We start from the raw sequence: 56,346 nt of genomic DNA, 5'->3' as shown, positions 1-56,346 counted from the left end.
GCCGAGGTGGCCGCCTTCCAGGTAGTTGCCGCCGATAATCGCGACAAACGCCATGGTGATGCCAATCAGGCTCAAGACATCCATCAGAGGCAGGCCTCCACCAGATGTTTGCCAATGTCGTCCAGACTATAAACCGCGTCAGCCAGGTCCGCCTTGACGATGGCCATGGGCATGCCATAAATCACGCAGCTGGCTTCGTCCTGCGCCCAGATCGCGCTGCCACCCTGCTTGAGCAGGCGTGCGCCTTCACGGCCGTCGGCGCCCATGCCGGTGAGTACCACCGCCAGAACTTTGTCGCCGTAGGACTTGGCCGCCGAGCCGAAGGTGATATCCACGCACGGCTTGTAGTTCAAGCGCTCGTCGCCCGGCAGGATTTTGATCGCGCCACGGCCGTCGACCATCATCTGCTTGCCGCCCGGTGCCAGCAGCGCCAGGCCAGGTCGCAGGATGTCACCATCCTCGGCCTCCTTGACGCTGATGCGGCACAGCTTGTCGAGGCGCTCGGCGAAGGCCTTGGTGAAGGCGGCGGGCATGTGCTGGATCAACACGATCGGCGCCGGGAAGTTAGCCGGCAGTTGAGTCAACACGCGTTGCAAGGCCACCGGGCCGCCAGTGGATGTACCAATGGCGACCAGCTTGTAGGCTTTGCGCTTGGGCGCAGGCGAATGCGCGCTCGGTGCCGGGGCCCGCACCGGCGCCACTGCGGGCCGGGCTATCGGGGCCGGGGCCGGGCGAGCAAACGTCGAGGTGCTCGGCGTCGGCGCGGCAACTGGCGCAGGCGCAGGCGCACTGAACAGGCTGCGACGGTTACTGCGCGAAATGCTGTGCACCTTCTCGCACAGCATCTGCTTGACCTTGTCGGGGTTGCGCGAGATGTCTTCGAAATTCTTCGGCAGGAAGTCCACCGCACCCGCGTCCAGCGCGTCGAGGGTCACCCGGGCGCCTTCGTGGGTCAGCGAGGAGAACATCAACACCGGGGTCGGGCAGCGCTGCATGATGTGCCGGACTGCGGTGATGCCATCCATCATCGGCATCTCGTAGTCCATGGTGATCACGTCCGGTTTCAACGCAATGGCTTGATCAATCGCCTCTTTGCCGTTGGTGGCCGTGCCGACCACCTGGATGGTTGGATCGGCGGAAAGAATTTCCGAGACGCGGCGGCGGAAGAAACCCGAATCGTCCACCACCAGGACCTTGACTGCCATAAACACTCCGTTAGGCGGGGCGGGCAAACCGCCCTGCCCCGCCAGAATCAAATACGCCGTGCGGCGTAACGCTTGAGCATGCTCGGAACATCGAGAATCAGCGCGATCCGACCGTCACCGGTGATGGTCGCACCCGACATGCCCGGGGTTCCCTGCAGCATTTTGCCCAAAGGCTTGATGACCACTTCTTCCTGGCCCACCAGTTGATCGACCACAAAGCCAATGCGCTGGGTGCCCACGGACAGAATCACCACATGGCCTTCGCGCTGCTCTTCATGCTTGGCCGAAGCCACCAGCCAGCGCTTGAGGTAGAACAGTGGCAACGCCTTGTCGCGCACGATCACCACTTCCTGGCCGTCCACCACGTTGGTGCGTGACAGGTCGAGGTGGAAGATCTCGTTGACGTTGACCAGCGGGAAGGCGAACGCCTGGTTGCCCAGCATCACCATCAGGGTCGGCATGATCGCCAAGGTCAACGGCACCTTGATCACGATCTTGGAGCCCTGGCCCTTGGTCGAGTAGATGTTGATCGAGCCGTTGAGCTGGCTGATCTTGGTCTTCACCACGTCCATGCCCACGCCACGGCCGGACACATCGGAAATCTCGGTTTTGGTCGAGAAGCCCGGCGCGAAGATCAGGTTGTAGCATTCGGTGTCGGTCAGGCGGTCGGCGGCGTCCTTGTCCATCACGCCGCGCTTGACCGCGATATTACGCAGAATCGCCGGATCCATGCCTTTGCCGTCATCGGTAATCGACAGCAGGATATGGTCGCCTTCCTGCTCGGCCGCCAGAATCACCTTGCCGTTACGCGACTTGCCCGAGGCTTCGCGTTCTTCCGGGGTTTCGACGCCATGGTCGACGGCGTTGCGCACCAAGTGGACCAGCGGGTCGGCCAGGGCCTCGACAAGGTTTTTGTCGAGGTCGGTTTCTTCACCCACCAGTTCCAGGTTGATTTCTTTCTTGAGCTGGCGCGCGAGGTCGCGAACCAGGCGCGGGAAACGGCCGAAGACTTTCTTGATCGGCTGCATGCGCGTTTTCATTACGGCGGTCTGCAAGTCTGCGGTGACCACGTCGAGGTTCGACACGGCCTTTTGCATGGCTTCATCGCCGCTGTTCAGGCCCAGGCGCACCAGGCGGTTACGCACCAGCACCAGTTCGCCGACCATGTTCATGATGTCGTCCAGGCGCGCGGTATCAACCCGCACGGTGGTTTCGGCTTCACTGGCAGGCTTTTCGGCTACCGGCGCCGCTGCGGCACGCGCAGGTGCGGCAGCCGGTGCCGGTGCGGGCTTGGCAGCCACAGGCGCGGCGGCTTTGGCAGGCGCAGGTTTGGCAGCCACAGGCGTTGCAGTCGCTGCTGCAGCCGGGGCCACTTCAGAGAACTTGCCTTTGCCATGCAACTCGTCGAGCAGCGCTTCGAATTCGTGATCGGAGATCAGGCCGTCAGTGGCAGGCTCAACGCTGGCAGGCGCAGCGCTGGCGGCAGGTGCGGCCGCGATGGCGGCGACTTCCGGCAAGGCTTCGGCAGCAAACGTGCCCTTGCCATGCAATTGGTCGAGCAGTGCTTCGAATTCGTCGTCGGTAATGTCGGTGGCGCTTGTAGATGTGGCAGACGCAGCAGGCGCTGCCGACTCAGCAGCAGGTGCCACGGCGTCCGGCGCAAACTGGCCTTTACCGTGCAACTGGTCGAGCAGGGATTCGAACTCTGCGTCGGTAATGTCTTCGCTGGTCGGCACGGCAGGCGCAGCCACCGCTTGCGGTGCTTCAGCTTCGGCTTTCACCGCGCTCAGGGAGTTGAGCAGCTGTTCGAACTCGCTGTCGGTCACATCCGGCTCGGCTTCAACCTCAGGCTCAGGCGCGGCGACCGGCGCAACCGAGGTATCGGCAGGTTCGGCCAGGCGTGCCAGCGCAGCCAGCAACTCCGGCGTGGCAGCCGTGATCGGCGCACGTTCACGCACCTCGCTGAACATGCCGTTGACCGCATCCAATGCTTCGAGAATCACGTCCATCAGTTCCGAGTCGACGTGACGCTCACCCTTGCGCAGGATGTCGAACACGTTCTCGGCGATGTGACAGCACTCCACCAGCTCATGGAGCTGGAGGAAGCCGGCGCCCCCTTTTACAGTGTGAAAACCGCGAAAAATTGCATTGAGCAGGTTCGCATCATCCGGTCGGCTTTCCAGCTCGACCAGTTGTTCGGACAGTTGCTCTAAAATTTCGCCGGCCTCTACAAGGAAATCCTGAAGGATTTCTTCATCGGCGCCGAAGCTCATGTGGGTGCTCCTTAGAAGCCTAAACTGGATAACAGGTCATCTACGTCATCCTGACCTGACACAACGTCTTCACGTTTATCGGCATGAATCTGCGGACCTTCACCCTTGGCGAGATGTTTTTGTGGATCTTTTTCCGAGAGGATCGCTGCGCGGTCATGTTCGATGCCGGCAAAACGGTCGACCTGGCCGGCCATCAGCACCAATTTGAGCAAGTTGCTTTCCACTTCGGTGACCAGTTGGGTCACGCGCTTGATCACTTGACCGGTGAGGTCCTGGTAATCCTGGGCCAGCAGAATGTCATTGAGGTTGCTGGCCACCGTGCGGTTTTCCTTTTCGGTGCGCGACAGAAAGCCCTCGACCCGACGCGCCAACTCACGAAACTCCTCAGCCCCCACTTCCCGGCGCATGAAGCGGCCCCAGTCAACGCTGAGCGCCTGAGCTTCGGTGGCCATGCCATTGACCAAGGGCGTGGCGTTTTCCACCAGGTCCATGGTGCGGTTGGCCGCCGCCTCAGTCAGCCGGACCACATAGGACAGGCGTTCGGTGGCATCGGTGATCTGCGAGATTTCTTCGGCCTGGGGCATGTGCGGGTCAATCTGAAAATTGACGATTGCACTGTGCAGCTCGCGTGTGAGCTTGCCCACTTCCTGATACAGGCCGCGGTCACGGGTCTGGTTAAGCTCATGGATCAACTGCACCGCGTCGCCGAACTGGCCTTTTTCAAGGCTGTCGACCAACTGGTGAGCATGCTTTTTCAGGGTCGATTCAAAATCGCCCTGTGACGTTTCTTTATGCTCCATAGCTCCCCCGTGGTGACATCAGCCGTGGATGCGTTCGAAGATTTTTTCGATCTTCTCTTTCAAGGCCAATGCAGTGAATGGCTTGACCACGTAACCGTTAACCCCGGCCTGGGCGGCTTCGATGATCTGTTCACGCTTGGCTTCGGCGGTCACCATCAACACAGGCAAGCTGCGCAGTTTTTCATCGGCGCGCACGTGACGCAGCAAGTCGATACCGGTCATGCCCGGCATGTTCCAGTCGGTTACCAGAAAGTCGATGCTCCCGCTGTTGAGGATCGGAATCGCCGTCAGGCCGTCATCCGCCTCGACCGTGTTGGTGAACCCAAGGTCACGCAACAGGTTTTTTATGATCCGCCGCATCGTTGAGAAGTCATCAACGATGAGGATTTTCATGTTCTTGTCCAATTCGACCTCCAAGCAGTCTTAAACGCGCCCAGCACCTGGACGCGCCATTTCAATCAACAGGCGTTACACAAAAAGGACTGCCCAGGGCACCACGGCACGAACCCGCAAAAGCGTAGAGCCTTTGCGGTAGCGTCTGCAGTGTCCCCACACTGCCTGTCAGCGCGCGCGCCACTCTCCCAATCGCCCCCGCAAGCGGGCGGCGCACTGGCTATGCAGCTGGCTGACACGCGATTCGCTGACCCCCAGGACCTCACCGATTTCCTTGAGGTTCAGCTCTTCGTCGTAGTACAGCGCCAACACCAGTCGCTCACGCTCCGGCAAATTGGCAATCGCCTCCGCCAACGCGCTCTGGAAACGTTCGTCTTCCAGGTCGCGCGACGGTTCCAGATGTGCACTCGCGCCGTCCTCGTGCAGCCCTTCGTGTTCGCCGTCCTGCAAAAGGTCGTCGAAACTGAACAGGCGGCTGCCCAAGGTATCGTTCAAAATCCCGTAGTAATCGTCGAGACTCAATTGGAGTTCGGCCGCAACTTCATGATCTTTAGCGTCACGACCGGTTTTTGCTTCAATTGCACGAATTGCGTCACTGACCATACGCGTATTGCGGTGTACCGAACGCGGCGCCCAATCCCCTTTACGCACTTCATCGAGCATCGCACCGCGTATGCGAATACCCGCATACGTCTCGAAACTCGCGCCCTTGCTCGCGTCGTATTTGGTCGACACTTCGAGCAGGCCGATCATGCCGGCCTGGATCAAGTCCTCAACCTGCACACTGGCAGGCAGGCGTGCCAGCAAGTGATAGGCAATGCGCTTGACCAAGGGCGCATAGCGCTCGATCAGTTCGCCCTGACTGTCACGTGCCGACTTTTTGTAAAGGTTGTAGCCGCTGGATGTCATAGCACAGGTCCCGCGCTCGTCTGATGCACCAATCGCTCGACGAAAAACTCCAGATGCCCCCGAGGGTTGGCAGGCAACGGCCAAGTATCGACCTTCTGAGCAATAGCCTTGAACGCCAATGCGCACTTCGAACGAGGGAACGCTTCATAGACTGCACGCTGCTTTTGCACAGCCTTGCGCACACACTCGTCATAAGGAACTGCGCCCACGTATTGTAAGGCGACATCGAGGAAGCGATCCGTGACCTTGGTCAACTTGGCAAACAGATTTCGCCCTTCCTGCGGGCTTTGGGCCATGTTGGCCAGCACGCGGAAGCGGTTCATGCCGTAGTCACGGTTAAGCAGTTTGATCAGGGCATAGGCGTCGGTGATCGACGTGGGTTCGTCGCACACCACCAGCAGCACTTCTTGCGCGGCGCGCACGAAGCTGACCACGGACTCGCCGATCCCGGCGGCGGTGTCGATCACCAGCACATCGAGGTTGTCGCCGATGTCGCTGAACGCCTGAATCAGGCCGGCATGCTGCGCCGGGCTCAGGTGCACCATGCTCTGGGTGCCTGAGGCAGCCGGCACGATGCGAATGCCACCGGGGCCTTGCAGCAGCACATCGCGCAGCTCACAACGGCCTTCGATCACATCGGCAAGGGTGTGTTTGGGTGTCAGCCCCAGCAGAACGTCCACGTTCGCCAGGCCCAGGTCAGCATCCAGCAGCATGACGCGACGGCCAAGCTCTGCCAGGGCCAGGGACAAATTCACTGACACGTTAGTTTTCCCGACGCCACCTTTGCCGCCGGTCACCGCGATCACCTGTACGGGATGCATGCTGCCCATTTTATTTCTTTACCTTGTCTTGCTTAGACGCAGGCTACATGGCTTGGCCGCGTGAATCGCTTGCAGACCATCGATGTAGATACATTTCACGGTGTTCATCCTGCCTCACCCCACCCGCTTAGCCGGGTTGTGGTAAAGGTCGGCGAACATATCGGCCATCGCTTCCTCGCTAGGCTCTTCTTGCATTTGCACGCTGACAGCACGGCTGACCAACTGATGACGGCGCGGCAGATGCAAATCATCCGGGATCCGCGGCCCGTCGGTCAGGTAGGCAACCGGTAACTCATGACTGATAGCCAGGCTCAACACCTCGCCCAGGCTCGCAGTTTCGTCGAGCTTGGTGAGAATGCAACCGGCCAGGCCACAGCGTTTGTAGCTGTGGTAGGCAGCGGTAAGAACCTGTTTCTGGCTGGTGGTTGCAAGCACCAGGTAATTTTTCGACTTGATGCCACGCCCGGCCAGGCTTTCAAGCTGCATGCGCAGTGCCGGGTCGCTGGCTTGCAGGCCGGCCGTGTCGATCAACACCACGCGCTTGCGCAGCAGTGGGTCGAGTGCATTGGCCAGCGACTGGCCCGGGTCGACGTGGGTCACCGTCACATTGAGGATGCGGCCCAAGGTCTTGAGCTGCTCCTGGGCGCCGATGCGATAGCTGTCCATGCTCACCAGCGCGATGTTCTGCGCGCCGTACTTGAGCACATAACGCGCGGCCAGCTTGGCCAGGGTGGTGGTCTTGCCCATGCCGGCGGGGCCGACCATGGCAATCACACCGCCCTCTTCCAGCGGTTCGATTTCCGGCGTGGCGATCATGCGCGCCAGGTGCGCCAGCAACATGCGCCAGGCTTGGCGCGGTTCTTCGACTTCAGCCGTCAGTGCAAGCAAATCGCGCGACAACGGGCCGGACAGGCCGATGCGTTGCAGGCGACGCCACAGGTTGGCCTGGTGCGGTTTACTGCCTTGCAGCTGCGTCCACGCCAACGAGCCCAGCTGCACTTCGAGCAGCTCACGCAGGCCATTGAGTTCAAAACGCATCGAGTCGAGCGCGCGCTGGTCGACAGCGGCGGCCGGGGCTGGCGCTGCAGGACGAGGCGGTTCTTTGAAGGTCGGTTCTACCAACGGCTCGGCGGCGGTCAGCGGCAGGCCGGCGAACAATTGGCGATTGGTGCTGGCATCGCTGTCGCCACGCATGCTCAATTCAGCCTGGGCCGAGACAATGCGCGAAGCGGTCTTGCGCAGTTCGTCTTCGAGTTCCATGTTCGGCACGCGCGGCGCCAGCGCCGACGGGGTGTAATCCAGGGCAGCCGTCAGCTCGACACCGCCGGCAATGCGACGGTTTCCAATAATCGCGGCATCGGCGCCCAGCTCATCACGTACCAGTTTCATGGCCTGACGCATATCGGCGGCGAAAAAACGCTTAACTTGCATAACCCACTACCTCAGCCGTTGGGCCCTACTGTCGCGACGATAGTCACTTGCTTATTGTCAGGAATTTCCTGATAAGCCAAAACGTGCAAATTCGGAACTGCCAGGCGACCAAACCGCGACAACATCGCTCGAACCGGGCCTGCCACCAGCAGAATCACCGGGTGGCCCGCCATTTCCTGACGCTGGGCGGCTTCGATCAACGAACGCTGCAGTTTCTCAGCCATGCTTGGCTCCAGCAGAACGCCCTCTTCCTGGCCAAGTCCGGCCTTCTGAATACTATTGAGCAATATTTGTTCCAACCTTGGTTCCAAGGTGATCACAGGCAGCTCAGACTCAATACCTACAATGCTTTGCACGATGGCGCGGGACAACCCGACACGCACCGCGGCCACCAAAGCGGCAGTATCTTGACTCTTGGCGGCATTGTTGGCGATGGCCTCGGCAATGCTGCGAATGTCGCGCACCGGCACCTGTTCGGCGAGCAAGGCTTGCAGCACCTTGAGCAACTGCGACAGCGACAGCACGCCGGGTACCAGTTCTTCGGCCAGTTTCGGCGAGGCTTTGGCCAGCAAACCCATCAATTGCTGGACTTCCTCGTGGCCGATCAGCTCATGGGAGTGCTTGTAGAGGATCTGGTTGAGGTGGGTAGCGACCACGGTGCTGGCGTCGACCACGGTGTAACCGAGCGATTGTGCCTGGCTGCGCTGGCTGACTTCGATCCATACCGCTTCCAGGCCAAAAGCCGGATCTTTGGCGGTAATGCCATTAAGCGTGCCGAACACCTGGCCAGGGTTGATCGCCAACTCACGATCCGGGTAGATCTCGGCTTCGGCCAGGATCACGCCCATCAGGGTCAGGCGGTAGGCGCTGGGGGCCAAATCAAGGTTGTCGCGGATGTGCACGGTGGGCATCAAGAAGCCCAGGTCCTGGGACAGCTTCTTGCGCACACCCTTGATCCGCGCGAGCAGTTGGCCACCCTGGTTGCGGTCCACCAGCGGAATCAGGCGGTAGCCGACTTCCAGGCCGATCATGTCGATCGGGGTCACGTCATCCCAGCCCAGCTCCTTGGTTTCCTGGGCGCGGGCCGGGGATGGCAGCAAGTCTTGCTGGCGGGCGATTTCCTGCTGGGCCTGGACCTTGACCGCATTTTGCTTGCGCCAGAACAGGTAGGCACCACCGGCGGCCATGGCCGCCATGCTCAGGAACGACACGTGCGGCATGCCCGGCACGATGCCCATGATCGCCATGATGCCGGCGGCCACGGCCAGCGCCTTGGGCGAGGCGAACATCTGGCGGCTGATCTGCTTGCCCATGTCTTCGGAGCCCGAAGCACGGGTAACCATGATGGCCGCTGCTGTGGATAACAACAGTGATGGCAATTGCGCCACTAAACCGTCACCGATGGTCAGCAAAGCGTAGACCTTGCCTGCATCGCCGAAGGTCATGCCGTGCTGGAAGATCCCGACCGCGATGCCGCCGATCAGGTTGATAAACAGGATCAGCAGACCGGCGATGGCGTCGCCGCGCACGAATTTACTCGCGCCGTCCATGGAGCCATAGAATTCGGCTTCCTGGGCGACTTCCAGGCGGCGGGATTTGGCTTGGTTCTGGTCGATCAGGCCGGCGTTGAGGTCGGCGTCGATCGCCATTTGCTTACCGGGCATGGCGTCGAGGGTAAAACGCGCGCTCACCTCGGAAATCCGCCCGGCGCCCTTGGTCACCACCACGAAGTTGATGATCATCAAAATCGCGAACACCACGATACCGACCACATAGTTACCGCCGATCACCACCTCACCAAAGGCCTGGATCACCTTACCGGCGGCGGCGTGGCCGTCCTGGCCGTGGAGCATCACCACTCGTGTGGATGCCACGTTAAGCGCCAGGCGCAGCAGGGTCGCGATCAGCAAAATGGTCGGGAATACGGCGAAATCCAGCGGCCGCAGGGCATACACGCAGACCAGCAGCACCACCACCGACAGCGCAATGTTGAAGGTGAAAAACACGTCGAGCAGGAACGGCGGCATTGGCAACATCATCATTGCCAGCATCACCAGCAACAACAACGGCACACCCAGGTTGCCCCGCGACAAATCAGTCAGGGTGCCACGGGCCGTGTTGAGCATTTGAGAGCGATCTACCACCGGTATTCCTCGTGTTCCTTGAAGCAAAGTTTTGACGCTGGAGGGCGTCCTGGAGGCGGTATTGCAAGAAGCCTTCCAACTTTGGTTTCAGGGCGACGATCGTCGAGTGGTCACCGGTTCAAATGTGGGAGCTGGATGGGGGTGCGATGATCATTCCCACGCGCAGCAAAGGAATGCAGCCAGGGACGCTCCGCGTCCCGACTTGAGCCCGGCGCAACGGTGACGCAGAGCGTCACGGGAGGCATTCCCACGCGGGAGCGTGGGAACGATCTTCAGCGGGCTTGCTCGCGAAGGCGGTGGTTCAGTTAGAACAGTTTTGGCTGACACACCGCTTTCGCGAGCAAGCCCGCTCCCACAGCTGAATGGGGGTGTACCTGTTGTAAAGATCGTTCCCACGCTCTGCGTGGGAATGCAGCCAGGGACGCTCCGCGTCCCGACTTGAGCCTTGCGCAACGGTGACGCAGAGCGTCACAGGAGGCATTCCCACGCGGGAGCGTGGGAACGATCTTCAACCGGTTCCAGTGTGGGAGCTGGCTTGCCTGCGATTGCGGTGGGTCAGGCACTGAAGGGCCAGCCATGAGTCAGCCATCGCAGGCAAGCCAGCTCCCACAGTTGGATGGGTGTGTACCTGTTGTTACTGAGGAAATTTCCGACAAGGTTTTCGGGTTGCCCCTAGGAACCGGGCTCCCTAGTCTCCGTACACCGCTGCAAATGCAGTGGTCGGGCGTCGCGGCCCGGTTTACTACGGAGTAAAAGCACCATCTCCCTTTCAGTCGACGCTTTTTTATCGTCTACTGTGCGGCGCTATGGCGGCTGTGCGCGGGATACCTTCGGGTATGCCGGGTTGCTCCTAGACCGGTCCGCGAACCTGCGTACAGCTGCCACCTTCAATCGCGTCGCGGCGATCAGTGGCGGCTCCACTTTCGCAAGGAGCTTCACAATGATCAAACCCACCCCAAATCCCCCACCCAGCGTAATCCTCACCCTTATCGACGGCATCAGCACCGAAGACCTGCTGGTCAACCTCACCGAAAACCTGGCATCCGCCCACGCCCTGACCTGCGACTTCGCCTTTGACCTGGAAGGAACACAGCGAGAAGGTGCGCTGGGTATTGCGCAGTTGATTGAGGTGGGACGGTTGTTGGCTGAGCGACTGCTGGATGACAGAGCGCCGTCACCAGAGGCAGAACCTGCCTGAATGATCGTGATGATCGTTCCCACGCTCTGCGTGGGAATGCAGCCAGGGACGCTCCGCGTCCCGACTTGAGCCTTGCGCAACGGTGACGCAGAGCGTCACAGGAGGCATTCCCACGCGGGAGCGTGGGAACGATCTTCATAAGGGTTGGATGTTGGACGCTTGCTTGCCTTTGGGCCCTGTCGTTACGTCATAGCTGACTTTTTGGTTCTCTTGCAGAGATTTGAACCCAGCACTCTGAATCGCTGAAAAATGCGCAAAAAGATCCTCGCTACCATCATCTGGAGTAATAAAACCGAACCCTTTTGTTTCGTTAAACCACTTCACAGTACCCGTCGCCATAACCCTTCTCCTGACATTGCGCGCAAAAAATCCCGCTAGATAAGCCTGATACAAAACGCAAACACACCCTTTGGCCGGTGAATCCTGGCGAACTGTACCCGCTGGCCTTCTCTCCACCGGGTACACGCTGAACTCAAGCGGTCCAAACACACCGGTTCATCATCGCCATCCAACGCAATCAGCCCTTCACCGGTCTTGCGGTTATAAACCTTGATCGTCCCCGTCACCGCTTCCATCACCCTTCCCCTGCATCTCGTTACTACTTGCGTACAGTGCCTGGCACCATCAAACCGCGAGAACGCAGAGCTGACTACTGTCAGAGTTGACAGGTAGACGGGGATTAACGACCAGCGGTAGTGATTGTTTGCTGAGCAGGCGGGGGGTTATTTTTTTCGTTTGCGGGATTTGCGCGCCTTGGGCGGCACATCGATTTCGCTGCAGGGATTGCCCGTTGCCTGAACGGGTACTGCATTGCCTTCGCGGTCGCGGGCGACAAAACCAATGCCCTTGACGGCGTCAAACCACCTGACCGTAGCCCTGTCCATGACCGCTCTCCCGAGCCGCGCATGACGGCGCACCTCGCCGCTCTATGTAACAGTGAAGGCGGTGCAATGGATACTGTCAAAGTTGACAGGTAACGCTGAACTTTAGACAGATGGCAGCGCTGGTTGTTATGCCGCCAAGGGCTCCGCCCGCCGTGCCTGCACCGCAGCCAGTCCGGCAAGTTCGGACAAGGGAGCAACCGAAGGGGTTGCCCAAGCAGGGTGCGGAGCTTCAAGGCTGGTGTTCAAACGTTCCGATTCTCACCTACGAGGTGTCAGCGCTTGGTAGGTCGTATCAGTTTGAAGTAGTCATGGTCTTGTTCCAGAACAGCTTTGTAACCGGCGCCTGCTTTGAGGGGAATCCTTACACTTTTGAAAATGTCATCCCATTGGGCAAATGCGGCTAGCGTTTGCTCAATGTAGTCGTTCGGCTTGAGGTACTTGTAGTCTGCGCACAGCTCCTGAATCAGCCTCCGGGTTGCCTTCCCTCGACCGTTATATGCCGTTGTGTGTTCACCCCGAGCCTCCGAGAAAGTCAGGTCGTATGCCGGCGCGAGCGTCCACCTTGCTTCGTCGCCAGGCTTCTCTGGCTCACGCCCGATGAACGCGAAGTTCTTGGTGTGATCGTCGTAGTTGTGAAACAGTGCATTGAAAACCATCACCCTGGCCATTTTTTCGACCTCTGCGGCACTACGCGTCAGCATGTTTGTGAGCTTCAGTAGCCCGCTGTAGTCCATGGATGGCAGTTTGTACGCAGCGTACATAAGCGCAGAAACCGTGATCATGTGAAGCTTTTTATCGCCCTGCCGGTCAAAGCGCTTTGTTGCGAAGAAGCCCTCGCGACTACCGTCATGCATGGTCATGTTCAGGACAATCGACTCAGCCATTTCGACACCTGCGTCCCTGGCCATCAGGTAGTAAGCATACTCAATTGCGCCGGTTTCAACCGGCTCATCTGGTGCCCTGAATTTGACTATCCAGTGATCATAGCCCGGCAGAATTGGCCCAAAAGCGGACGTTGCATGCTGCCCATCAGGAGACATTGCGACAATCGCTTTAGGGCGGGCACCACCAGGCGATCCCCCTGCAAGCCTGAGCTTGGTAAGCACTGCCGAAGTGTCTCCTGACAGGACTTCCACGGAATTCTCGAAGAGCTCTGCAAGATTAATTGTCCCCCTCAGCTCTCCTCTATCCGCTTTTGGATGGTACTCAAACGCTCCCATGGCTCTGTCGCCCATGTAAGCGAGCCGATCCAGGGCAGTAACTGTGTAAGCAGTTCCCTCACCGAATGTGGCATTAAGGAATCTGTCCATCAGCAGCATGCCCCAGCCGTCTGGAAGAGAGTCCGCAAAGGGGCCGTGCAATCCTTCGAACAGTTCAGGAGCACGAGCAAGCTGGGGCTTGTCGTCAAACTTCATCGTGAACGGCGACAGGTTGAAGCCTGTAGCGAGCCATACCGGGTCGTAAGTGAAAAAAATCCCAACCCCCTCCTCCCTGTACAGATCACCGACTTTCACACCGCTTTTGGTGACCTCAAGGGATTCGAAACGCTTCAGCTTCGGATAATCCTGGCGCGGTTTCATTTAGAACCCCGTTTGCGCTTTGAGTTTTTCAGCTCTGTGAGGGAGTTCGGCTGCGAAGGTTTAAACAGAGTCGTTAGCGGAGTCAGCTCATCGAGCGCGGTGGCGAGCAGAATCATCGATTCGAGAGTAATAGAACCTGCAGTCTCGAACCGCTGGATCGACGACTCCGATACCCCTGAAAGGTCTGCCAAGGTCTTCCTCGTGAGGTTTTTCGATAGCCGTAGCTTTTTTGCATTTTTCCCCACATCGCGAGCGATCTCTGCGGGGGAGCTGAGCAAATGCATGAAGGACATGGCAGGCCTCGTTTAATTTTTCCTAATGGCTAAATCTGACTTATTAATGGCATAAAATCAGCATTATTAGTCAGTTTTGACCATTATAGTGCTATTGGCGTGCGCGAGGAAAAATCATATACCTTGCTAACAGTCAGATATGACTATTTATATGGAAAAATTCGCTTTAATAGGTCAGTTATGACTAATTATATCTTCCATGCGCACAACTCAAACTTTGGTTGTCCGTGAGGCTCCGTATCCATTGGGGTTTAGATCATGCGCCGAACGGCGCGCTGCAAGCTCGGCGCACGGGCAGGAAAAAACGCGAGGTCGGAGCCGGGCTTGCCTGCGATGGCGTCGGTGCAGGACGAATCAGGAATCGCGGCGCAGCTCCGGCGGAATCGGCAGGTCCTTGAGCGGGTCGGGCCGCTTGCCCTTGCCCGCGCGGTATTGGCGGATCTGGTACACGTAGGCCAATACCTGCGCCACGGCCAGGTACAGGCCAGCGGGGATCTCCTGGTCGAGGTCGGTAGAGTAGAAGATCGACCGCGCCAGCTCCGGCGATTCCAGCAGCAGAATGTCGTTGGCCACGGCGATTTCGCGAATCTTCAGCGCGGTAAAGTCGCTGCCCTTGGCCAGCAACATCGGCGCGCCGCCCTTCTCCGGGTCGTACTTGAGCGCCACGGCGTAGTGGGTCGGGTTGGTGATGACCACGTCGGCATCCGGCACTGCCGCCATCATCTTGCGCTGGGACATTTCGCGCTGCAGTTGGCGAATCCGCTGTTTGACCTCGGGGCGGCCTTCCTGGTCTTTGTGTTCGTCACGCACTTCCTGCTTGGTCATCAGCAGTTTCTTGTGGCTTTCCCACAGCTGAATCGGCGCGTCCACGGCGGCGATGATGATCAGCCCGCAGGCCATCCACAGCGCACTCCAGCCCACCACCTGCACACTGTGAATAATTGCGGATTCCAGCGGCTCATGGGCAATGCGCAGCAAATCGTCGATGTCGGAGGACAACACCGTCAGCGCCACAAACAGGATCAGGATGAATTTCGCCAGCGCCTTGAGCAGTTCCACCAGCGCCTTGGTGGAAAACATACGCTTAAGCCCAGGCCCAGGGTTCATGCGGCTGAACTTGGGCGCCATGCTGCCGGCGGCAAACAGCCAGCCGCCGAGGGACACCGGCCCGATCAGCGCCGCCAGCAACAGGGTGATAAGCACCGGCTGCACCGCCAGAATCGCGATCTTGCCCGAGTGCAACAGGTACTGGCCCATGGCGCCGGGGCTCAGCAGCACTTCGCGCGGCAGCGAAAAGTTGAGCTTCATCAACTCCATCAGGTCCAGCGCCAGGCCACCGCCGTAGATCAGCAGGCCCCCGGCACCGGCGAGCATCACCGCCAGGGTATTGAGTTCTTTGGAGCGGGCAATCTCGCCCTTTTCCCTGGAGTCCTTTTTACGTTTCTCCGTGGGGTCTTCTGTTTTGTCCTGGCCACTCTCGCTCTCGGCCATGTCTCAACGCGCCCGTGCCAGATCACGTAAAAACTGCAAGGCGTCGGTGGCCAGCGGTTGATACTGATTGAGAATGTCGGCCATGCCGATCCAGAAAATCCCCATGCCCAACACCAGGGTCAGCGGGAAACCAATCGAGAAAATGTTCAGCTGCGGCGCCGCGCGAGTCATCACGCCAAACGCGATGTTGACCACCAGCAGCGCAGTAATCGCCGGCAACACCAGCAACAACGAGGCGCCCAATACCCAACTCATGCGGCCGACCAATTCCCAGAAGTGATTGACCACCAGCCCCGAGCCCACCGGCAAGGTGGTGAAGCTTTCGGTCATGACCTCGAACACCACCAGATGGCCGTTCATCGCCAGGAAAATCAAGGTCACCAGCATGGTCAGGAACTGCCCGATCACTGCCACCGACACGCCGTTGGTAGGGTCGACCATGGACGCGAAGCCCATGCCCATCTGGATCGAGATGATTTGCCCGGCGATTACAAAGGCCTGGAAGAACAACGTCAGCGAGAAGCCCATCAGCGCGCCGATCAATATCTGCTCGGCAATCAGCAACAACGCACTGAGGTCCAGGGCATTCACCGGCGGCATCGGCGGCAAGCCGGGCACGATGACGATGGTAATGGCGAAGGCAAAATACAGGCGGATGCGCCTCGGCACCAAGGTAGTCCCGAACACCGGCATGGTCATCAGCACTGCCGTGACGCGAAACATCGGCAAAATGAAAGACGCCACCCAGGTGCTGATCTGGGTGTCGGTCAAGGCCAGCACAGATTGCATCGGTCAGCCGATCAACTGCGGAATACTGCCGTACAGCTGCAGGATGTATTCCATAAAGGTTTGCACCAGCCACGGGCCGGCGACGATCAGGGTGATCAGCATCACCAGCAAACGCGGGAGGAAGCTCAAGGTTTGTTCGTTGATCTGGGTCGCGGCCTGGAACATCGCCACCAGCAGGCCCACCAACAGGCTCGGCACCACCAGCACGGCGACCATCATGGTGGTCAGCCACAGCGCTTCACGGAACAGGTCGACCGCTACTTCTGGCGTCATGTCACTACACCCCGCCGAAACTGCTGGCCAGGGTGCCGATAATCAGCGCCCAGCCGTCCACCAGCACAAACAGCATGATCTTGAACGGCAACGAAATAATCAGCGGCGACAGCATCATCATCCCCATGGCCATCAGCACGCTCGCCACCACCAGGTCGATGATCAGGAACGGGATAAAGATCATGAAGCCGATCTGGAACGCGGTTTTCAATTCGGAAGTGACGAAGGCCGGCACCAGGATGGTCAACGGCGCCTGATCCGGTGTGGCAATGTCGGTGCGCTTGGACAGGCGCATAAACAGCTCCAGGTCGCTGGAACGGGTTTGCGAGAGCATGAAGTCCTTGATCGGACCCTGGGCCTTGTCTATCGCGTCCTGAGCCGAGAGTTTCTCCGCCAGATAGGGCTGCAAGGCTTGCTGGTTCACCTTGTCGAACACCGGCGCCATGATGAACAAGGTCAAGAACAGCGCCATGCCGGTGAGGATCTGGTTCGACGGTGTCTGCTGCAGGCCCAGGGCCTGACGCAAAATCGAGAACACGATGATGATCCGCGTAAAGCTGGTCATCAGCATGACAAACGCCGGGATAAAACTCAGCGCAGTCATGATCAGCAAAATCTGCAGGCTGACCGAGTATTCCTGGGCGCCGGCCGCGTTGGTGCCCAGGGTGATCGCCGGGATCGACAACGGGTCGGCTGCCAACGCCAGCGGCGCGGCCAGCAACAGCATGAGCGTCAATAAAACGCGCATTACTTCTTATCCTTCTGATCCTTGCCCAGCAACTCCATCAGGCGCTGGGCGAATTCCGGCGTGGCGGTCTCGGTCCTGGTTGCTTCCACCGGCGTCTTGAGTACGTGCAACGGGGTGATGCGGCCGGGCGTGATACCCAGCAGGATTTGCTCTTCGCCCACCTGCACCAGCACCAGCCGATCACGCGGGCCGAGGGCGCGCGAGCCGATCATCTCGATCACCTGGGCATTGCCCGGCCCGATGCGCTGCACGCGGCGCATCAGCCAGGCGAGCACGAAGATCAGACCGACTACCAGCAACAATCCAAGCACCAGCTGGGTCAACTGGCCGCCGATACCACTGCTGACCACAGGTGCCGCAGCCGCCGCTTGGGCGACCGGCTCAGCCGCCAGGGCGCTCAATGGCAGCGCCAGAAACAGTCCCGCCATCGAATACTTCATCTCAGCGCAACTTCTTGATGCGTTCGCTTGGGCTGATCACGTCCGTCAGGCGGATGCCGAACTTCTCGTTGACCACCACCACCTCGCCATGGGCGATCAGGGTGCCGTTGACCAGCACGTCCAGCGGCTCACCGGCCAGGCGGTCGAGCTCGATCACCGAACCCTGGTTGAGTTGCAGCAGGTTGCGGATGTTGATTTCGGTGCTGCCGACTTCCATGGAGATCGACACCGGAATGTCGAGAATCACATCCAGGTTCGGGCCGTCGAGGGTCACCGGGTCGTTGTTTTTCGGCACGCTGCCGAATTCTTCCATCGGCAGGCGTTTGCCGGCCGGCGCCATGGCGGCGTCGGCGGCCAGCAGCGCGTCGATGTCGTCCTGGCCGACATCGCCGGTTTCTTCCAGGGCCGCAGCCCATTCGTCAGCCAGGGCCTGGTCTTCGGCGGAAGTGTTTTCGTGTTCGGTAGCCATTACATGTCCTCGGCGCAGCAAAAATTCATCGATAGAAGGGGCAGATCAGCGACGGTTGATCGGTTCGATCACTTGCAACGCCAGGTTGCCCTTGTGGGAACCGAGCTTGACCTTGAACGACGGCACGCCATTGGCGCGCATGATCAGCTCTTCCGGCAACTCCACGGGGATCACGTCCCCCGGTTGCATGTGCAAAATATCGCGCAAACGCAGCTGGCGACGGGCCACAGTGGCGCTCAAAGGCACGTCGACGTCCAGCAGGTCTTCGCGCAGGGCCTTGACCCAGCGTTCGTCCTGGTCGTCAAGGTCGGACTGGAAACCGGCGTCGAGCATTTCGCGCACCGGCTCGATCATCGAGTACGGCATGGTCACGTGCAGGTCGCCGCCACCACCATCAAGCTCGATGTGGAAGGTGGAGACCACAATGGCTTCGCTGGGGCCGACGATGTTGGCCATGGCTGGGTTCACTTCCGAGTTGATGTACTCGAAATTGACTTCCATGATCGCCTGCCAGGCTTCCTTCAAGTCGATGAAGGCTTGCTCCAGCACCATGCGCACCACACGCAATTCGGTAGGGGTGAATTCACGCCCTTCGATCTTGGCGTGGCGGCCGTCGCCGCCGAAGAAGTTGTCCACCAGCTTGAACACCAGCTTGGCGTCGAGGATGAACAGCGCGGTACCGCGCAACGGTTTGATCTTGACCAGGTTGAGGCTGGTGGGCACATACAGCGAATGCACGTACTCACCGAACTTCATCACCTGCACGCCGCCCACCGCTACGTCTGCCGAGCGGCGCAGCATGTTGAACATGCTGATACGGGTGTAACGGGCGAAACGCTCATTGATCATCTCCAGGGTCGGCATGCGCCCACGGACGATGCGATCCTGGCTGGTGAGGTCATAACTTTTGACGCTGCCGGGTTCGGCAGCCATTTCGGTCTGTACCAGACCATCGTCGACGCCATGCAACAGCGCGTCGATTTCATCCTGGGACAGCAGGTCTTGCACGGCCATGTCGTGATCCTACTGCAATACGAAGTTAGTGAAGAGCGCCTGCTCGACCACGACTTTGCCGAGCTCTTTCTGGGCCACTTCCTGCACGCTGGCAGTGACCTTCTGGCGCAGCATTTCCTGGCCGACCGGGGTGGCCAGGCTGTCGAAGCTCTGCCCGGAGAACAGCATCACCAGGTTGTTGCGGATCACCGGCATATGCACTTTAAGCGCATCCAGGTCCGCCTGGTTACGCGCCAGCAAGGTGATGCTCACCTGCAGGTAGCGTTGGCGACCGTTCTGATTGTAGTTGGCGACAAAGGCCGGCAGCATCGGCTCGAAGATTGCCGGTTGCTTGACGTTAGTGGCGGTTTCGGCGGCGGGAGCCGGTTTGCTCGCGCTGCTGTGCATGATGTACCACGTGCCGCCAATCGAGGCGCCAATGGCCAGGAGCAGGCCCAGCACAATCAGCAGGATCAGCTTGAGCTTGCCTTTGCCTGCGGGTGGGGTTGCTGCTGCGTCGTCACTCTTCGCCATGCCAATAATCCGTCACTATTCGGGGATTCATAGATCTACGGGAAGGCAAGAGCAAGTGTTATGCCAGAGTTGTCTGACTAACCGGGGAACGGCGAACACCCAAAATCAAATGTGGGAGCTGGCTTGCCTGCGATAGCGGTGGATCAGCTCACATCTCTGTGCCTGATACAGCGCCATCGCAGGCAAGCCAGCTCCCACATTGACCGCGTTTTTTGGCTCAAGTCAGGCGTAGTAATCGACGGCGCTGGAGCCGATCACGGTCTGGCTCACCGGCGCGACCGCCGCCGCCACTTCAGCAGCGTCACCCGCATCGCCGCCATCACCACGCCCACCACTGCCGCTTATGCCGCGGGCCTGATTCTGCTGCTGTTGCTCCTGGCCCTGACCCTGCCAGCCACGCGACTGGTCGGAGACGTTGACGTCGACCTGCCCCATGCCTTGCTGGGCAAACATCTCGCGCAAACGGCCGGACTGGCTTTCCAGCGCTTCACGTACCACGGCGTGGCCGCTCATGAAGTTGACCTGGGCTTGCTGGTCGGCGGTCATATTGACCTTGATATCCAGGCGCCCCAGTTCAGCCGGTTGCAACTGAATCTCCGCCGACTTGAGGTTGGCGCTGGACAGGTACATCACGCGGTTGACCACCTCTTCGGTCCAGCCGCTCTGGTGCATGGCCAATGGCGCATTGGCCACGGGCGGCAAGGCGTTCGCGGTTTTCGGCGTGGCAGCCTGGGTCAGCGCGGCCAGGCGGTTGGCGAAATCATCCACCCGCGTGTCGCTGCCGGCGTCTTTCAAATCCTTGAGGCCACCTTCGATCAGCCCACTGAAGGCCTTGTCGCCGCCCTGGTCAGTGCTGTCTTTGGTGGCTTGCTGGTCGACCATACTGGCAAGACCTGCGGCAAAGTTCTGCGCGGCGGTTGGCTGGTCCTGAGTGGAGGTCGGCGCGGCTTTCTGAGGCGTCTGGCTGCTGGCCGACACATGGCCGCCCTGCTCCATGGCCAAGCGCACGGCCGGCATCGAATCCAGCGGATCGGCTTCGGGGTCGAAGGCCGGTTGCTTGGCGTCATCGGTGCCTGCAAGCGGCGCCGCGACCACCGGCTGGGCCGTGTCGTCATGGGTGGCTACCGGCGCGGGCGTTGGCACCGGAACAGGCACTGGCGTAACAACGGCGACCAATGCCGGGTCGACCACCGGATCAGCCGGGGGCTGCTGCGCCAGGGCCGGGTCGGCGGACTTGTCGTCATCACTGCTGGCGCTGTCGTCGGCCTTGGCCGGCTTGGCAGGCAAGGGATTGCCGCTATCGGCAACCGCTGGCGTACTGGCGGCAGGCTTGTCGTTGCTGGCAACCGGCTTGGTATTGGCGTCCGCAGGCTTGTCACGCGAGATTTTGACCGGAGTGTCATTGGTCTTCAGCGTGGGCTTGGGGCTTTGGTTGGCAAACACTTGAGCGAAACCAGGGCCCTTGTCCCGTGGGTCCGCGGCCGCTACAGGCGGTGTGGCGGCCGGCGCTTGAGGCTTGGCCGCGGGGGCAGCCTGAAGGAGCGAATTGGGGGCGACTGGCATAGGTAAAGGTCTCCACTGCACTGGGGGTCGGGGATGCAGTATTGGGAGGTAGAGCAAGAGTTGGGCCAGGTTTGGTTTTTTGACGGTAGATCCATTGTGCTCTGTGGGAGCTGGCTTGCCTGCGATGCAGACACCTCGGTGTATCAGGCAAAACCAGTCGATGCCATCGCAGGCAAGCCAGCTCCCACATTTGGCCGAGACCGGCTTGGCGACTCAATTCAAAGCTGAAAGCGCTGCCTTTCCGACTCATACAGCGGCCGCACCAACGCAAACTCATGATCAATCTGATCAACCAGCGCACCCAAGTCCGCCGACAACTCGACGGACTCCACCTCCAGCCGCTGACACAACTGCGCCAACCGCACCGCCCCAAGGTTGCCACTGCTGCCCTTGAAGCTATGGGCAATCCGGCCCAACGCCTTGGCGTCACCACGCGACTTGCGCAACGCATCGATACGCTTTTGCGAATCGTCCAGAAAGGTATCCAGCAATTTCGGATATTCGCTTTCCATCACTTCCTGCAGGCCCGTCAGCACATCAGGGTCCAGATGAATCTCAAGCACTTGTTCGCTCCTTGATCAAGAATCGGCGGATTATGCCAGAGCCCCCCAGCAAAACTCCACGCACACACTGCGCCCGCCATCGGTCCAGCGTACATCGCTGCTCAGTTGCCGTACCAGGCTCAGCCCCCGGCCAGACAAACGGTCGATATCCAGCGGCCGCGCCAGCACCTGTTCCACGTCAAACCCTGGGCCACTGTCTTCGATGCGCAGCGTCATTTTGCCGCCCGTGGCAGTCGGCAACACCTGCACATGTACCCGCACGTAACCGCTGTTCAACTGCGTCAGGCGCTCGTTGCGCTGGCGGTAATACTCGGAAAATCCTTGGGCATCGCGCTTGAGTCGCGAATCCAGGCCCAGCACGCCATGCTCCAGCGCATTGGAATACAACTCGGCCATCACGCTGTACAGCGCGCCGCTTTGCCCACGCAGGCCATGAATCTCCAGCAGCAATTGCAACAGGTACGGCAACGGGTTGTAGCTTTTGAGCGTTCGCGCACGAAACTCGAAGCTCACCGACCAATCCAACGGGCACGACTGGCCACTGTCGGCATACAGCGGCTCAGCCGCCCGCGACGGCTGGCCAGGCTGCAAGGTGATCTCCACCATGCTGACATCATCGCGCGCCTCACCCCGGAACGCCGCCAGGGCCTGCTCAATCTCCTCAAACAAGCGGTCGGGCTTGCGATTGCTGGCAAATACCTGCTGCAAACGCGCCGCGCCAAATAACTGTTCACTGGCGTTGGCGGTATCCAGCACCCCATCGGACAACAAGAACACCCGGTCGCCCAAGGCCATGGGCCAGACTTCGGTACTGTCATCAAACGCCTGTGCCGAAAGCACACCCAGCGGCAGGTGCCGGGATAACAAAGGCGTACGCTTGCCGGTGGCGATCTCATGCACATAGCCGTCGGGCATGCCGCCGTTCCATACCTCCACCACGCGCCGCTGGGTACTCAGGCACACCAGCGTGGCGCAGCAGAACATGTCCACCGGCAAGATGCGCTTGAGCTTGGCATTCATCTCGCGCAGGGTCTGCGCCAGGCCGTAACCCTTGGCGGTCATGCCGTAGAAGACTTCCGCCAGCGGCATGGCGCCCACTGCGGCCGGCAGGCCATGGCCGGTGAAGTCACCGAGCAGCACATGCATGTCGCCGGACGGCGTGTACGCCGCCAACAACAGGTCGCCGTTGAACAGCGCATAGGGCGATTGCAGGTAACGAATGTTCGGCGCCGCATTGATGCAACCCGAATGCGCTACCTTGTCGAACACCGCCTTGGCCGCGCGTTGCTCATGCAACAGGTAATCGTGGTGCCGGGCGATCTGGTCGCGCTGGCGCAGCACCGTGGCCTGCAGGCGCCGCAGACGGTCCATGGCATTGATCTTGGCGGCCAGGATCAGCGGGTTGTAGGGTTTGGGCAGGAAATCATCGCCACCGGCATCCAGGCATTGGGCCAGGGCTTCGCTTTCGCGCAGCGAGGTGAGGAAGATGATCGGCACCAGCGCCTCACCCGCCAACTGTTTGATCCGCCGCGCCGCTTCAAAACCGTCCATCACCGGCATAAGGGCGTCCATCAACACCAGTTGCGGGCGCTCGCGGGTAAACACCTCGACGGCTTGCGCGCCATTGGTGGCGGTGAGCACCTGGTGGCCCTGACGCCGAATGATGGTCGACAGCAACAATAAATCGGCGGCGCTGTCTTCGGCGATCAGGATCGTCAGTGGTTCAAGGACCGGGGCCAAGGTGCTCAACTGATGTCGAACAGTTTGTCGAAGTTGGAGATGCCGAGGATCTTGCGCACATCGGAGTTGCTGTTGATGACCTGCACTTCGGCCTCATCGCCACCGGCATGGTCCCGCAGCAGCAGGAGCATGCCGAGCGCCGAGCTGTCCAGATAGGTGGCTTCTTTCAGATCTACCACGTAGATGTCGGGCACCTTGTAGAACCGCTCGTAGGCATCGCGAAAGGTCTGGTGGCTTCCGAAATCGAATCGGCCTCTTACTTTAATCGTCAACTTCGTCCCATCCAGGGATACTTCTGACTCGACTGACATGTGACTGCTTCCTTGTCATTGGCAATGTGCAACAAGGTTTAGCAGCTGAACCGGATCTGGGCAACACCGAGCACTCAATGTGGGAGCTGGCTTGCCTGCGATGCAGGCGACGAGGTGTATCAGTGATACAGCGGTGATGCTATCGCAGGCAAGCCAGCTCCCACCTAAGCCAGCACCCACACAGCCCGGCTCCCACAGTAGGCAAGTGGAAACTGTTAGTACTGTGACTGGCGGGGAAGGCGTTGTGACAGCTCATCGAGCAGCTTCTGCTCACGCTTGTCCTCAATCGCCCGCGCTTCGTCGATATAACGCTGCACCAGCTTGCGCAAGCCTTCAACGCGGGCAAACGCCGCCTGCCAACTTTCACGGGCTTTATCAAGATTGTTCTGGTGCCAGGCCAGGCTCTGGCGCTGCTGGCCCACAGCGGTTTCCAACTGGTTAAGAAAGCCCTGGTAGCCCATCAACCACTGTCCGGACACACCCTTGCTGCCACGCTCGATCCACTGCTGCTGGTATTCGCCGCGAAAGCGCTCCAGGTCGCCCAGCTTGCTTTCCGCCAGGCGCACCTGCCCCTGGAAGTAACCCAGGCGTTGCACGGCGGTTTTTTCGGCCTTTTCGGCCATGTCCACCACTGGGGCCAGGCGTGAAGAACGGGTGCTGGCCATGGCTTAACCGCCCGGCGCCGGAGCGAAGATCGAGCCCAGGTGAGCTTCGCTTTCGCCCATGCTGATCTTGTCGTTGAGCCCCTGGCGCAGGTAGCTCACCAGTTGCGGTTGCAGCGCGATGGCCAGGTCGGTTTCGCGATCACCACCGGCCACGTAGGCGCCGACGCTGATCAGGTCGCGGCTCTGCTGGTAGCGCGACCACAGTTGTTTGAAGTGCTGCGCACGCGCCATGTGCTCGGGCGTGACCACCGCCGGCATCACCCGGCTGATCGAAGCTTCGATGTCGATGGCCGGGTAGTGCCCTTCCTCGGCCAGGCGCCGCGACAGCACGATGTGGCCATCGAGCACGCCCCGCGCCGAGTCGGCAATCGGGTCTTGCTGGTCATCGCCTTCGGACAACACGGTGTAGAACGCGGTGATCGAACCACCACCGGCCTCGGCATTACCGGCGCGCTCCACCAGCTTGGGCAGCTTGGCGAACACTGAAGGCGGGTAGCCTTTGGTGGCGGGCGGTTCGCCGATGGCCAAGGCGATTTCCCGCTGGGCCTGGGCGAAACGTGTGAGCGAGTCCATCAGCAACAGGACATTCTTGCCCTTGTCGCGAAAATATTCGGCGATACGCGTGCAGTACATGGCGGCGCGCAGGCGCATCAGCGGCGCATCGTCCGCAGGCGACGCGACTACCACCGAGCGTTTGAGGCCTTCTTCACCGAGGCTGTGCTCGATGAACTCTTTCACTTCACGGCCGCGCTCGCCGATCAGCCCGACCACAATAATGTCGGCCTCGGTAAAACGCGTCATCATGCCCAGCAACACCGACTTACCCACGCCCGTACCGGCAAACAGGCCCAGACGCTGGCCGCGACCGACCGTCAATAAACCGTTGATGCTGCGTATGCCCACGTCCAGCGGCACACTAATGGGGTTGCGGTTGAGCGGGTTGATGGTCGGGCCGTCCATCGGCACCCAGTCTTCGGCCTTCATGCCGCCCTTGCCGTCGAGTGCGCGGCCGGCGCCATCGAGCACGCGGCCGAGCATGCTCATGCCCATCGGCAGGCGGCCGGTGTCGGCCAACGGCACCACGCGGGCGCCAGGGGCGATGCCCGCCAGGCTGCCGACCGGCATGAGGAAAATCTTGCTGCCGGAAAAGCCCATCACCTCGGCTTCGACCTGCACCGGGTGGTAGCTGTCGTCGTTGATCACCAGGCAGCGGCTGCCCATGGCGGCGCGCAGGCCTTCGGCTTCGAGGGTCAGGCCGACCATGCGCAGCAGGCGCCCTTCGAGGATCGGCTGGCCGGGCAACTCCGTGGCCTCGGCGTAGCCACCCAGGCGCTTGGCGAAGCTGGTGCGATCAAGGCGCATCGGTGGCGTCCAGATCAACGCTCAGGTCAGGTTCGGCGGGGTTCAACACCTGCTCATGCACCTGATCCAACAGCTTGGCCATGATCTGGCTGATGCGGGTTTCCACCGTGGCATCGATGCGGCTGTGTTCGGTTTCCACGCGGCAACCACCGGGCAACAACGCCGCGTCCTCGACGATGCGCCAGGTTTCTTCATGGCGCTCGCGCAGGGCTTTGACCTGTTCGAAATCCTGCGGGTTGATGTACAGGCGCACATTGCCCACGCCCAACGGCAGCAGCTTGAGGGCTTCGCGCATGACGCTTTCGATATGGCTGGAATCGAGCACCAGCTCGCGCTGGATGACTTGCCGGGCAATGTGCTCGACCAGGCCGACCATGGCTTTTTCGATCTGCGAGTCCTGCTCGGCAATCGGGTCGAACAGCGTACCCATCAGCCGCTCAAGGCTGGCGAGTTTGACGCCGAGCGCCTCTTCGGCTTCCTGGCGTACTTTGAGGGTAGTGCTGCGAAAGCCGTCTTTTTCGCCGGCCGCAAAGCCTTCGTTGTAGGCTTCCTGGCGGATGGCTTCCAACTCTTCAAGGGTCAGTGGCTGGACTTCATCCAGTGGCACTTCTTCCATCTCTACCGGCGTTTCAACCAACGGCTCGGGCTCAGGTTCCGGCACATGTGGATCGAAGCTGGGCAGCGACCAGATGTCGAACCCGCCGACATCCCGCGCGCGAATCAGATCGCTGGGCGTCTCATCTTTGTTCGACATGGGACGCGCCTTAGATCATTTCTTCGCCGCCCTTCCCACCGAGAACGATTTCTCCGGCTTCGGCCATACGGCGGGCAATGGTGAGGATTTCTTTCTGCGCGGTTTCGACGTCGCTGACGCGCACCGGGCCTTTGGCTTCGAGGTCGTCGCGCAACAGTTCGGACGCACGCTTGGACATGTTCTTGAAAATCTTCTCTTTGACGTTTTCGTCCGAGCCTTTGAGGGCCAGCACCAGCACGTCGGAGGAGACTTCGCGCAGCAACGCCTGGATGCCACGGTCATCGACATCGGAGAGGTTGTTGAACACGAACATGAGGTCTTCGATCTGGCCGGACAGGGTGTCGTCGATCTCGCGGATCGAGTCCATCAACTGGCCTTCGACCGAGCTGTCGAGGAAGTTCATGATGTCGGCCGCACGCTTGATGCCGCCCAAGGTGGTGCGCGAAGCGTTCGAGTTGCCAGAGAACTGCTTCTCCAGAATCGTGTTGAGTTCTTTCAGGGCTGCCGGCTGCACGGTGTTCAGCGACGACACGCGCAGAATGATATCCAGGCGTACTTTATGGTCGAAGTGGCCGAGCACTTCACCGGCCTGGTCCGGGTCGAGGTAAGCGACGACGATGGCCTGGATCTGCGGGTGCTCGTAGCGGATCACGTCGGCCACCGCGCGCGGCTCCATCCACTTGAGGCTGTCCAGGCCACTGGTGTTGCCACCCAGCAGGATGCGGTCGATCAGGCCGTTGGCCTTGTCTTCGCCAAGTGCCGAGGTGAGCATCTTGCGGATATAGCTGTCGGAGCCGACGCCCAGGCTGGTCTGGTCGCCGACGATCTCGACGAACTCACTCATCACCTGCTCGACTTGCTCGCGGTGCACATTGCGCATCTGCGCCATGGCCACGCCCACGCGCTGGACCTCTTTAGGCCCCATGTGGCGCAGCACTTGGGCAGCGTCGGTTTCACCCAGGGACAGCAACAGGACTGCGGCTTTGTCGACCTTGGTGAGCTTGGCAACAGCGGCTCGATTATCACTCATCTGCGTTGATCCACTCTTTCACGACCTGGGCCACACGGCCCGGGTCTTCTGCTACCAGACTCTTGATTGCGTTCAGCTGAGCGTCATAGCCTTCGCTCGGGCTTGGCAACAGGATGCTTTGCGGGCCGCCGAGGCTGACGCGGTCGTTGGCCAGTTCGCCGTCCAGGCCGCCCATGCCACCCAACTCGACGTCGCCACCGGCCAAGGCCAGCTGTTTCTTGCCGTTGCCGGTGATGTTGTTGAGCACCGGACGCAGCACGCCGAACACCAGCACCAGAATGAACAACACACCCAGCACTTGTTTAACGATGTCCCAGAACCACGGCTGCGTGTAGAACGCAGGGTCGGCGATCACTTCGGCGCGCTCGGCGGAGAACGGCATGTTGATCACGCTGACGCTGTCACCCCGGCTGGCGTCGAAGCCGACGGCGTCCTGCACCAGGCGCGTGAAACGGGCCAACTCATCAGTGCTCCAAGGCGCACGGGTGACGGCGCCGTCAGCCGGGTTGACCTTGACCTGATCATCGACCACTACCGACACCGACAGGCGATTGATCTTGCCCTGCTGCTGCTTGGTGTGGCTGATGGAACGGTCGAGTTCGAAGTTCTTGGTCGACTGGTTACGCTTGTCCGCCGGGTACGGCGCGAGCATCGGCTGGCCGGTGGCCGGGTCCATGATCTGCTGGCCGTTGGCGTCCAACAATGGCTGCCCAGGCTGGATCGCGCCAGCCGTAGCGGCCGCGCCACCGGTGGTTTGTGGTGCAGTCGCCGGAGCCGGTGGCTGGTTGCTCAGGGCACCCGGCACACCTTGCGGGCCATTGCTGGCGGTGCGTTGTTCGCTGGTGGACTGCTCGCTGCGCAGCGCCGGTTGGTCGGGGTTGAACTGTTCGGAGGTCGACTCGACCGCGCTGAAATCCACGTCGGCGGACACTTCAGCCTTGTAGCGATCGTTGCCCAACACCGGTTGCAGGATGTTGTGCACGCGTTGGGTCAGCATGCTTTCCATGCGACGGCTGTAGTCGAACTGCTTGCCGGCCTGGGTCAGCGCGGAGTTCTCGGCCTGGTCAGACAGCAGGTTGCCCTTCTGGTCGACCACGGTGATTTGCGACTTGCTCAATTCGGGAACGCTGGTGGCCACCAGGTTGATGATCGCCAGTACCTGGCCAGGCTCCAGGGAGCGGCCGGAAAACAGTTCAACCAATACCGAGGCACTGGGCTTGCGTTCGTCACGCACGAACACCGAGCTTTTCGGGATCGCCAGGTGCACGCGGGCGCCCTTGACGTTGTTCAGGCTGCTGATGGTGCGCGCCAGCTCGCCTTCCAGGCCACGACGGTAGCGGGTGGCCTCCATGAACTGGCTGGTGCCCAGGCCCTGGTCCTTGTCGAGGATTTCAAAACCGATATTGCTGTCGGACGGCGTTACGCCGGCCGCAGCCAGCTTCATGCGCGCACGGGCCACGTCATCAGCCTTGACCAGCAAGGCGCCGGAGTTGGGCTCCACGGTGTAGGCGATGTCGGCGGCGGCCAGGGTTTCCATGATCTGCTTGGAATCCATGCCGGCCAGGCTGCCGTACAGCGGGCGGTAATCAGGTTGTTGCGACCACAACACCACGGCAAAACCAATCGCCACACTGGCGGCCAGGCCGACCATCAGGCCCACCTGACGCAGCATGGTCATTTCCGAGAGGTTTTCCAGGAACGACAGGCCAAACAGCGGCGGCTTGCCGTCTGCCTTGGCGGGTACGTTGTCGGAGACTGCTTCTGCCATGACTTAAATCTCGTCCTTAAACCGGCATCTGCATGATGTCTTGATAAGCCTGAACCAGCTTGTTACGCACTTGGGTCAAGGCTTGAAAGGAAACGCTGGCCTTTTGCGAGGCGACCATCACATCGGTGAGGTCCACGCCGCTCTTGCCGATCTCGAAGGCGGTGGCCAACTGATTGGAGGCTTGCTGGGTGTCGCTGACTTTGTTGATTGCCTGACCGAGCATGTCGGCAAAACTGCTTTGGCCCAATTCCGGCGCTGGCGCGACGGATTTCGGTTGAGCCATGGCATCCATTTGCATGGAGCGCATATCCAACATCAACCGATTGAACTCAATACCCTGGCTCATGACCTTCTCTCTCCGACGACCCGCAATTTTTTGACACTACGCAGCGGTTACTACGGGTGGTAGCAACAAGGGTGCCAGCTCCGTGGCAATTCGTAAGAAAAGGCGACAAACCCTGTCAGCCCAAGAATTTTTCACGTGGCGAAAAGGTAGGCTTCCACGTCCATCCCGGCGTCGCGCATCTGTGCCAGCTTGTAGCGCAGGGTGCGCGGGCTGATGCCCAGGCGCTCAGCGGCCTCTTTGCGGCGGCCGCGCTCGGCACGCAAGGTGTCGATGATCATCTGGAATTCGCGGCGGCGCAGGTCGTCGCCCAGGGCACCGCCGGACTCGGTTTCGGCAGCCGCCACAGGTGCGGGCGCCAGGCTCGGCAACGGCGCGCTGCCATTGCCCATGGCCAGGCAGAAGTCTTGCGGCTGGATCAAGCCGCCCTGCTGCAAAATCAGCGCGCGCTGGATGGCGTTGTCCAATTCGCGCACGTTGCCGGGCCATGGGTAGCTGATCAGGCAAGCCTGGGCCTCAGCCGACAACCGCGCCTGGGCGTGCTTCATTTTTTTGACGTGGTTGTTCAGCAGGCGCTCGGCCAGCGGGATGATATCCGCCGGGCGCTCGCGCAACGGGCGCCAGGCCAGCGGGAATACGGATAGCCGGTAGAACAGGTCTTCACGAAAGCGCCCCGCCGCCACTTCGCCCGCGAGGTCGCGGTTGGTGGTGGCAACCACGCGGATATCCAGCTGGATCGGCTTGCGTGCGCCCACACGCTCAACCTCACGCTCCTGCAACACCCGCAGCAGCTTGGCTTGCAGGCCCAGGGGCATTTCCGAGATTTCGTCGAGCAGGATGGTGCCGCCGTCGGCCTGTTCGAACTTGCCGGCCTGGGCCGCGATGGCGCCGGTGAACGAGCCTTTTTCATGGCCGAACAAGGTGGCTTCAAGCATGTTGTCGGGGATGGCCGCGCAGTTGATCGCGATAAAGGGTTGTTTGGCGCGGCTCGATTGCTGGTGGATATACCGCGCCAGCACTTCTTTACCGGTGCCGGACTCGCCGGAGATCAGCACGGTGGAATCGCTACGCGCCACACGCGCTGCCAGTTCCAGCAACTGTGCGCTGGCCGGCTCAAAGGCAATCGGGCCTTCGCCGTCGGCATTCGAAACAACGCCGAGTGCATGCCGGGCAACCAGTTCGATCAGGGCTTTAGGCTCAAAGGGTTTGACCAGGTAATCCGCCGCGCCCTGGCGCATGGCGTCCACCGCCCGCTCCACGGCGCCATGGGCGGTCATCAGCAGCACCGGCAACTGCGGCTGGCGCGCGCGCAGCAGGCCGAGCAACTGGTGGCCGTCCATGCCGGGCATGTTGACGTCACTGACCACCAGGCTGAAAGATTCCTGCTCAACCGCCTCCAAGGCTTCCTCGGCAGAACCGACCGCCCGGTAGTCATGGCCCGCCAACAGCAGCGTGTCAGCCAATGCTTCACGCAGGGCGCGATCGTCTTCGACCAATAAAACCTTGATAGCCATAGTCCTTTTACTCCGCGCTTGCCGTGCTGGAAAACAGCGGCAAGGTCATCAATGCACAGGTGCCACGCCCCAACCGGGAGTGCAGCTGCAATTCTCCCTGATGCGCGCGTGCCACGGCCTTGACCACGGTCAGGCCGAGGCCAGTGCCGTTGGTCTTGGTGGTAAAAAACGGTTCGCCCAAGCGTTGCAGCACACACGGCTCAATGCCGCTGCCGCTGTCGCTGATACACAGGCGCAGGGTTTGCTCGCGGGTGTACAGGTGCACCTTGAGCCGCGCCCCGGGCAGGCTTGCCTGGGTGGCGTTTTCGATCAGGTTGAGCAAAGCGCCGACCAGGGTGTCGCGGTTGCACAGCAACTCGCCCTGGTGGCTGTCGCACTGCCAACGCACCTGGGCGTCCTGGATATGGGTGGCCGCCGCCGCTTGCAGCGACTGCATCAACATAGCCGGCGTAACGCGGTCGGTCAGCGGCAATTCGCCGCGGGCAAACACCAGCATGTCGCGCACCTGGTGCTCCAACTCATGCAGGCGCTCTTTAAGGCGGCCAGCAAAACGTTGGTGGGTGGCGGCCGGCAATTGCTCATCAGTCAAATGACTGGCGTAGATCAGCGCCGCCGACAACGGCGTGCGGATCTGATGCGCCAAAGAAGCAACCATCCGCCCCAACGACGACAAGCGCTCATGGCGCGCCAGTTGGTCTTGCAGGTGACGGGTTTCCGTCAGGTCGTTGAGCAGCACCAGTTGGCCAGGCTCGGCGTCCAGGGAACGGGTGGCGATGGACAGACGGCGGCCGTCCTTGAGGGAGATTTCGTGGCCGTCGTCTTCACGGGGGGCGAAGCAACGGGCGATGACTTCCCGCCATAACTCGCCTTCCAGCGGCAGGCCGAGCATGTCGACGGCAGCCGGGTTGGCTTCACGCACGCGGCCCTGATCATCAATGACGATCACGCCACCGGGCAGCAGCGACAGCAGGTTTTGCAGACGGTTGGCCAGGCGCTCTTTCTCGGCCAGCTCTTGCATGCGCTGGGCACTGACCACCGCCAGTTCGCCTTTAAGCTCGGAAACCCGCGCCTCCAGCAAGCTGTAAGAGTCAGTCAGTTGGCTCGACATCTGGCTGAACTGCGAGAACGCCTGCTCAAGACCCTGCCGGGTAAGCGGCTCTGCAGACGGAACGAGCCCCGGGATAGCAGGGGCTGTAGAAAGTTGGGCGGCGTGGGGCATCATGCTCTCTCGCTTGGCTGACCGTCAGTTAAACGGAACGTTGCGAGGGCTATAGCAATACCCGTGCCGAAAAAAAACTACTGATATTTCAGTAGCTTAAAAAACAGGCGTCAATCATCCGCCTGTTCATCACCTTCCCGGCGGCTCATACCGTACTTGCGCATCTTCTCAACCAAGGTGGTTCGACGGATACGCAAGCGCTCGGCGGCACGGGCGACAATGCCGTTGGCATCGTCCAGCGCCTGCTGGATCAGGCCTTGTTCGAGGCTACCGAGGTAGTCCTTCAAGTCCAGGCCTTCGGGCGGCAGCATGGCGGTGGAGCCGAAGTCCGGCGTGTGGCCGTTGATGGCCACGCGCTCTTCGAGGTCGGTGCGCAGGCTGTCGACCAGTTGCTCGTCTTCGTCGTCGACGTAGCGAAATTTCTTCGGCAACTCGACCACGCCGATCACACCGTAGGGGTGCATGATCGCCATGCGCTCCACCAGGTTGGCCAGCTCACGCACGTTGCCCGGCCAGCCGTGGCGGCACAGGGACATGATCGCGGCGGAGTTGAAGCGAATCGAACCGCGCTTTTCGTGCTCCATGCGCGAGATCAACTCGTTCATCAGCAACGGGATGTCTTCCACGCGTTCGCGCAGCGGGGCCATCTCGATGGGGAATACGTTGAGGCGGTAGTACAGGTCTTCGCGGAAGCTGCCGACCTCGATCATGCTTTCGAGGTTTTTGTGGGTGGCCGCGATGATGCGCACGTCGACGCTCTGGGTCTTGTTGCTGCCCACGCGCTCGAAGGTGCGTTCCTGCAACACGCGCAACAGCTTGACCTGCATCGGCAGCGGCATGTCGCCGATTTCGTCGAGGAACAAGGTGCCGCCGTTGGCTAGCTCAAAACGCCCGGCACGGCTGGTGATCGCCCCGGTAAAGGCGCCCTTCTCGTGGCCGAACAGTTCGCTTTCGAGCAGCTCTGCCGGGATCGCCCCGCAGTTGACCGGCACGAAAGGCCCGTCGCGGCGCTTGGAGTGGTAGTGCAGGTTGCGGGCGACCACTTCCTTGCCGGTGCCGGATTCGCCAAGGATCAGCACGCTGGCGTCGGTGTCAGCGACTTGCTGCATCATCTGGCGCACGTGCTGGATCGCACGGCTGGTGCCGACGAGGCTGCGGAACAGGTTGGGTTCACGGTGACGGCCGCGCTCGCGGGCCTGGTCGTACATCTCGCGATAGACCTGGGCACGGTGCAGCGAATCGAGCAATTTGCTGTAGCTGGGCGGCATTTCCAGGGTTGAAAGCACGCGGCGGCGCTGGTCTTCCGGCAGGTCCACGGAAGAAATATCGCCCATCAGCAACACCGGAAGGAACTCATCCCAGGTCGACAGTGTCTTTAACAGGCCCAAAATGGCGCCAGGAGCATTTACCGTCCCGATCAGCACACAGATAACTTCACGGCTCGACGACAAAGAGCTGACCGCCTGCTGCCAGTCATGGCTGCCGCAGGGTAAATTTTCTTCACCGAGAAAATTTAAAATCACCGCTAAATCGCGGCGGCGGACGCTATCGTCATCAATCAGCAGAATTTTGGTTTCACGCCACATGCAATAGCAACTTCCCTAGTAAAACTTCCTGCCCCAGAGTGAGGGCAATCGAGACGCCTGTAGGACTTCATACCTTACTGACGCCTGAAATCTGAAAACAGCACTAGTTAAGTCAAAAATACGAGCACAGTCAAATATATGACGCGCTGTTCGGATTAACTGAGCCAGTTCAGCCGAACAGATGGTAAACCTTTGACGCACTTTGCGCGCGGTTGATCTGCGACATCTCTTCGAAAATCGCCTGGCGCTCGCCGGTCGTCACTTCCAGCAACTGCTGATACACCGCCAGCAGGCTTTCCAGCTTTTCCCGCAGTGCATCCTCGTCCACCGGCGCTTCGCTGAGCACTTCATCGATGACGTTGCGGCAGCCCATATCCAGTTCACCAATGGCGTCCCAGTTGCGCTCCGCCAACGCGCCGATCAGCGCTTCACGGGTTTCATCAATGCGTTGCAGTGCGTGGCTCATGACGTATTCCTCAAGGCCGTTGGCCTTATTGTGCAGCACCTTGTGGCTCAGCGATGGCATCCCAGCCTTCTTTTACGGTAATCAGCAAACGGGCGACTTCGTCGATCATGTCGGCGTCGTTATGCAGGTTGGCTTCCATCAAACGGTTTGTCATGTACACATACAAGCCTTCCAATTGCTGGACGTATTCCTTGTTATCGCTTTTTTCCGCATTCAGGCCATCACGAAGGCCGATCAGGATATCGGTGGCCTTGCCCAGCATCAGGCCTTTCTGAGCGACGTCGCCACGCGCCAGCGCGCCTTTGGCTTGGGCCATACGGTCCAGGCCACCTTCCATCAGCATCTGCACCAGGCGATGCGGGCTGGCCTCAGAGATTTGGGCATGGGAATTGACCTTCTGGTATTGGCGAAGGGCTCTCATGGGATTCATGTTTCTACCTCGTGACAGGCAACAGCGAGAAGGTTTTCAGTAACCAATATGTCGACTGGGTCGCAAAAAACTTTAACCCGCCGGTCTCAGAAAGAACAAAGCCCAGGTCAACGGACCCGGGCTTTTTTTATGCGATCAATCAGCTGCTGCTGCTTTTCGAATTACTGATCGCATTGAGCGTGCCGAGAATGCTGTTGCTCTGCTGGCGCAACTGCGCCACCAGGGTATCCATGGCCGTGTACTTGCGGGTCAAGGCGTCTTGCATCGTCGTCAGACGCTCATCCAGATCGGTCTGCTGCTTGGTCAGATCTTTCAGGCTGTCGGCCAACGACGTCGTGCGTGTCGCCAGAATCCCGGTGGTGGGCTTGGCGTAGGAGTCGGTCGCGGCCGTCAAGCGTGCGAGCAGACCGGTCTTGCCGCTGAAGATACTGTTGATATCGGCGGCATTGGTCAGCACCGCCTTGTCCCACTGCTTGCTGTCGATGCTCAGCGCGCCTGTATCCTGGTCGGTGGTGACACCAAATTGCGCCAGGGACTTGATGGTACCGTTGCCGGAGAGTGAGTTGAACTCGTTACGGATCGCCGCCTGCAAGGTGCGCATGGTCGAGTCGCCGGTCAGGGTCGCGGCAATGGAGTTACCGGCAGCATCTTTGGTGACCTTGGTCTCGGCGTTCATGGCCTTGAGCAGGGCGTTATAAGTGTCGACGAAGCCCTTGACCCCGGACTTGAGCGCGGTGGTGCTGGTGGTGACCGAAATGGTCATGGCCGTACGTGGCGCGTCTTTAGTCTGATCGTTGGCCGTGACCGTAGGCGACAGCGACAGCAATTTAATGCTCACCCCACTCACCGCATCCGTGATGCTGTTGGATTTGGACTCCGCCGCAATACCATCAATGGTGTACTTGGCGTTCTGAGGCGGGCTGACTACCGTGTAGCCGGTATCAATCCCAGAGTTGCCCGACATCGTCAGGTCCGAACCAACCCCGCCATTGGTGGAGGTCAGAATAAGACGCGAACCCGTGGAGTCTGTGAGGATGTTGGCACTCAAGCCGGCGGTGCCGAACGTGGTGTTGATCGAATCACGCACCTGTTGCAGCGTCGCGCCCGCCGGCACACTCAGGTCGAAGTTCTTGCCCGACTGCGAGATGGTCAGCGTTGTCGGCGTGGTGCCGGCGTTCACGACTGTCGACTGGCCACCGACAAACGTTTTGGTCGATAGCTTCGACGGTGTGGCCAGCTGGTTGACGATCAACGAAAAGCTACCGTTCGCAGCCCCCGGGTTAGCCGTCATGGTGGCGACCTTTTCATCCGAAGACGTACCGGTCAAGCCACTGAAGCTGTTATCGGTGCCCATGCTGGTCAGCGCACCACGGAAGGCGTCCAGGGCAGCCTGGATCTTGCCGATCGACGACAGCTGGGTAGTTGCCTTTTGCGATTGGGTGTTGATCTGCGCCTGTTTCGGCGCGCGCTCGGCATCCACCAGGGACTTCACAATCGCCTGGGTATCGAAGCCCGATCCCACGCCCGTAATCGTTGTACCCGCCATCATCTTTCTCCTGTTCCGGTGGCTGCCGTTATCTTGACGAACAACACTTCAAGTCGTAGCAGCAACAAATTTCATGCCAGCTTAAGCCTTGTCGTCAAACAACACGTGGCTGGCGCTGGACAAGCTTTGCGCCAGCTTCAAGGCAGTTTCCGAGGGAATCTGGCGGATCACTTCACCGGTGTCGGTGGCAATGACCTTGACCACAACCCTGTGGGTGGAATCATCAATAGAAAAATCCAGATTACGCTGGGCCGCTTGTACGAATTCTTTAATATCAGTGACCGCTTTTTCCAGATCGCCCTTTTGGGACGCGTCTGCGGTTGGCGCGGCCGGCTCAACCTTGCTCTTGTCTTTGTCAGCAACCACAGGTGCCGCACTGCCTTGAGTGGCCAGCGGCGGATAAGACAAGTTCAACTTTACATTCATGTCCATGCCCAATCTCCTCTGATTGGAAAAGACGAAAGGGCACGTAAACGCGCCCTTCCGTCAGTTACCAAGTGCCGTGATTACTGAAGCAGCTTCAGTACAGCGGATGGCAGCTGGTTAGCCTGCGACAGGATCGCAGTGGAAGCGGACTGCAGGGTTTGCTGCTTGGTCAGTTCAGCGGCTTCGGAAGCGAAGTCGACGTCCTGGATGGTGGAGCGAGCAGCGGTGCTGTTTTTCTGGATGTTGGACAGGTTATCCACAGTGCTGGTCAGACGGTTCTGTACCGCACCCAGGCCCGAACGGGAGCTGGAGATGGTAGCGATAGCCTGGTCGATCACGGACACAGCGTTCTGGGCCTTGGTGGCGTCAGTCACGTCGGTCTGCGATACGAGGGTCTTGGTCGAAGCAGCCGAAGTAGCGGCACCGAAGACATCGGTCACACCAGCACCTTCCAAGGAGTAACCCTTCGAGGAGTTCAAGTTCACAGCGCCGGTAGCGATTAGGCCGTCGGCCAGGGCAATACCAGTGCCGTAAGCGCCGGCACCGTTTTTAGTGGCAACAGTGATCGAACCGGCAGCAGTCGAAGAGCTGAAAGTCAGGTTTTCGCCGGTGTCGGATTTAACCGACAGGGTGCCTTTGGATTGGTCAAAGTTAACGCTGATACCCAGTTTGGCCGAGTTGGACTTCAGCTGTTCTGCCAGGCTGGCGGTGTCAGTCACGCCAACGAACGTAGTGGCTTGGCCGCCAACGGTCATGGTGAACGAAGCCGGAGCGGTAGCAGCAGCGCCGCCGACCACGAACTGTGCTTCGGTGCTGGCGGTAGCGCTCAGACCACCGATAGCACCGTTCAGCTGGGCAGCAATTTGTTGAGCAGAAGCTTTAGCACCGATAGTAACGGAGGCAGTCTGGCCGTTACCGGTTACGGCGATTGGGCCACCTGCAACTCCCGTAGTGCTCGGAGCGATGCCCAGGCTGCTGATCTGCTGCGAACCGATGTTGTTGGCTGCAACGTTGTCCAGGGACAGGTTGATGGTTTCGTTAGCGTTGGCGCCAACCTGGATAGCTTTGGTACCGTACGAACCGTCCAGCAGCTTCTGGCCACCGAAAGTAGTGGTTTGAGCGATACGGGTCAGTTCCGAAGTCAGAGCCTGGTATTCGTCGTTGTTCGACTTACGGTCGTCGGTGCTCAGGGAGCCGGTAGCCGAGGACAGAGCCAGGGTACGCATTTTTTGCAGAATGTCGGTCGAAGCCTGCATTGCGCCTTCAGCGGTCTGCGCGATGGAGATACCATCGTTGGCGTTCTTTACAGCTTGACCCAGGCCGTTGATCTGGCTGGTCATGCGGTTAGCGATACCGAGGCCGGCGGCGTCGTCTTTAGCGCTGTTGATACGCAGGCCGGAAGACAGGCGCTGCATGGAAGTGGCCAGGGCGCCGCCAGCTTTGTTCAGGTTGCCCTGAGTAGTGATCGAAGCAATGTTGGTGTTTACTGTTAAAGCCATGACGAAATCCTCGTTGGATGGATACTGCGGCTTCCGGCCCTGGCAACCGCCGGGTGTGGCCTGAGAACCTACGTAATAGTTATCGTCGTGGGAGCCGGTTGCTTGAGGGTTTTTTTGAAATTTTTTACTAGCCCTATGCCATCCCTTGCATTTCAAGGGTTTACGGTAGCTCAAAACCCCGGATTCATTGGCTTTTCTGGCGCCAAATAAAAAACGCCGATGATCGGTCGATCATCGGCGTTTTTTTATGAAGCGCTCGTAGAGCGCGTTCAGGCTATTAAAGCGTCACGGGCGATAGAGAATCGCCGAGCCCCAGGACAGGCCCACACCAAAGCCACTGATCGCCACGCGCTTCCAGGTCGCGCCCATCACGTGCTTCTCCAGCAGCAGTGGAATGCTTGACGACACGGTGTTACCGGTCTCGACCATGTCCTTGATGAACTTGTCCACCGGCGCATCTTCAAAACGCCGCGCCACGGCATCGACAATCGCCGCACTGCCTTGGTGAATGCAGAACGCATCGATGTCGTCAGCCTTGAGGTCGGACTCATTGAGCAACTCGTGCAAATGCGCCGGCACCTTTAGCAAGGCAAAGTTGAATACCTGGCGGCCATTCATAAAGAACACGCCGTCGCTGACCTTCAGGTGCGGTGCGCCGGAACCATCAGTGCCGAACTTGGACTTGCCCAGCAACCATGGCGCGTCTTCGCCCATCCAGGTGGCGGTGGCGGCGTCGCCGAACAACATGGTGGTGTTGCGATCTTCTGGGTCGACGATTTTCGAATACGGGTCGGCGGTGATCAGCAGTCCGTTTTTCAGGCCAGCGGCTTCCATGAAACCCTTCATCGCGTAAATGCCGTAGACATAGCCGGAGCAGCCCAGGGAAATATCGAAGGCGGCCACATGGGTCGGCAGGCCGAGCTTGTCCTGAACGATGGCGGCGGTGTGGGGCAGACCCTCTTCGTCGCCGTTCTGGGTCACGACGATCAGCGCGTCAATCGACTCACGCTTCAAATCCGGGTTGTTGGCAAACAAAGCGTTGACCGCCTCGACACACAGATCGGAGGTTTCCTGCGCGGCTTCCTTGCGCGGCAAGAACGCCGAACCGATCTTGCCAATGATGAATTCTTCATCCTTGGCGAATTTGGCACCCTGGGCGTAGTTATCGATCCCGTCTGCCGGCACGTAACTGGCGATGCTTTTTATGCCAATCATTGTGGCTTCCCAATACTAAATAGCTGGAGAACACCCCGCGAACGGTGTCGGGGGCGCTGACAATAAAGGGGATAACCCCACAAAAATCTCGCTGAAAGCCTGCGCGCAACGACCTGGCGACGACTTATCCTTTTCACACGATACAGTGAAGATGCGCTTTATGACTCACAGGTCACTCAATTTTGTGTGCTTTGTGCAAAACCTTCAAACAATTAAGCCGCACAAACGACAACGGCCCAGCCTGTTTCCAGGCTGGGCCGCTGCGTATTCGCGATGAATTTACATGCGGCTGAACAGGGTCAACTGGGAAATTTTCACGAAAGCCAGCTGCGACGCCTGCAGCATGGTTTGCTGCAACGTCAGGTTGATCGCCGCCTCACCCATGTCGATGTTGGCCAGATCACTCATGGTGCTGGTATTGGCCAAGCCAATACTGGTGTTTTCACCGGCCTGGATATCCAGGGCATTCTGCCGCGCACCGATGGAGCCGCGCACGTTATCGAGCTGGGTACGTGAATTGGCCAGGTTGCTGATCGATGCATCCAGGACATCCTTGAGCTTGATCGCCGCCGCCGGATTGTTGTCGGCAGGTTGCTCCAGTGCCTGACGCAACTGGCTGAGGGTATCCAGCGCGTTCTGGGTTTTCTTGGTACTGGCACCGACTGAGAACTGATCACCCGCCTGCGGTGGCCCGGCATTCACATCAAACGTCACCCCAGCCGCCGTGACCGTTGTACCGCCGCCGGTATCACCGGTGGCAATGGCCTTGCTGTCGGCCGAGTAAGGCTGGGCGTACACCTCGTAGGCGGTGGCGCTGGTGAACTTGATAACCGCGCCACTGTTGGCCGGGAACGTGCTGGCGTAGTCCGCCTGATTGGACACACGGGCACCGGTCAATTGTGCGGTGGAGGCATTGCTTGGCGTGCGCGAGACACTGAAGGTATCCGGCTTGGCTTCCAGGCTGAACGAACGATCCTTGACCAGTGCATCAGAGTTGGCGCCGGGCGCGACATCGCCCAGGTTCAACGTGATGTCGAACTTCACACCGCGCAACGCAACGCTGGTACTGCCTTCCTTGGTGGCATCGAACGTGCCGTTGCCCGGAATCTCGGACGTCACGTCGTTGCCGTCCTTGTCGGCCACTTTGTATTGCGTGCTGCTGGTAAAGGTCAGCTTGTAAGGCTGGCCATCGGCGAATTTCTTGGTGTAGTCGATGCCCGAAGTGACCAACCCGGCCGACAGCGCGACCTTGTTATCGTTGACCGTAGGCGGCACCGTCTGCGGCACCGGTGGCAGCCACGTGGCCTGGGTACGCCCAGAGTTTGCTGCGCCTTCCAGAATGGTCTTGCCGGTATCACCAGCACTGACATTCAGTGTATTGGAAACCTGCAGGCTCAGCGGCGTTTCATCGCCCTGATAGCTGTAGGTGCCATCGCTGTTACGCGAATACGGCGGGGTCTGGGACTTGGAGCCGGAGAACATATAGTTGCCGGACGAGTCTTTGCTGTTGAGCAGCCCCAGTACCTGATTTTCAATCGCGCCGATCTCGCTGGCGATAGACCGGCGATCAGCGTCGCTGATCGAACCACCGGCACGCAAGGCCAACTGGCTGGCGCGCTGCATGGCATCGTCGATCGAACTCAGTACGCTTTCTTCGTTGGTCAGGGAGTTCTTCAGGCTGGTGACGTTGCCGCTGAACTGGCCCAGCATGTCTTTTTGCTGTTGCAGCAACAACAAACGCGCCGCCGCTACCGGATCATCCGCGGCGGTTTGCACACGCACACCGGAGCTGGCCTGCTCCTGGGCCTTGACCACACTGGAGTAGTTATCTGAATACTTGGTGGAGCTGGTTTCAAAATATTGAGCAGTAGAAATACGCATCGTCCCAGGCTCCCTTAAAGACTATTGATCAATGTGCTGAAGGTTTCTTGCGCAGCCTTGATGATCTGCGACGACGCGGTGTAGTACTGCTGGAACTTGATCATGTTGCCCGCCTCTTCATCCAGGTTCACCTGGGACACTGAGTTGCGTGCGTCCTGGTTGGCCTTGAGCAACGCACCGGTAGCCGTGGTGTCGGTAATCGCCGACGCCGCCTTGGCCCCCACGGTCGATACCAGTCGGCTGTTGGCCGCCACCAGGCTCACACCGCCGCCGCTGCCGTCCGACAGACCGACTGTGGCTTTGGTCTGCAAGTCCAGCAGCGCTTGAGCATTGCGGTTGTCCGACTTGCCCGAAGCGTTGAAAGAGAACGTGGTGCTGTCGCCATCGGCCGGCGAGCCGCCCACGGTCGTATCAAACTTGAAGCTCTTGGCTGGCGATACCAACGCGCCGTTGGCATCACGCATCGGTACGTTGATGGTGATTTTGTTGCTTTGACCCGGAACGATAGTGCCGCTGCCGATCGGATTTCCCTGAGAATCGTTGAGCGTGTAGGCCTGCGTGCCATCAGCAGCCGGCTTGCCGAATACCATTTTCACCGGCATCGAATGTTCAATCCCGGTACGCAGTTGAGCGGTGTCCGCACCACCGTGAATGTCGATAGGCAAGGTCAGAGTCGGTGGCGTAAAGGTGCCGGTACCTTGATTGGTCTTGCTGCCCTCGCCCAGCAACGGCCCGGCGAATGCAATTTTATTGGCATCCGTCAGGTCTGTGCCGATATTGGTAGCGCCGTTGGCGGTCGGGCTGACTTTGAAACTGTCGCCAGCGCCCACCGGCCCTTTGCCGTCCAAGGCCAGGGTGAACCCGTCAATGACCGGCGGCGGCGTGGTAGTGGTGTCGAATGCGCCCATGGCTTTACCGTCGGAACGCATCACGGTGTAGTTACTGCCACTGGTGAAGGTGACTTTATAGTCGTATGTCGACAGCTTGCTGCTGTCTTTGATGCTCACATTCAGGTTGCCGGAACCGACGCTGTTGCCCGCCGCACCTTGGCTGCGTTGCGCAATGGCCGCCGCGCTGTTGATGTCCTTAAACAGCGACGTGCCGAAGTCACCGTTCAAATCCAGGCCCTGGCCCAATTGACTGTTGACGGTATCGGCAGTGGCAATCGCAATACGCCCCAGGTCGTTGATGGCGGGCATCAACGCATCGCTGCGATAACGCAGCAAGCCGCCAATGCTTCCGCCGCTGAGCACATTACCCAGGTCAATCGCCGTACCGCCGCCAGCGTTGAGCTGGATGGTGTACTGGCTCGGGTCGCTGGCGCTCGGCACCGCAGAAATGGTGTTGGACTGATCACCCAGCACCAGCGACTGGCCGGTGCCGGTGCTGACGCTGAACACGCCGTTCTTCTCGCTGGCAGTGACGCCCACCAATTCATTGAGCGAGCGCACGGCTTCATTACGAGCGTCCAGCAGGTTGGCCGGGGCACTGTTGCTTGACCCCTGGACCTGAGTGATCTGCTTGTTGAGCGAAGCAATCGAGGCAGTCAATTGGTTGACCTGATCACTCATAGTGCTCAACTGGCCGTTGATCGACTCTTTTTGCTGGTTCAACTGGTTGGAGATCGAGTTGAAACGGTTGCTCAGCGTCTGGGCGCTGGTCAACAGCACTTGTCGGGCAGACACGTCGCTCGGGTTGGCCGACGAGGTCTGTACTGCGGCGAAAAACGCACTCAGCACCGAGGACATGCCGGTGGTCTTGTCCGACAGGGTCTTATCAATCGCACTCGCCTGGCTTGAGTAGGCCTTAGCATCGTTATTGAGCGACGTGCTGTTTTGATAGGCCTGATCAAGGAACTCGTTGTAGACCCGGCGCACATCCGCCAGGGTCGTGCCGCTACCGATGAATACGCCGCCATACGGGTTGTTGGCGTTAGCATTCTGGGTGGTCTGCTGGCGCGAGTATCCCGGGGTATTGACGTTGGCAATGTTGTTACTCAAGACCGACAACGAGCCTTGAGCGGCATTGAGTCCTGACATCCCGATACTGAGCAAACTCATGGTTCAGACCTTATAAATGTGTGGTTGCGCCAGCGGCAGCGAAATTCTGGTAACTGTTCATCGTTTTGGCGATCTGCGAAATCTTGCTGGCGTAGTCCGGGTCGGTTGCATATCCGGCTTTTTGCAACTCGCGTACAAACTGTTCCGGGTTGTCGGCTGATTTCACAACTTCTTTATAGCGATCATTGCTTTGCAGCAATGTCACGAGGTCGTGGAAGCTGTCCTGGTAGGAGTTGTAGGAGCGAAATTGCGCCGTTTCCTTGACCATCGACCCATCACGAAACTCGCTGGTGATTGCACGCGCCTGGCCGCCCTGCCAGCTCTGCCCGGCCTTGATGCCGAACAGATTGTGGCTGCTGCTGCCGTCCTCGGCGCGCATCACCGATTTACCCCAGCCGGTTTCCAGCGCGGCCTGGGCCACCAGGTACTTGGGATCCACGCCGATGCGCGCGGCGGCCGCCTTGGCCATCGGCAGCATGGTGGCGACAAATTCATCCTGCGAGCTGAAGGCTTTTTTCGCCGGCGCCAGCGGTGGCTGGGCAATCGCTCGGCCATAAACCTGCATGCGCCCGCTCGGCACGGCAAAGTTGCGCGCGGTGCTGTTGACCACGTTATCGGTGGCGGCGCTGTTACGCAGTGGCGCACTCGCGGCCTGCGTGGCGGGCTGAGTGCTCGGCACGATGCCGGCCAGCAGGCGGTCGGTCAGCTTGCTCGGCAACGCCATGCGGCGCTGGTTCATCAGTTCCATGTCGTTGGTGTGCGCACTGGCGCCTTGCGGCTCTGCAACGCGGTAAGCCCACAACGGCCGCTGGCCATTGGAGCGCCCCAACGGGCCATTAGCCAGGGTGCCGGCGGCGATTTCAGTCGGCACATCAACCTTCTTGGCCTTGACCGGCTCGGCCGCCGCCGGGCCTTGCAAGGTCGAGGACTGCGCCTCGACCGGCTTGTTCTTCTGCATCTGGCGCATCAGCACGTCAGCCAAACCGATACCACCGCCTTCGCGGGACATCGAGACCGCCAACTGCTGGTCGTACATTTCCTGATACTGCTTGGCAGCCGGGGTGTTCAGCGGGTTGTCCTTGCCCAGCGCCTCGGTGGCCGAACGCATGGACTTGAGCATCTCGCTCAGGAACAGCGACTCGAACTCCTGCGCCACTTTGCGCATGTTGCCTTCGCTGTTCTTGTCGGCGCCGACCTTGAGCTGGTTCAGCCGGTTGAGGTCGGAGTAAGACCCCGAATCCGCCGTGCTGGTGAACCCGCTTTTGTGCATATCCATGGCCATGGCCTTAGATCACGATCAGGTCGGCTTGCAAGGCGCCGGCCTGTTTCAAAGCTTCGAGAATCGCCATCAAGTCGCCGGGCGCTGCGCCCACCTGGTTCACCGCGCGGACAATCTCATCCAGGGTAGTTCCGGGGCCGAACTTGAACATCGGCTTGGCTTCTTGCTGGGCATTGACCCGCGAGCGCGGTACCACTGCCGTCTGGCCATTGGACAGCGGCCCGGGCTGGCTGACGATCGGGTCTTCGGTGATGGTCACGGTCAGGCTGCCGTGGGTGACCGCCGCCGGCGAGACCTTGACGTTCTGGCCGATCACGATGGTGCCGGTGCGCGAGTTGATGATGACTTTGGCCACTGCCTGGCCCGGGTCGACTTCAAGGTTTTCCAGGATCGACAGGTAGTCGACACGCTGGCTTGGGTCGAGCGGCGCCGTCACACGGATCGAGCCGCCGTCGATGGCTTGTGCTACGCCAGGGCCGAGCATGTCGTTGATCTTGTCGACCACACGCTTGGCGGTGGTGAAGTCCGAACGGTTGAGGTTCAGGGTCAGGCTGTTGCCCTGGTTGAAACCGCTGGGCACGGTGCGTTCAACCGTGGCGCCGCCAGGAATGCGGCCGGCGGATGGCACGTTCACAGTGATTTTCGAGCCGTCACGGCCCTCGGCGTCAAAACCGCCGACCACCAGGTTGCCCTGGGCAATGGCGTAGACGTTGCCGTCGATACCTTTGAGCGGCGTCATCAGCAAGGTGCCGCCGCGCAGGCTTTTCGAGTTACCGATGGAGGACACGGTGATATCCACCACCTGGCCCGGCTTGGAGAACGCCGGCAAGTCGGCACTGATCGACACGGCCGCGACGTTCTTGAGCTGCACGTTGCCCGACCCAGGCGGCACCTTGATGCCGAACTGCGAGAGCATGTTGTTGAAGGTCTGCAGGGTGAACGGCGTCTGGGTGGTCTGGTCACCCGTACCGTTAAGCCCCACCACCAGCCCGTAGCCGATCAATTGGTTGGAGCGCACGCCGGAAATACTGGCGATGTCTTTCAACCGCTCGGCGTGTGCTCCTGCGCTCAAGGCCAGCAATAACGCGGCAGCCATCAGCTGTTTGAGGTTCAAAATGGCCACCTAGAAAGGGAACAGCGGGCTAAGGAAGAAACGGTCGAACCAGCCCGGCTGACTCGCATCAGCAAACGAACCCGTACCCGAGTAGGTAATGCGTGCATCGGCAATGCGCGTGGACGGCACGGTGTTGTCGGTGGAAATATCATCGGCACGCACCATGCCCGCGATACGCACCAGCTCGTCGCCGGTGTTGAGGGTCATCCACTTTTCACCGCGTACGGCGATGATGCCGTTGGGCAATACATCCGCCACCGTTACGGTGATCGAACCGGTCAGGCTGTTGCCCTGCCCCGCCGCGCTCTTGCCATTAGTGGCACGGTCGCCGCTGTAACCGGCGTTGAGGCTCAGGTCGCCATCGCCCAAAGGGTTATTGGTGGTCAGGCCGCCACCAAACAGCGAGGTCAGGCCGATGCCGGTCTTGCTGGTCTTGCCGATCTGCGAGTTGGCATTCTTGCTGGCCTGGGTCTTCTCGTTCAACGTGATAGTGATGATGTCACCCACACGGAAGGCCTTGCGGTCGCTGTACAGGTTCTGTTCGAAACCGGCCTGGTAAATCGAGCCATTGTTGGCCGCCGCCGGCAACGGCGTGCGCGGCAACACCGGCGCGTAGTACGGGTCATTGGGTTTTGGCGTCGGGGCGACACAGCCCGCGAGCACGGCGATCCCACTCAATGCCAGAACAGAAACATAGCGATTCATGACCCTTACCTCACGGTGTTGCAGGCGCCGCAAAAGGCGCCCCATAGACTTGATTACAGATTCTGCGTTACGAACGAAAGCATCTGGTCGGCGGTGGAAATCACCTTGGAGTTCATCTCGTAGGCGCGTTGGGTGGTGATCATGTTGACCATCTCCTCAACCGTGCTGACGTTGGAGGTTTCCAGGGTTTGCTGCAGGGTGGTACCGAAGCCGTTGAGACCTGGGGTGCCGATTTGCGGCGCGCCGCTGGAGGCTGTTTCCAGGAACAGGTTGTTACCCATGGCCTGCAGGCCGGCCGGGTTGATGAAGTCGGCGGTTTGCAGGTTGCCGATCACTTGCGACGCCGGGTTGCCGGCCACGGTGATAGACAGGGTGCCGTCGGTGCCGACGGTAAAGGTCTTGGCATCGGCTGGAACCACCACAGCCGGCTCCAGCGCGAAGCCGTTGGCGGTGACGATCTGGCCATTGGAGTCGAGGTGAAAAGTACCGTCACGGGTGTAGGAAGTAGTGCCATCCGGCTGCAGGATCTGGAAGAAACCCCGGCCGTTGATGGCCATGTCCAGCGGCTGGTTGGTTTGCTGCAGGTTACCGGCGCTGAAGTTCTTCTGGGTGCCGACGATCTGCACACCGGTACCCAGTTGCAGGCCCGACGGCAGTTCGCTGTCCTGGGTCGACTGGGCGCCTGGCTGGCGCTTGATCTGATAAAGCAAGTCCTGGAACTCGGCGCGATCACGTTTGAAACCCGTGGTCGACACGTTCGCCAAGTTGTTGGAAATGGTGGTCAGGTTGGTGTCCTGCGCGGCCAAACCTGTTTTGGCAACCCATAGAGCCGGAAGCATAGTGTTCTCCTTCGTGCGCCTGTTTGTTGGCGCTGTGCTGCAAAATTAGTCTTCAGTAAACCGGCAATCAGCTCATCGACAGAACGCGGGTCATGGCCTGGTCGTCTTCTTTAGCGCTGTTCATCATCTTGATGTGCAACTCGAACTGCTTGGAGAGCGACAGCACGGCGGTCATTTCTTCCACCGCATTGACGTTGCTCGCCTGCAGGAAACCCGAGGTCAGCCGCACGTTCGCGTCGGCCTGGGCCGGTTTGCCATCCTTGGTATGGATGGCGCCATCCAGGCCCTTGGTCATGTTCTTGAGGTCGGGCTGGACCAGCTTGATGCGGTCCACTTCAGCCATCACGCGCGGGCCTTCGCCCATGGCGCGGATGCTGATGGTGCCGTCGGCGCCCACTTCGATTTTCTGCTCGGGCGGCACGGCAATCGGGCCACCGTTGCCCATCACCGGCATGCCGTTGCCGGCACGCAACACGCCCAACGCATCCACATTCATGCTGGCGCTGCGCACGTAGGCTTCGCCGCCATCCGGGGTTTGCACGGCCATCCAGCCGTCACCGCTGACCGCCACATCGAGGTCGCGACCGGTTTCAATCATGGCGCCCTGGGAGAAGTCGGTGCCCGGCCGTTCGGTCATGGCAAATGCCCGCGCCGGAAAGCTGTCACCGAACACCGGCATCGAACGCGCCTGCTCCAGGTCCCGTTGGAAACCGTTGGTGGAAATGTTCGCCAGATTGTTGGCATGGGCCTTTTGCGCCAGTGCATTCTGGCTGGCGCCGGTCATTGCCACATAAAGGTACTTGTCCACGCTCTATCCTCTTTCTGACGGACGCTTGCCGCCCACCGTTGCTCTGATGAGGCTTAAGCAATTTGCGAACCAACTTTTGAAAATAGATTGAAGTCCATGTACGGCGGGGGTTTGCGGGCAGGCTTAGAGATTAGGTGGCAGGGATAGAGTCGAAAAAACGGCGGACTACTGCCGCCTGCGGCAAGCACCGGTCTTAAGGACGACAAAGATCAACTGTGGGAGCTGGCTTGCCTGCGATAGCGGTGTATCAGCGACACATGAGCCAACTGACCCACCGTCATCGCAGGCAAGCCAGCTCCCACAGGTTTAACCGCGTTCATTCTTCAGAATTTCGTAATCACGCAACTTATTCGCGATCGTGGTGTGCGACACGCCTAGGCGCTTACCCAACTGCCGACTGCTCGGGTGCTCGGCGTACAAAGCCTCCAGCACCGCCTTTTCAAACCGCCCAACGATGTTCTCCAACCCGCCTTCCAGGGAAAAATCCCCAAGGGGCTGGCGCACCCCATAATCCGGCAGGCGAATATGCTCAGCCTTGACCATGCCGCCGTCGCACAACGACACCGCCTGAAACAACACGTTTTCCAACTGCCGCACATTGCCCGGCCAATGGTAGTGACTGAGCCGGTCCATCGCCGCCGGCGCCAGCTTGGGCAGCGGGCAACCAATCTGTCGGCTGGCCTGGTCAAGAAAGTGCTCAACCAGCGGCGCCAGGCCATCCAGGCATTCACGCAGCGGCGGGATATGCAGCGACAGCACGTTGAGCCGGTGATACAGGTCCTGACGGAATTCGCCACGGGCGCAGAGTTCCGACAGGTCCACCTGGGTGGCACAGATCACCCGCACATCGAGGTACACCTCTTCATCACTGCCCACCCGGCGAAAGCAGCCGTCCTGCAAAAAGCGCAGCAATTTCACCTGCAAGCGTGCGCTCATTTCCCCCACGCCATCGAGAAACAACGTACCGCCCGCCGTCAGCTCCAGCAGGCCCAACTTGCCCTCGGCCCGCGCCCCTTCAAATGCGCCGGGGCCGTAGCCGAACAGCTCGGTCTCGGCCATCGACTCCGGCAGGCCCGCGCAATTGAGCGCCATCAAGGGCGATTGCCCGCGCGGACTGGCCAAGTGGCAAGCGCGTGCCAGCAACTCTTTGCCGGTGCCGGTTTCGCCTTCTATTAATAGCGGCGCATCCAGCGGCGCCATGCGCCGGGCTTCGCGCACCACCGCGGCCATGACCCTGGAGCTTTGGAAAATACTGTCGAAGCCGCGCAGCTCTTGCTTGCGCACATTGTAGATACGCTCGCCCACACGGTCGGCACGGTGCAGGGTCAGCACGGCACCGGCCATGGCCTCGCTGTCGTCGTGTTCGGAAGACTGCAGCGGCGCGATGTCCGCCAAAAACACGTCACCCTTGACCTTGACCCGCAAGCCGTTGATGCGCGATTTGCTCGCACGCACCAACTCCGGCAGGTCGAAATCCTCGGCATAACGCGACAGCGGAATGCCCGGCACCTCGTCCACCCGCACCCCGAGCAACTGCGCCGCCGCGCGGTTGGCGGCGACGATGGAGCCGCCCATATCAATCGACAACACCGGAAACTCCAGAGCGCCGAGCAGCGCATTGAGCTCCATATGCCGACGTTCGCTGGGCATCAGCCCTACCCTTTTAACGCCAAATACCCCGGCAATTGCTTCGAATTGCGGGCGCAGCGCCTGGAACTGCATGTTCACAAGGTTGGGGCAAAACAGGTAAATGGCGTTGCCATGTTCACCGCCTACCTCGCCTTTGGCGACGTTGACGCCGTATTCCACCAGCAGGTTGAGAATGTCCCGCAGGATGCCGATACGGTTCTGGCAGTGCACTTTAATACGCATGAAAAAGCCCAAATGGTGGGAAAGCGCCGGGTCTTTTTGCCGCTGGGCGCAGATAGTCGTCAAGATTATGTGACAGCTTGTGACCTTTTCCCAGCCCAAGACAACGAGAGGCCGGCATACCGTAACGAAAACTTTACGAATAACGGTAACTTTTCCTACGCGCAAGCACCGAAGCCCGATGGAATCCGTCGCCTTCCGCGTTATCAATAGGCTCATCGCAGGACATAACAAGAACGAATGCCTAGCAGGAGAGCCGTATGAAGCAGACGCACTACGTGGCCCGCGAGCCCGATGCGCAAGGTTTTATCCACTACCCGCCGGAAGAACACGCGGTGTGGAACACCCTGATCACGCGCCAATTGAAAGTGATCGAGGGGCGCGCCTGCCAGGAATACCTGGACGGCATCGACAAGCTCGGCCTGCCCCTGGACCGCATCCCGCAACTGGGTGAGATCAACAAGGTGTTGGCCGAAACCACCGGCTGGCAAGTTGCCCGCGTCCCCGCACTGATCCCCTTCCAGACCTTCTTTGAATTGCTCGCCAGCAAGCAATTTCCGGTGGCGACCTTTATTCGCACCCGCGAAGAACTGGACTACCTGCAAGAGCCGGATATTTTCCACGAGATCTTTGGCCACTGCCCGCTGCTGACCAACCCATGGTTTGCCGAGTTCACCCACACTTACGGCAAGCTCGGCCTCGCGGCCACCAAAGAGCAACGCGTGTACCTGGCGCGCCTGTACTGGATGACCATCGAATTCGGTTTGGTGGACACGCCGCAAGGTCGACGCATCTACGGTGGCGGCATCTTGTCGTCGCCTAAAGAAAGCGTGTATTGCCTGTCGGATGAACCCGAACACCAGGCCTTCGACCCGCTGGAAGCAATGCGTACGCCGTATCGCATCGACATCCTGCAACCGCTGTACTTCGTACTGCCCGAGCTTAAGCGCCTGTTTGAAGTGGCGCAGGAAGACATCATGGGCATGGTCGAGCGCGGTATGCAGTTGGGTCTGCATGCGCCGCTCTTCACCCCAAAGGCAGTGCCGCCCAAACCCGAAGCTGCTTGAACCTTACATTTTGAGGCCAGGTGAATCTGTTCCCTGGCCTCGCGTTGCTTTAGGGTAACGCCCACTGATCTCAATCTTTCGAATTCAGGACACCCCCATGACCACCTTGAACCAAGCCCACTGCGAAGCCTGCCGCGCCGATGCCCCACAAGTCAGCGACGAAGAGCTGCCGGTACTGATAAAGCAGATTCCCGACTGGAACATCGAAGTACGCGACGGCGTGATGCAGCTGGAAAAGGTTTTCCTGTTCAAGAACTTCAAGTTCGCCCTGGCCTTTACCAACGCCATGGGTGAAATCTCCGAAGCCGAAGGCCATCACCCGGGCCTGCTCACCGAGTGGGGCAAAGTCACCGTGACCTGGTGGAGCCACTCGATCAAAGGCCTGCACCGCAACGACTTCATCATGGCCGCGCGCACCGACGAAGTGGCCAAGGACGCCGAGGGCCGCAAGTAATGCATTTTGATGCCATTGGCCGCGTGCCCGGGGACCCGATCCTCGGGCTGATGGACCTGTATGCTCAGGACGCCAACCCGAACAAGTTCGACCTGGGCGTGGGTGTGTATAAGGACGACCAGGGCCTGACGCCGATTCCGCACTCGGTAAAACTGGCCGAACAGCGCCTGGTGGACACGCAAACCACCAAGACCTATATCGGCGGCCATGGCAATGCGGCCTTCGGTTCGCTGATCAGTGAGCTGGTGCTGGGCGCCGATTCAGCGCTGATTCGCGAACGTCGCGCCGGTGCTACGCAAACCCCTGGCGGCACCGGCGCACTACGCCTGAGTGCCGACTTTATCGCGCAAAACCTGCCCGACCGCGGCGTGTGGCTGAGCAACCCGACCTGGCCGATCCACGAAACCATCTTCGCCAAGGCCGGGCTCAAGGTCAGCCATTACCCGTATGTGGGCGCGGATAACCGCCTGGACGTGGCCGCGATGCTCGCAACACTGGCCACCGTGCCCACAGGCGACGTGGTGTTGTTGCATGCCTGCTGCCATAACCCGACCGGTTTTGACTTGTCCCAGGACGACTGGCGCCAGGTGTTGCACATCGTGCGCGAACGGCAATTGCTGCCATTGATCGACTTCGCCTACCAGGGCTTTGGCGACGGCCTGGAGCAGGACGCCTGGGCGGTACGGTTGTTTGCCGCCGAGCTGCCGGAAGTGCTGGTCACCAGTTCCTGCTCGAAGAACTTCGGCCTGTACAGCGACCGTGTCGGCGCGCTGATCGTGTGCGCGGCAGACGCCGAGAAGCTCACGGACGTGCGCAGCCAACTGGCGAATATCGCGCGCAACCTGTGGTCGACGCCGCCGGATCATGGCGCCGCAGTGGTAGCGACCATCCTGGGCGACGCCGAGCTGAAAAAGCGCTGGAGCGATGAAGTCGAGGCCATGCGTTCACGCATTGCCCAGCTGCGCTCCGGGCTGGTGGAGGCGCTGGCGCCCCACGGGCTGGCCGAGAAGTTTGCGCATATTGGTGCGCAGCGCGGGATGTTTTCCTATACCGGTTTGAGTGCTGAGCAGGTCAAGCAACTGCGCGAGAAGCACAGCGTGTATATGGTCAGTTCGGGGCGGGCGAATGTGGCGGGTATTGACGCGACACGCCTGGCATTACTGGCCGAGGCCATCGCCGACGTCTCGAAGTAACTGAAGAAATCCAATCAAATTGTGGGAGCTGGCTTGCCTGCGATTACGGTGTGTCAGTCACTGAATAAGTTGACTGAACAACCGCCATCGCAGGCAAGCCAGCTCCCACATTTTTGACCGTGCGAACCTTCTAGCCCGCAACCATCTCAGCTTTGAGCAGCGCCTCTTTAGCCTGCGCATCCGCCAACCGATACAACTCGATACTGCCATCCCAGTGCTCGATCAACGCGGTGCACGACTCCACCCAATCCCCGCAATTAAGGTAGTCCACCTCGCCCACCTTGCGAATCTCGGCATGGTGAATATGCCCGCACACCACACCATGCAACTCGCGCTTGGTCACTTCGTGGGCGATCGCCTCTTCGAAATCACTGATAAAACTCACCGCCGTCTTGACCTTGTGTTTCAGGTACGCCGACAGCGACCAGTAGCCATAGCCATACCGCGCACGCCAGTGATTGAGCCAGCGGTTGAGCGTGAGGGTGAACTCATAGGCCGAATCGCCCAGGAACGCCAGCCAACGGTGGTATCGGGTGATCACATCAAATTGATCACCATGAATCACCAGGAGATGGCGGCCATCGGCAGTGACGTGCACGGCCTCGTCCACCAGCTGGATATTGCCCAGGATCAGCTTGGAGTAGCGGCGCAGGAATTCGTCGTGGTTGCCGGTGACGTAGATCACCTCGGTGCCGCGCTTGGCCATGGTCAGCAGGCGGCGGATCACATTAGTATGAGCCTGAGGCCAGTACATGCCGCCGCGCATTTTCCAGCCGTCGATGATATCGCCGACCAGGTAGACCTTGTCGGCGTGGTAGCCCTTGAGGAACTGTGACAGGTGCTCGGCCTGGCAATCCCGGGTGCCCAAGTGCACGTCGGAGATCCACAGGGTACGAACCCGTTGTTTGCGGCTGGGTTTGGCGAACTCGGCACTGGTCATGGGCATCCCTCGACGGTGTTTTCGCGAGCTTGCGCCCAGGCGGTTAATAGCCCATGACAACTGTGCGTCAGTCTGATGACAGCGATCAAAGCCCTTGAAGCGTTGTAGACTGCAGGCCTGCTGCCCAGGAGACCGCGATGAGACCGACCCTCACGCTGCGCCACTACATTGAAGAGCCGCTCGCCCACAGCCATGACCACGCCCAACTGGTGTTCGGGTTGTCGGGGCATCTGGACCTGGAAGTCGATGGCCTGGGCAGCCAGGTGCACGCCAGCAGCGTGATGGTGCTGCCCTTCTCGGCCCACCATGCCTGCGGCAGTCGCGACGGCAGCCGCTGCCTGGTGCTGGATGTGCCCGACGAACATTGGGTGGCGCAGTCCTTGGGCGAGCACGCCGACACCAGTCGCCGCCTGCTCGATCAACCGGCGCGACTGACACTGGACGCCCGGCAAAGCCAGTTGGTGCAATGGCTGGCACACAGCCCGGTGGATGACCCGCTGATCGCCCAGCAAGGCGCGGTGTTGCTGCTGGCCAGTCTCAATCATCCGCTGGCCCAACCGCTACCGGGCAAGCGTTTGCCGTATGCCGCGTTCAATGCGCACATCGAACGCCATGCTGCGCACCCGTTGCAGGTGGCCGATCTGGCGCGTATTGCCGATCTCTCGGTAGCGCGCCTGCATGCGCGCTTTATGGCCGAGTGCGGGCAAACCCCCATGGACTACCTGCGCGGCCGTCGTCTGCACATGGCGCTGAAGCTCCTGCGCGAGACGCCACTGCCCGTTGGCGAAATTGCCGAGCGCGTCGGCTACGCCTCGCAAAGTGCCTTCTCTGCCGCCATGTTGCGTGAGTTTGGCGCCTCACCGGGCACCTTACGCCGCTCATCGTAATCATCAACGCTGACCGCCCAGGCGGCTGATCCCAACCGCGAACACCGTCACTGTGGCGAGCGGGCTTGCCCCGCGTTGGACTGCGCAGCAGTCCCATTTTTGGGGTCGCTTCGCAACCCAACGCAGGGCAAGCCTGCTCGCCACAGGTTATTCGTTGCCTAATGGGATGATTATGATGAGAGGCTGGCGCTAAGATTCGCGAGGTCCGCGACAGACACCGGCGCCCTCGAACCTCTAGACTGCGATTCTGTCACCCCCGTTGTTTCAAGGATCGCAATGACTCCCCGCTCAGCCCTTGGCGCCCTGCATATCGGCGCACTGATGTTTGGCCTCACTGGTGTTTTCGGCAAGCTGGCAGCCGCCTCGCCGGCCATCATCGTGTTTGGTCGCGCCGCCTTTGCCGTAATCGCCCTGGCGATCTTTGCGCGATTTGCCAGCAACACCACCTGGAAAACCCTGGAGATGCGCGACTGGCGTCGCCTCGTGGTCAGTGGCGTGCTGCTGGCGGCGCATTGGGTGACCTTCTTCATTGCCGTCAAAGTCGCCGGGGTGGCCGTCGCCACCCTTGGCTTCACCGCGTTCCCGGCCTTTACCGTGATGCTTGAAGGGCTGATCTTCCGTGAGCGCATTCGCGCCAACGAAGTGTTGCTGGTTGCGCTGGTCACGGTGGGCCTGGTGTTGGTCACGCCAGACTTCGACCTCGCCAGCCAAGCCACGGGCGGCCTGCTGTGGGGGATTCTCTCGGGCCTGTTGTTCTCGCTGCTGTCGCTGAACAACCGCGCCAGCTCCGGGCGCATTCCGGCGGTGCAGGCTGCGCTGTGCCAGAACGTGGTGGTCGCGGCGTGCCTGCTGCCAGTCGCAGCACCGGGCCTGGCGGATGTACGTGCGATTGACTGGCTGTGGATCGGTCTGCTCGGGGTGTTCTGCACCGGCCTGGCCCATAGCTTGTTTGTCGCCAGCCTCGCGGTGATCAAGGCGCGCACCGCGTCCGTGGTGTTCGCCATGGAGCCGGTCTATGGCATCACCGCGGCCTGGCTGCTGTTTGCCGAAACCCCGACCTTGCGCATGCTGCTGGGCGGCGCGCTGATCATTGTCGCCATCGTGCTCTCAGGCTTGATGGGCAGTGCCAGCCAGGCCAAACAGCCGGCAGCCACCGCGTAGCCTTCAGGCTTGGCGGTCGTTGTGCCCCAGGTCGCGCTGCGGGTCGATCTGGTCGCGCACGCGCTGCTTGAGTACCTTGGCCTCTGGAAAGCCGCCGTCGGCCTTGCGCTCCCAAATTTGCACACCGTCGCAGGTGATGCGAAACGCCCCGCCGGTGGCTGGCTCAAGCGCCACACGGCCCAAGTCATCGGCAAATGTACTCAACAATTCCTGGGCCAGCCACGCCGCGCGCAACAGCCATTGGCATTGGGTGCAATAGGTGATGACGATCTCGGGTTTGCTGGCAGACATAATTAGGGAAACTCTGAAAAAGACTTTCTGATTTGGCAAAATACCGCGACCCCACCCACCGAGTTTCCCGATGAAGCAGATGACCTTCGCCGACGCCGAGTACGCTGGCAAGCGCAAGCAAACCCGCAAG

Annotated in this window: 56 protein-coding genes (1 of these 56 only partly in view); 6 read left to right on the top strand and 50 right to left on the bottom strand. The window is 60.2% G+C overall.

Annotation, left to right across the window (positions count from 1 at the left end):
* The 9 genes from HBO23_RS29260 to flhA form a co-directional block, all read right to left on the bottom strand.
* Positions 1 to 84: the 5' portion of a flagellar motor protein gene (locus tag HBO23_RS29260; protein WP_005790033.1), read on the bottom strand. The gene continues 657 nt to the left of window position 1, outside the view; the window shows 84 of its 741 coding nt (coding positions 1-84); its start codon is at positions 82 to 84; its stop codon lies off the left edge, out of view.
* Positions 84 to 1,205: a chemotaxis response regulator protein-glutamate methylesterase gene (locus HBO23_RS29255; RefSeq protein WP_169984811.1), complete on the bottom strand. Its 1,122-nt coding sequence runs from the start codon at positions 1,203 to 1,205 to the stop codon at positions 84 to 86. The genes HBO23_RS29260 and HBO23_RS29255 overlap by 1 nt, the downstream gene beginning before the upstream one ends.
* A gap of 47 nt (positions 1,206 to 1,252) precedes the next feature.
* Entirely contained in the window at positions 1,253 to 3,478 is a 2,226-nt protein-coding gene (locus tag HBO23_RS29250) for a chemotaxis protein CheA (protein WP_170040644.1), read from the bottom strand.
* An 11-nt stretch (positions 3,479 to 3,489) separates the two neighbouring features.
* On the bottom strand, positions 3,490 to 4,278 hold the full coding sequence (locus HBO23_RS29245) for a protein phosphatase CheZ (protein WP_170040643.1): 789 nt from the start codon (positions 4,276 to 4,278) through the stop codon (positions 3,490 to 3,492).
* An 18-nt stretch (positions 4,279 to 4,296) separates the two neighbouring features.
* Complete coding sequence (locus HBO23_RS29240; RefSeq protein ID WP_003192908.1) at positions 4,297 to 4,671, bottom strand: chemotaxis response regulator CheY; 375 nt, start codon at positions 4,669 to 4,671, stop codon at positions 4,297 to 4,299.
* A 168-nt stretch (positions 4,672 to 4,839) separates the two neighbouring features.
* Complete coding sequence (gene fliA, locus HBO23_RS29235) at positions 4,840 to 5,580, bottom strand: RNA polymerase sigma factor FliA (RefSeq protein WP_017134957.1); 741 nt, start codon at positions 5,578 to 5,580, stop codon at positions 4,840 to 4,842.
* Entirely contained in the window at positions 5,577 to 6,410 is an 834-nt protein-coding gene (fleN, locus tag HBO23_RS29230) for a flagellar synthesis regulator FleN (protein ID WP_003192912.1), read from the bottom strand. Before fleN ends, fliA begins: the two co-directional genes overlap by 4 nt.
* Positions 6,411 to 6,515: 105 nt before the next feature.
* A complete protein-coding gene (flhF, locus tag HBO23_RS29225; RefSeq protein WP_017134956.1) occupies positions 6,516 to 7,832 on the bottom strand; it encodes a flagellar biosynthesis protein FlhF in 1,317 nt (438 codons plus the stop codon).
* An 11-nt stretch (positions 7,833 to 7,843) separates the two neighbouring features.
* A complete protein-coding gene (gene flhA / locus HBO23_RS29220) occupies positions 7,844 to 9,958 on the bottom strand; it encodes a flagellar biosynthesis protein FlhA (protein ID WP_032865399.1) in 2,115 nt (704 codons plus the stop codon).
* Positions 9,959 to 10,916: 958 nt separating this feature from the next.
* On the opposite strand from flhA, the gene HBO23_RS29205 reads away from it, so the two are divergent.
* Positions 10,917 to 11,174 carry a DUF6124 family protein gene (locus HBO23_RS29205; protein ID WP_099486872.1) on the top strand — a complete coding sequence of 86 codons (258 nt, stop codon included), beginning with the start codon at positions 10,917 to 10,919 and terminating at the stop codon, positions 11,172 to 11,174.
* Positions 11,175 to 11,309: 135 nt separating this feature from the next.
* Here the strand turns inward: HBO23_RS29205 and HBO23_RS29195 are convergent, their stop codons facing one another.
* From HBO23_RS29195 to HBO23_RS29005, 39 genes are all read right to left on the bottom strand, one after another.
* Positions 11,310 to 11,513 (bottom strand): cold-shock protein, encoded by a 204-nt coding sequence (locus HBO23_RS29195; protein ID WP_099548885.1) that lies wholly within the window; start codon positions 11,511 to 11,513, stop codon positions 11,310 to 11,312.
* A 383-nt stretch (positions 11,514 to 11,896) separates the two neighbouring features.
* Positions 11,897 to 12,091 carry a cold-shock protein gene (locus HBO23_RS29190; RefSeq protein ID WP_346343064.1) on the bottom strand — a complete coding sequence of 65 codons (195 nt, stop codon included), beginning with the start codon at positions 12,089 to 12,091 and terminating at the stop codon, positions 11,897 to 11,899.
* Positions 12,092 to 12,330: 239 nt separating this feature from the next.
* Entirely contained in the window at positions 12,331 to 13,638 is a 1,308-nt protein-coding gene (locus tag HBO23_RS29185) for a type II toxin-antitoxin system HipA family toxin (RefSeq protein WP_170040640.1), read from the bottom strand.
* Complete coding sequence (locus HBO23_RS29180; RefSeq protein WP_170040639.1) at positions 13,635 to 13,931, bottom strand: helix-turn-helix transcriptional regulator; 297 nt, start codon at positions 13,929 to 13,931, stop codon at positions 13,635 to 13,637. The genes HBO23_RS29185 and HBO23_RS29180 overlap by 4 nt, the downstream gene beginning before the upstream one ends.
* A gap of 354 nt (positions 13,932 to 14,285) precedes the next feature.
* A complete protein-coding gene (gene flhB / locus HBO23_RS29175) occupies positions 14,286 to 15,422 on the bottom strand; it encodes a flagellar biosynthesis protein FlhB (protein WP_056859763.1) in 1,137 nt (378 codons plus the stop codon).
* Between the two features lie 3 nt (positions 15,423 to 15,425).
* A complete protein-coding gene (fliR, locus tag HBO23_RS29170; RefSeq protein WP_099548882.1) occupies positions 15,426 to 16,211 on the bottom strand; it encodes a flagellar biosynthetic protein FliR in 786 nt (261 codons plus the stop codon).
* A gap of 3 nt (positions 16,212 to 16,214) precedes the next feature.
* Positions 16,215 to 16,484: a flagellar biosynthesis protein FliQ gene (gene fliQ / locus HBO23_RS29165; RefSeq protein ID WP_003214552.1), complete on the bottom strand. Its 270-nt coding sequence runs from the start codon at positions 16,482 to 16,484 to the stop codon at positions 16,215 to 16,217.
* Positions 16,485 to 16,488: 4 nt separating this feature from the next.
* The gene (gene fliP / locus HBO23_RS29160) at positions 16,489 to 17,232 is read right to left on the bottom strand and encodes a flagellar type III secretion system pore protein FliP (protein ID WP_056859761.1); all 744 of its coding nucleotides are present in this window, start codon (positions 17,230 to 17,232) and stop codon (positions 16,489 to 16,491) included.
* Positions 17,232 to 17,672 (bottom strand): flagellar biosynthetic protein FliO, encoded by a 441-nt coding sequence (gene fliO, locus HBO23_RS29155; protein WP_170040638.1) that lies wholly within the window; start codon positions 17,670 to 17,672, stop codon positions 17,232 to 17,234. Before fliO ends, fliP begins: the two co-directional genes overlap by 1 nt.
* A gap of 1 nt (position 17,673) precedes the next feature.
* Positions 17,674 to 18,141: a flagellar motor switch protein FliN gene (fliN, locus tag HBO23_RS29150; protein ID WP_017134946.1), complete on the bottom strand. Its 468-nt coding sequence runs from the start codon at positions 18,139 to 18,141 to the stop codon at positions 17,674 to 17,676.
* A gap of 45 nt (positions 18,142 to 18,186) precedes the next feature.
* A complete protein-coding gene (fliM, locus tag HBO23_RS29145; RefSeq protein ID WP_010166091.1) occupies positions 18,187 to 19,155 on the bottom strand; it encodes a flagellar motor switch protein FliM in 969 nt (322 codons plus the stop codon).
* Between the two features lie 9 nt (positions 19,156 to 19,164).
* On the bottom strand, positions 19,165 to 19,668 hold the full coding sequence (gene fliL, locus HBO23_RS29140) for a flagellar basal body-associated protein FliL (RefSeq protein ID WP_017134945.1): 504 nt from the start codon (positions 19,666 to 19,668) through the stop codon (positions 19,165 to 19,167).
* A gap of 222 nt (positions 19,669 to 19,890) precedes the next feature.
* Complete coding sequence (locus tag HBO23_RS29135; RefSeq protein WP_170040637.1) at positions 19,891 to 21,231, bottom strand: flagellar hook-length control protein FliK; 1,341 nt, start codon at positions 21,229 to 21,231, stop codon at positions 19,891 to 19,893.
* A gap of 218 nt (positions 21,232 to 21,449) precedes the next feature.
* On the bottom strand, positions 21,450 to 21,794 hold the full coding sequence (locus HBO23_RS29130; protein WP_099548879.1) for an Hpt domain-containing protein: 345 nt from the start codon (positions 21,792 to 21,794) through the stop codon (positions 21,450 to 21,452).
* 30 nt (positions 21,795 to 21,824) lie between these two features.
* A complete protein-coding gene (locus tag HBO23_RS29125; RefSeq protein WP_170040636.1) occupies positions 21,825 to 23,543 on the bottom strand; it encodes a fused response regulator/phosphatase in 1,719 nt (572 codons plus the stop codon).
* The gene (locus HBO23_RS29120) at positions 23,540 to 23,845 is read right to left on the bottom strand and encodes an STAS domain-containing protein (RefSeq protein WP_017134941.1); all 306 of its coding nucleotides are present in this window, start codon (positions 23,843 to 23,845) and stop codon (positions 23,540 to 23,542) included. The genes HBO23_RS29125 and HBO23_RS29120 overlap by 4 nt, the downstream gene beginning before the upstream one ends.
* Positions 23,846 to 24,060: 215 nt before the next feature.
* Complete coding sequence (gene fliJ, locus HBO23_RS29115) at positions 24,061 to 24,510, bottom strand: flagellar export protein FliJ (RefSeq protein ID WP_016972024.1); 450 nt, start codon at positions 24,508 to 24,510, stop codon at positions 24,061 to 24,063.
* 3 nt (positions 24,511 to 24,513) lie between these two features.
* The gene (gene fliI, locus HBO23_RS29110) at positions 24,514 to 25,872 is read right to left on the bottom strand and encodes a flagellar protein export ATPase FliI (RefSeq protein WP_017134940.1); all 1,359 of its coding nucleotides are present in this window, start codon (positions 25,870 to 25,872) and stop codon (positions 24,514 to 24,516) included.
* Positions 25,862 to 26,626, bottom strand: a complete 765-nt coding sequence (gene fliH, locus HBO23_RS29105) for a flagellar assembly protein FliH (RefSeq protein ID WP_170040635.1) — start codon at positions 26,624 to 26,626, stop codon at positions 25,862 to 25,864. The genes fliI and fliH overlap by 11 nt, the downstream gene beginning before the upstream one ends.
* A gap of 10 nt (positions 26,627 to 26,636) precedes the next feature.
* On the bottom strand, positions 26,637 to 27,656 hold the full coding sequence (fliG, locus tag HBO23_RS29100; protein WP_010208743.1) for a flagellar motor switch protein FliG: 1,020 nt from the start codon (positions 27,654 to 27,656) through the stop codon (positions 26,637 to 26,639).
* Positions 27,649 to 29,424 (bottom strand): flagellar basal-body MS-ring/collar protein FliF, encoded by a 1,776-nt coding sequence (gene fliF / locus HBO23_RS29095; RefSeq protein ID WP_017134938.1) that lies wholly within the window; start codon positions 29,422 to 29,424, stop codon positions 27,649 to 27,651. The genes fliG and fliF overlap by 8 nt, the downstream gene beginning before the upstream one ends.
* A 16-nt stretch (positions 29,425 to 29,440) precedes the next feature.
* Entirely contained in the window at positions 29,441 to 29,770 is a 330-nt protein-coding gene (fliE, locus tag HBO23_RS29090) for a flagellar hook-basal body complex protein FliE (RefSeq protein ID WP_016972029.1), read from the bottom strand.
* A 131-nt stretch (positions 29,771 to 29,901) separates the two neighbouring features.
* The gene (locus tag HBO23_RS29085; RefSeq protein ID WP_170040634.1) at positions 29,902 to 31,281 is read right to left on the bottom strand and encodes a sigma-54 dependent transcriptional regulator; all 1,380 of its coding nucleotides are present in this window, start codon (positions 31,279 to 31,281) and stop codon (positions 29,902 to 29,904) included.
* Positions 31,282 to 31,288: 7 nt separating this feature from the next.
* Positions 31,289 to 32,500 carry an ATP-binding protein gene (locus tag HBO23_RS29080; protein ID WP_099549001.1) on the bottom strand — a complete coding sequence of 404 codons (1,212 nt, stop codon included), beginning with the start codon at positions 32,498 to 32,500 and terminating at the stop codon, positions 31,289 to 31,291.
* 110 nt (positions 32,501 to 32,610) lie between these two features.
* Positions 32,611 to 34,086 (bottom strand): sigma-54 dependent transcriptional regulator, encoded by a 1,476-nt coding sequence (locus HBO23_RS29075; RefSeq protein WP_017134934.1) that lies wholly within the window; start codon positions 34,084 to 34,086, stop codon positions 32,611 to 32,613.
* A 169-nt stretch (positions 34,087 to 34,255) separates the two neighbouring features.
* A complete protein-coding gene (gene fliT, locus HBO23_RS29070) occupies positions 34,256 to 34,552 on the bottom strand; it encodes a flagellar protein FliT (protein ID WP_170040633.1) in 297 nt (98 codons plus the stop codon).
* Between the two features lie 25 nt (positions 34,553 to 34,577).
* The gene (gene fliS, locus HBO23_RS29065) at positions 34,578 to 34,982 is read right to left on the bottom strand and encodes a flagellar export chaperone FliS (RefSeq protein WP_138452693.1); all 405 of its coding nucleotides are present in this window, start codon (positions 34,980 to 34,982) and stop codon (positions 34,578 to 34,580) included.
* A 139-nt stretch (positions 34,983 to 35,121) separates the two neighbouring features.
* Positions 35,122 to 36,528, bottom strand: a complete 1,407-nt coding sequence (gene fliD / locus HBO23_RS29060; protein ID WP_170040632.1) for a flagellar filament capping protein FliD — start codon at positions 36,526 to 36,528, stop codon at positions 35,122 to 35,124.
* Positions 36,529 to 36,609: 81 nt separating this feature from the next.
* Positions 36,610 to 36,960, bottom strand: a complete 351-nt coding sequence (locus tag HBO23_RS29055; protein WP_170040631.1) for a flagellar protein FlaG — start codon at positions 36,958 to 36,960, stop codon at positions 36,610 to 36,612.
* 74 nt (positions 36,961 to 37,034) lie between these two features.
* A complete protein-coding gene (locus tag HBO23_RS29050) occupies positions 37,035 to 38,453 on the bottom strand; it encodes a flagellin (protein ID WP_170040630.1) in 1,419 nt (472 codons plus the stop codon).
* 285 nt (positions 38,454 to 38,738) lie between these two features.
* On the bottom strand, positions 38,739 to 39,668 hold the full coding sequence (locus tag HBO23_RS29045; protein ID WP_170040629.1) for a ketoacyl-ACP synthase III: 930 nt from the start codon (positions 39,666 to 39,668) through the stop codon (positions 38,739 to 38,741).
* A gap of 279 nt (positions 39,669 to 39,947) precedes the next feature.
* Complete coding sequence (locus HBO23_RS29040; RefSeq protein WP_170040628.1) at positions 39,948 to 41,549, bottom strand: flagellar hook-associated protein 3; 1,602 nt, start codon at positions 41,547 to 41,549, stop codon at positions 39,948 to 39,950.
* 14 nt (positions 41,550 to 41,563) lie between these two features.
* Positions 41,564 to 43,609, bottom strand: coding sequence for a flagellar hook-associated protein FlgK (gene flgK / locus HBO23_RS29035; protein WP_170040627.1), 2,046 nt, complete (start codon positions 43,607 to 43,609; stop codon positions 41,564 to 41,566).
* Between the two features lie 10 nt (positions 43,610 to 43,619).
* Entirely contained in the window at positions 43,620 to 44,891 is a 1,272-nt protein-coding gene (gene flgJ, locus HBO23_RS29030) for a flagellar assembly peptidoglycan hydrolase FlgJ (protein WP_170040626.1), read from the bottom strand.
* Between the two features lie 4 nt (positions 44,892 to 44,895).
* Positions 44,896 to 45,984, bottom strand: coding sequence for a flagellar basal body P-ring protein FlgI (locus HBO23_RS29025; RefSeq protein WP_225933067.1), 1,089 nt, complete (start codon positions 45,982 to 45,984; stop codon positions 44,896 to 44,898).
* A gap of 27 nt (positions 45,985 to 46,011) precedes the next feature.
* Complete coding sequence (flgH, locus tag HBO23_RS29020; protein ID WP_017134923.1) at positions 46,012 to 46,707, bottom strand: flagellar basal body L-ring protein FlgH; 696 nt, start codon at positions 46,705 to 46,707, stop codon at positions 46,012 to 46,014.
* Between the two features lie 53 nt (positions 46,708 to 46,760).
* Complete coding sequence (gene flgG / locus HBO23_RS29015) at positions 46,761 to 47,546, bottom strand: flagellar basal-body rod protein FlgG (protein ID WP_170040625.1); 786 nt, start codon at positions 47,544 to 47,546, stop codon at positions 46,761 to 46,763.
* A 67-nt stretch (positions 47,547 to 47,613) separates the two neighbouring features.
* Positions 47,614 to 48,354 carry a flagellar basal body rod protein FlgF gene (locus HBO23_RS29010; protein WP_017134921.1) on the bottom strand — a complete coding sequence of 247 codons (741 nt, stop codon included), beginning with the start codon at positions 48,352 to 48,354 and terminating at the stop codon, positions 47,614 to 47,616.
* Between the two features lie 306 nt (positions 48,355 to 48,660).
* Entirely contained in the window at positions 48,661 to 50,226 is a 1,566-nt protein-coding gene (locus HBO23_RS29005) for a sigma-54-dependent phenylalanine hydroxylase transcriptional regulator PhhR (RefSeq protein WP_017134920.1), read from the bottom strand.
* Positions 50,227 to 50,483: 257 nt separating this feature from the next.
* On the opposite strand from HBO23_RS29005, the gene phhA reads away from it, so the two are divergent.
* From phhA to HBO23_RS28990, 3 genes are all read left to right on the top strand, one after another.
* Positions 50,484 to 51,290 (top strand): phenylalanine 4-monooxygenase, encoded by an 807-nt coding sequence (gene phhA / locus HBO23_RS29000; protein WP_017134919.1) that lies wholly within the window; start codon positions 50,484 to 50,486, stop codon positions 51,288 to 51,290.
* 97 nt (positions 51,291 to 51,387) lie between these two features.
* Entirely contained in the window at positions 51,388 to 51,744 is a 357-nt protein-coding gene (locus HBO23_RS28995; protein ID WP_017134918.1) for a 4a-hydroxytetrahydrobiopterin dehydratase, read from the top strand.
* Complete coding sequence (locus HBO23_RS28990) at positions 51,744 to 52,937, top strand: amino acid aminotransferase (RefSeq protein ID WP_170040624.1); 1,194 nt, start codon at positions 51,744 to 51,746, stop codon at positions 52,935 to 52,937. Before HBO23_RS28995 ends, HBO23_RS28990 begins: the two co-directional genes overlap by 1 nt.
* Positions 52,938 to 53,067: 130 nt before the next feature.
* On the opposite strand, the gene HBO23_RS28985 is transcribed toward HBO23_RS28990, so the two are convergent.
* Entirely contained in the window at positions 53,068 to 53,877 is an 810-nt protein-coding gene (locus tag HBO23_RS28985) for a UDP-2,3-diacylglucosamine diphosphatase (protein ID WP_017134916.1), read from the bottom strand.
* 137 nt (positions 53,878 to 54,014) lie between these two features.
* Between HBO23_RS28985 and HBO23_RS28980 the strand changes: the two genes are divergently transcribed.
* A complete protein-coding gene (locus HBO23_RS28980; RefSeq protein ID WP_169984830.1) occupies positions 54,015 to 54,764 on the top strand; it encodes an AraC family transcriptional regulator in 750 nt (249 codons plus the stop codon).
* 276 nt (positions 54,765 to 55,040) lie between these two features.
* Positions 55,041 to 55,925 carry a DMT family transporter gene (locus tag HBO23_RS28975; protein WP_170040623.1) on the top strand — a complete coding sequence of 295 codons (885 nt, stop codon included), beginning with the start codon at positions 55,041 to 55,043 and terminating at the stop codon, positions 55,923 to 55,925.
* 3 nt (positions 55,926 to 55,928) lie between these two features.
* Here HBO23_RS28975 and HBO23_RS28970 read toward each other — a convergent pair whose 3' ends face one another.
* Positions 55,929 to 56,216: a SelT/SelW/SelH family protein gene (locus tag HBO23_RS28970; RefSeq protein ID WP_099548866.1), complete on the bottom strand. Its 288-nt coding sequence runs from the start codon at positions 56,214 to 56,216 to the stop codon at positions 55,929 to 55,931.
* Positions 56,217 to 56,346 lie beyond the last annotated feature (130 nt).

Origin of the sequence: Pseudomonas sp. WS 5532, from assembly GCF_012985445.1 — a bacterium.
GTDB lineage: Bacteria > Pseudomonadota > Gammaproteobacteria > Pseudomonadales > Pseudomonadaceae > Aquipseudomonas > Aquipseudomonas edaphica.
The sequence above is the reverse complement of the archived record's forward strand: the minus strand, read 5'-3'. Positions and strand labels throughout refer to the sequence as shown.

Excerpts from the sequence above, each read along its gene's own strand:
- HBO23_RS29255 (WP_169984811.1), bottom strand. The coding sequence starts at position 1,205 with ATGGCAGTCAAGGTCCTGGTGGTGGACGATTCGGGTTTCTTCCGCCGC.
- HBO23_RS29250 (WP_170040644.1), bottom strand. The coding sequence starts at position 3,478 with ATGAGCTTCGGCGCCGATGAAGAAATCCTTCAGGATTTCCTTGTAGAG.
- HBO23_RS29245 (WP_170040643.1), bottom strand. The coding sequence starts at position 4,278 with ATGGAGCATAAAGAAACGTCACAGGGCGATTTTGAATCGACCCTGAAA.
- HBO23_RS29240 (WP_003192908.1), bottom strand. The coding sequence starts at position 4,671 with ATGAAAATCCTCATCGTTGATGACTTCTCAACGATGCGGCGGATCATA.
- fliA (WP_017134957.1), bottom strand. The coding sequence starts at position 5,580 with ATGACATCCAGCGGCTACAACCTTTACAAAAAGTCGGCACGTGACAGT.
- fleN (WP_003192912.1), bottom strand. The coding sequence starts at position 6,410 with ATGGGCAGCATGCATCCCGTACAGGTGATCGCGGTGACCGGCGGCAAA.
- flhF (WP_017134956.1), bottom strand. The coding sequence starts at position 7,832 with ATGCAAGTTAAGCGTTTTTTCGCCGCCGATATGCGTCAGGCCATGAAA.
- flhA (WP_032865399.1), bottom strand. The coding sequence starts at position 9,958 with ATGCTCAACACGGCCCGTGGCACCCTGACTGATTTGTCGCGGGGCAAC.
- HBO23_RS29205 (WP_099486872.1), top strand. The coding sequence starts at position 10,917 with ATGATCAAACCCACCCCAAATCCCCCACCCAGCGTAATCCTCACCCTT.
- HBO23_RS29195 (WP_099548885.1), bottom strand. The coding sequence starts at position 11,513 with ATGGCGACGGGTACTGTGAAGTGGTTTAACGAAACAAAAGGGTTCGGT.
- HBO23_RS29185 (WP_170040640.1), bottom strand. The coding sequence starts at position 13,638 with ATGAAACCGCGCCAGGATTATCCGAAGCTGAAGCGTTTCGAATCCCTT.
- HBO23_RS29180 (WP_170040639.1), bottom strand. The coding sequence starts at position 13,931 with ATGTCCTTCATGCATTTGCTCAGCTCCCCCGCAGAGATCGCTCGCGAT.
- flhB (WP_056859763.1), bottom strand. The coding sequence starts at position 15,422 with ATGGCCGAGAGCGAGAGTGGCCAGGACAAAACAGAAGACCCCACGGAG.
- fliR (WP_099548882.1), bottom strand. The coding sequence starts at position 16,211 with ATGCAATCTGTGCTGGCCTTGACCGACACCCAGATCAGCACCTGGGTG.
- fliQ (WP_003214552.1), bottom strand. The coding sequence starts at position 16,484 with ATGACGCCAGAAGTAGCGGTCGACCTGTTCCGTGAAGCGCTGTGGCTG.
- fliP (WP_056859761.1), bottom strand. The coding sequence starts at position 17,232 with ATGCGCGTTTTATTGACGCTCATGCTGTTGCTGGCCGCGCCGCTGGCG.
- fliO (WP_170040638.1), bottom strand. The coding sequence starts at position 17,672 with ATGAAGTATTCGATGGCGGGACTGTTTCTGGCGCTGCCATTGAGCGCC.
- fliN (WP_017134946.1), bottom strand. The coding sequence starts at position 18,141 with ATGGCTACCGAACACGAAAACACTTCCGCCGAAGACCAGGCCCTGGCT.
- fliM (WP_010166091.1), bottom strand. The coding sequence starts at position 19,155 with ATGGCCGTGCAAGACCTGCTGTCCCAGGATGAAATCGACGCGCTGTTG.
- fliL (WP_017134945.1), bottom strand. The coding sequence starts at position 19,668 with ATGGCGAAGAGTGACGACGCAGCAGCAACCCCACCCGCAGGCAAAGGC.
- HBO23_RS29135 (WP_170040637.1), bottom strand. The coding sequence starts at position 21,231 with ATGCCAGTCGCCCCCAATTCGCTCCTTCAGGCTGCCCCCGCGGCCAAG.
- HBO23_RS29120 (WP_017134941.1), bottom strand. The coding sequence starts at position 23,845 with ATGTCAGTCGAGTCAGAAGTATCCCTGGATGGGACGAAGTTGACGATT.
- fliJ (WP_016972024.1), bottom strand. The coding sequence starts at position 24,510 with ATGGCCAGCACCCGTTCTTCACGCCTGGCCCCAGTGGTGGACATGGCC.
- fliI (WP_017134940.1), bottom strand. The coding sequence starts at position 25,872 with ATGCGCCTTGATCGCACCAGCTTCGCCAAGCGCCTGGGTGGCTACGCC.
- fliH (WP_170040635.1), bottom strand. The coding sequence starts at position 26,626 with ATGTCGAACAAAGATGAGACGCCCAGCGATCTGATTCGCGCGCGGGAT.
- fliG (WP_010208743.1), bottom strand. The coding sequence starts at position 27,656 with ATGAGTGATAATCGAGCCGCTGTTGCCAAGCTCACCAAGGTCGACAAA.
- fliF (WP_017134938.1), bottom strand. The coding sequence starts at position 29,424 with ATGGCAGAAGCAGTCTCCGACAACGTACCCGCCAAGGCAGACGGCAAG.
- fliE (WP_016972029.1), bottom strand. The coding sequence starts at position 29,770 with ATGAGCCAGGGTATTGAGTTCAATCGGTTGATGTTGGATATGCGCTCC.
- HBO23_RS29085 (WP_170040634.1), bottom strand. The coding sequence starts at position 31,281 with ATGGCTATCAAGGTTTTATTGGTCGAAGACGATCGCGCCCTGCGTGAA.
- HBO23_RS29080 (WP_099549001.1), bottom strand. The coding sequence starts at position 32,500 with ATGCCCCACGCCGCCCAACTTTCTACAGCCCCTGCTATCCCGGGGCTC.
- HBO23_RS29075 (WP_017134934.1), bottom strand. The coding sequence starts at position 34,086 with ATGTGGCGTGAAACCAAAATTCTGCTGATTGATGACGATAGCGTCCGC.
- fliT (WP_170040633.1), bottom strand. The coding sequence starts at position 34,552 with ATGAGCCACGCACTGCAACGCATTGATGAAACCCGTGAAGCGCTGATC.
- fliS (WP_138452693.1), bottom strand. The coding sequence starts at position 34,982 with ATGAATCCCATGAGAGCCCTTCGCCAATACCAGAAGGTCAATTCCCAT.
- fliD (WP_170040632.1), bottom strand. The coding sequence starts at position 36,528 with ATGGCGGGTACAACGATTACGGGCGTGGGATCGGGCTTCGATACCCAG.
- HBO23_RS29055 (WP_170040631.1), bottom strand. The coding sequence starts at position 36,960 with ATGGACATGAATGTAAAGTTGAACTTGTCTTATCCGCCGCTGGCCACT.
- HBO23_RS29050 (WP_170040630.1), bottom strand. The coding sequence starts at position 38,453 with ATGGCTTTAACAGTAAACACCAACATTGCTTCGATCACTACTCAGGGC.
- HBO23_RS29045 (WP_170040629.1), bottom strand. The coding sequence starts at position 39,668 with ATGATTGGCATAAAAAGCATCGCCAGTTACGTGCCGGCAGACGGGATC.
- HBO23_RS29040 (WP_170040628.1), bottom strand. The coding sequence starts at position 41,549 with ATGCGTATTTCTACTGCTCAATATTTTGAAACCAGCTCCACCAAGTAT.
- flgK (WP_170040627.1), bottom strand. The coding sequence starts at position 43,609 with ATGAGTTTGCTCAGTATCGGGATGTCAGGACTCAATGCCGCTCAAGGC.
- flgJ (WP_170040626.1), bottom strand. The coding sequence starts at position 44,891 with ATGGCCATGGATATGCACAAAAGCGGGTTCACCAGCACGGCGGATTCG.
- HBO23_RS29025 (WP_225933067.1), bottom strand. The coding sequence starts at position 45,984 with ATGGCTGCCGCGTTATTGCTGGCCTTGAGCGCAGGAGCACACGCCGAG.
- flgH (WP_017134923.1), bottom strand. The coding sequence starts at position 46,707 with ATGAATCGCTATGTTTCTGTTCTGGCATTGAGTGGGATCGCCGTGCTC.
- flgG (WP_170040625.1), bottom strand. The coding sequence starts at position 47,546 with ATGCTTCCGGCTCTATGGGTTGCCAAAACAGGTTTGGCCGCGCAGGAC.
- HBO23_RS29005 (WP_017134920.1), bottom strand. The coding sequence starts at position 50,226 with ATGCGTATTAAAGTGCACTGCCAGAACCGTATCGGCATCCTGCGGGAC.
- phhA (WP_017134919.1), top strand. The coding sequence starts at position 50,484 with ATGAAGCAGACGCACTACGTGGCCCGCGAGCCCGATGCGCAAGGTTTT.
- HBO23_RS28995 (WP_017134918.1), top strand. The coding sequence starts at position 51,388 with ATGACCACCTTGAACCAAGCCCACTGCGAAGCCTGCCGCGCCGATGCC.
- HBO23_RS28990 (WP_170040624.1), top strand. The coding sequence starts at position 51,744 with ATGCATTTTGATGCCATTGGCCGCGTGCCCGGGGACCCGATCCTCGGG.
- HBO23_RS28985 (WP_017134916.1), bottom strand. The coding sequence starts at position 53,877 with ATGACCAGTGCCGAGTTCGCCAAACCCAGCCGCAAACAACGGGTTCGT.
- HBO23_RS28980 (WP_169984830.1), top strand. The coding sequence starts at position 54,015 with ATGAGACCGACCCTCACGCTGCGCCACTACATTGAAGAGCCGCTCGCC.
- HBO23_RS28975 (WP_170040623.1), top strand. The coding sequence starts at position 55,041 with ATGACTCCCCGCTCAGCCCTTGGCGCCCTGCATATCGGCGCACTGATG.
- HBO23_RS28970 (WP_099548866.1), bottom strand. The coding sequence starts at position 56,216 with ATGTCTGCCAGCAAACCCGAGATCGTCATCACCTATTGCACCCAATGC.